At 74.0% G+C, this 57,671-nt stretch carries 12 protein-coding genes and 1 pseudogene (2 of these 13 cut by a window edge); 8 read left to right on the top strand and 5 right to left on the bottom strand.

Annotation, left to right across the window (positions count from 1 at the left end):
* From AA23TX_RS28495 to AA23TX_RS28530, 6 genes and pseudogenes are all read left to right on the top strand, one after another.
* Nucleotides 1–4,606 carry the 3' portion of a type I polyketide synthase gene (locus AA23TX_RS28495; RefSeq protein ID WP_155547361.1) on the top strand. It extends 8,705 nt beyond the left edge of the window, so 4,606 of the gene's 13,311 nt are visible here — the last part of the coding sequence; the start codon falls outside the window, past its left edge; the stop codon is at nt 4,604–4,606.
* 37 nt (nt 4,607–4,643) lie between these two features.
* On the top strand, nt 4,644–28,892 hold the full coding sequence (locus AA23TX_RS50310; protein WP_439328794.1) for a type I polyketide synthase: 24,249 nt from the start codon (nt 4,644–4,646) through the stop codon (nt 28,890–28,892).
* Entirely contained in the window at nt 28,889–37,717 is an 8,829-nt protein-coding gene (locus AA23TX_RS28515) for a type I polyketide synthase (RefSeq protein WP_230862744.1), read from the top strand. The genes AA23TX_RS50310 and AA23TX_RS28515 overlap by 4 nt, the downstream gene beginning before the upstream one ends.
* A gap of 37 nt (nt 37,718–37,754) precedes the next feature.
* Nucleotides 37,755–48,038 (top strand): annotated as a pseudogene (locus AA23TX_RS28520) (type I polyketide synthase); the annotation flags it as partial.
* Nucleotides 48,031–48,789 (top strand): thioesterase II family protein, encoded by a 759-nt coding sequence (locus AA23TX_RS28525; protein ID WP_155545881.1) that lies wholly within the window; start codon nt 48,031–48,033, stop codon nt 48,787–48,789. The pseudogene AA23TX_RS28520 and the gene AA23TX_RS28525, both read left to right, overlap by 8 nt.
* A 13-nt stretch (nt 48,790–48,802) precedes the next feature.
* Entirely contained in the window at nt 48,803–50,056 is a 1,254-nt protein-coding gene (locus AA23TX_RS28530) for an activator-dependent family glycosyltransferase (RefSeq protein ID WP_155545882.1), read from the top strand.
* A 38-nt stretch (nt 50,057–50,094) separates the two neighbouring features.
* Here AA23TX_RS28530 and AA23TX_RS28535 read toward each other — a convergent pair whose 3' ends face one another.
* Nucleotides 50,095–51,279 carry an aminotransferase class I/II-fold pyridoxal phosphate-dependent enzyme gene (locus AA23TX_RS28535; RefSeq protein ID WP_155545883.1) on the bottom strand — a complete coding sequence of 395 codons (1,185 nt, stop codon included), beginning with the start codon at nt 51,277–51,279 and terminating at the stop codon, nt 50,095–50,097.
* A gap of 265 nt (nt 51,280–51,544) precedes the next feature.
* Here AA23TX_RS28535 and AA23TX_RS28540 point away from each other — a divergent pair, with 265 nt between their 5' ends.
* Together AA23TX_RS28540 and AA23TX_RS28545 are read left to right on the top strand one after the other, a co-directional pair.
* On the top strand, nt 51,545–52,759 hold the full coding sequence (locus tag AA23TX_RS28540; protein WP_196425572.1) for a macrolide family glycosyltransferase: 1,215 nt from the start codon (nt 51,545–51,547) through the stop codon (nt 52,757–52,759).
* Nucleotides 52,756–53,811, top strand: a complete 1,056-nt coding sequence (locus tag AA23TX_RS28545) for a ketoacyl-ACP synthase III family protein (protein WP_155545885.1) — start codon at nt 52,756–52,758, stop codon at nt 53,809–53,811. Before AA23TX_RS28540 ends, AA23TX_RS28545 begins: the two co-directional genes overlap by 4 nt.
* 402 nt (nt 53,812–54,213) lie before the next feature.
* Here the strand turns inward: AA23TX_RS28545 and AA23TX_RS28550 are convergent, their stop codons facing one another.
* The 4 genes from AA23TX_RS28550 to AA23TX_RS28565 form a co-directional block, all read right to left on the bottom strand.
* Complete coding sequence (locus AA23TX_RS28550; RefSeq protein WP_155545886.1) at nt 54,214–54,360, bottom strand: hypothetical protein; 147 nt, start codon at nt 54,358–54,360, stop codon at nt 54,214–54,216.
* Nucleotides 54,361–54,595: 235 nt separating this feature from the next.
* Nucleotides 54,596–55,288: a helix-turn-helix transcriptional regulator gene (locus tag AA23TX_RS28555; protein ID WP_230862745.1), complete on the bottom strand. Its 693-nt coding sequence runs from the start codon at nt 55,286–55,288 to the stop codon at nt 54,596–54,598.
* 381 nt (nt 55,289–55,669) lie between these two features.
* Nucleotides 55,670–56,854: a cytochrome P450 gene (locus AA23TX_RS28560; RefSeq protein ID WP_230862746.1), complete on the bottom strand. Its 1,185-nt coding sequence runs from the start codon at nt 56,852–56,854 to the stop codon at nt 55,670–55,672.
* A gap of 17 nt (nt 56,855–56,871) precedes the next feature.
* Nucleotides 56,872–57,671: the 3' portion of a macrolide family glycosyltransferase gene (locus tag AA23TX_RS28565; RefSeq protein ID WP_155545887.1), read on the bottom strand. It continues 412 nt past the right edge of the window; 800 of the gene's 1,212 nt are visible here — the last part of the coding sequence; its start codon lies off the right edge, out of view; it ends in the stop codon at nt 56,872–56,874.

Below are 57,671 nucleotides of genomic sequence, written 5' to 3' on the forward strand. Positions count from 1 at the left end.
CGTCGGCATGAGCTGCCGGTTCCCCGGCGGAGTGAAGAATCCGGACGAGCTGTGGGCGTTGCTCGCCGAGGGCCGGGACGCGGTCTCGGAGTTCCCCGCCGACCGCGGCTGGGACACCGACGCGCTCTACGACCCCGATCCCGACCACGCGGGGACGACCTACGTGCGCGAAGGCGGCTTCCTGGCCGGCGCCGACCGGTTCGACGCCGAGTTCTTCGGGATCTCGCCGCGCGAGGCGCTGGCCATGGACCCCCAGCAGCGGCTGCTGCTGGAAGCGTCCTGGGAGGCCTTGGAGCAGGCGGGCGTCGACCCGCTGTCGGTGCGCGGCGCGCCCGTCGGGGTGTTCGCCGGGACCAACGGCCAGGACTACACCGCGGCGCTGCACTTCGGTGCGGAGAGCGTCGACGGCTACCTCGCCACCGGCAGCGCGGGCAGTGTCCTTTCCGGACGGATCGCCTACGAGCTCGGGCTGGAGGGCCCGGCGATGACCGTCGACACGGCGTGCTCGTCGTCGCTGGTCGCGCTGCACCTGGCCGCCCAGTCCCTGCGGGCGGGCGAATGCTCGCTGGCGCTGGCCGGCGGCGTGACGATCATGTCGACTCCCGGCCTGTTCGTCGAGTTCAGCCGGCAGCGTGGGCTCGCGTCCGACGGCCGGTGCAAGGCCTTCGCCGACGAGGCGGACGGCACGGGCTGGGGCGAAGGCGTCGGCGTCGTCCTCGTCGAACGGCTGTCCGACGCGCGGCGCAACGGGCACCCGGTCCTCGCGATCGTCCGGGGCAGCGCGGTCAACCAGGACGGCGCGTCGAACGGCTTGACCGCGCCGAACGGTCCTTCGCAGCAGCGGGTGATCCGGGCGGCCTTGGCGAACGCGGGCCTGACGCCGTCCGATGTGGACGCCGTCGAGGCGCACGGCACCGGCACGACGCTCGGTGACCCGATCGAGGCGCAGGCCCTGCTCGCGACCTACGGCCGGGACCGCGAAGAACCGCTGTGGCTCGGTTCGATCAAGTCGAACGTCGGACACACACAAGCCGCCGCCGGCGTTGCCGGGGTCATCAAGATGGTCCTCGCGATGCGCCAAGGCGTGCTGCCCGCGACCCTGCACGTCGGTGAGCCGTCTCGGCACGTCGACTGGGACAGCGGCGCGGTGTCCCTGCTGACCGAGTCGCGCCCGTGGCCCGAGCACGAGGGACCGCGGCGCGCCGGGATTTCGTCGTTCGGCGTCAGCGGCACGAACGCGCACATCATCGTGGAGCAGGTTCCCGAGCCGCCCGCCAAGTCCACTATGGACTTCGAAAGCGCGCCCTGGGTGATCTCTGCCCGGTCGGAAGCGGCGCTCCGGGACCAGGTGGCCGCGCTCGCCGAGGTGCCGGGGAGCGTCGCCGAGATCGCCTGGTCGCTGGTGACCACCCGCTCGGCCTTCGAGCACCGCGCGGTCATCCTCGCCGACCACCGCGAACTGACCGCGACCGTCACCGGAACCGCCGGGGCCGCCGGGGAGACGGTGTTCGTCTTCCCCGGCCAGGGTGCGCAGTGGGCGGGGATGGCCGTCGAGCTGCTCGACGAGCCCGTCTTCGCGCGGCGGATCGCCGAATGCGCCGCCGCGCTGGCCCCGCACGTGGACTGGTCGCTGACCGAAGCACTGGGTGACGCGGACGCGCTGGCCCGGGTCGACGTCGTGCAACCCGCGTCCTGGGCCGTGATGGTGTCCCTGGCCGCGCTCTGGCGGTCACACGGGATCGAGCCGGACGCCGTCGCCGGGCACTCGCAAGGCGAGATCGCGGCCGCGGTCGTCGCGGGTGGACTGTCGCTCGAGGACGGTGCCAAGGTCGTCGCGCTGCGGAGCAAGGCGATCGCCGCCGGGCTCGCGGGCCAGGGCGGCATGGCGTCGATCGCCCTCGATGCCGACCGCGTGGCGGACCTGCTGCCGGAGGGGGTCGCGATCGCGGCCTACAACAGCCCGGCTTCGACCGTGGTGTGCGGCGACCCGGCCGCGCTGGACGACCTGATCGCCCAGTGCGCCGAAAAGGACATCCGGGCCCGCCGCATCCCGGTCGACTACGCCTCGCACTCGGTCTACGTCGAGGGCATCCGCGACGAACTCCACGCCGTCCTGGCCGGTCTGAGCCCGCGCACCGGCGACGTCCCGTTCTACTCGGCGGTGACGGCCGAGCCGGTCGACACCGCGACCCTCGACGCCGGCTACTGGTACCGGAACCTGCGCGAGCCGGTTCGTTTCCTCGACACGACCCGCGCGCTCATCGAGCGCGGACACCGGTTCTTCGTCGAGGTCAGCCCGCACCCGGTGCTCCTGTCCGCGATCCAGGAGACCCTCGACGACACCCCGGGCGTCGTCGTCGGGACGCTGCGACGCGGCGAAGGCGGCCCGCGCCGGTTCCTGACCTCGGTCGCCGAGCTGTGGACGCAGGGGCACGACGTCGACTGGCGGACATTCCTCCCGGAGACGCGCACGGTCGCCCTGCCCACCTACCCGTTCCAGCACCGGCGTTTCTGGCCGACGGTCAAGCCCACCGCGGCGCCCGCCGGCGACCCCGTCGACGAGCGGTTCTGGGCCGCGGTGGAACGCGAGGACCTGGCGTCGATCGCCGGCACCCTGGCCGTCGCGCCGGAACCCCTCGGCGACGTCCTGCCCGCGCTCGCGTCCTGGCGGCGCACGCGGCTGGAAAAGTCCACTGTGGACAGCTGGCGCTACCGCATCACCTGGAAACCCCTGGCCGTCGAAGCGAAGGCGCTCACCGGCACCTGGCTGGTCGTCCTGCCGGAGGGCGGGGACCACCCGTGGCTCGACGCCGCGGTGCGGGCCGTCGGGACCGCCGTCCCGATCACCGTCGGCGCCACCGACCGCGTCGCGCTCGGCAAGCGCCTCGTCGACGTCGCCCCGGTGGACGGCGTGCTCTCCCTGCTCGCCCTCGACGCGACCGCGCACCCGGTGCTCCCGCGCGGCGTCGCGAATACCCTGCTCCTCACCCAGGCGCTCGGCGACGCCGGGATCACCGCCCCGCTGTGGCTCGCCACGGCGGGCGCGGTGGCCACCGGCCGCCACGACGCCGTGACCGACGCGGCGCAGTCCCAGATCTGGGGGCTGGGCCGGGTCATCGGTCTGGAACACGCCGACCGCTGGGGCGGCCTGGTCGACCTGCCGGACACGACCGGCGACCGCGACCGGCAGCGGCTGGCCGAAGTCCTGGCCGGGGCGGGTGACGAGGACCAGGTCGCCGTCCGCGTGTCCGGGGTCCTCACCCGCCGCCTGGTGCCGGCCCCGCTCGGCGACGGCGCCCCGGCCCGCGACTGGCGGCCGTCCGGCACCGTGCTGATCACCGGCGGCACGGGCGCGCTCGGCGCCCACGTCGCCCGCTGGCTCGCCGGCCGCGGCGCGCAGCGCCTGGTACTCACCAGCCGGCGCGGCGAAGCGGCACCCGGCGCGGCCGAACTCCGCGACGAGCTGACCGCGCTCGGCGCCACGACGACGATCGCCCCCTGCGACGTCGCCGACCGCGCGGCCCTGAAAACGCTGCTCGACGAGCTGGATGAGCCGGTGCGGGCCGTTTTCCACGCGGCCGGAATCGTCCAGGGCACCGCGCTCGACGACACCGAGCTGGCCGAATTCGCCGAGGTGGTGTCGGCCAAGGTCGCCGGCGCCACCCACCTCGACGAGCTGCTCGGCGACGTCGACGCGTTCGTGCTGTTCTCCTCCAACGCCGGCGTCTGGGGCAGCGGCGGGCAGGGCGCGTACGCGGCGGGCAACGCGTTCCTCGACGCGCTCGCGCAGCGCCGCCGGGACCGCGGGCTCACCGCCACGTCGGTCGCGTGGGGCGCGTGGCAGGGCGCGGGCATGGCGGGCGACAACGACGCCGAGGAGCACCTGCGCCGCCGGGGTGTGGGCGCGATGCCGCCGGAGCGGGCGCTGCTCGCGCTGGGGCAGGCGATCGACCGCGACGAGACCGTGCTCACGGTCGCCGACGTCGACTGGGAGCGATTCGTGCAGGGCTTCACCGCCGCGCGGCCCCGTCCACTCCTCGACGACCTCCCGGCCGTTCGCCGGGCCCTCGAAGCCCGGCCGGCCGAAGCCGAGTCGGCGGACTTCGCGAGCCGGTTGACCGGCCTGCCGCCCGTCGAGCAGGAGCGCGTGGTCCTCGACCACGTCCGCGAGGCCATCGCCCGGGTGCTCGGGCACGCGGGTGCCGAGGAGATCGAGGCGAACCGGCCGTTCAAGGAGATCGGCTTCGACTCCCTGACGGCGGTGGAGCTGCGCAACCGCCTGCGCGCGGCGACCGGGCTCAAGCTGCCCGCCACGCTCGTCTTCGACCACCCGACCCCGTCCGCGCTGGCCGGGTTCCTGCTCTCGGCGCTGGTCGGCGAGGAAGTTTCGGTCCTGGGGGAGCTGGACCGGATCGAGGCGCTGGTTTCAGGGGTTTCCCCAGACGATGACACCTTTGGGCAAATCACCAGCCGACTTCAGACCATGCTGAACAAGCTGGGAGAAGCCCGGGCGTCCGACGGCCGTCCCCGGGCCGCCCAGCAGCTCGAAGGCGCGACGGACGACGAAATTTTCGACTTCATCCACCGGGAGCTCGGCAGGTCGTGATGCCCGCGCCGGTGGACCGCACAGGACCACGAGGGCGCTGGTGAACGAAGAGAAGCTCCGGGACTACCTGAAGTGGGTTACGACCGACCTCGCCGAGACCCGGCAACGCCTCCAGGAGCTGGAGGCGGGGGAGAAGGAGCCGATCGCGATCGTCGCGATGGGCTGCCGGTTCCCCGGCGGCGTGACCTCCCCGGAGGATCTTTGGGACCTGGTCTCCGACGGGACCGACGCGATGTCGGCGTTCCCGGCCGATCGCGGCTGGGACCTCGGCGATGGCGACTACGCGCGCACGGGCGGGTTCATCGACACCGCCACGACGTTCGACCCGGCGTTCTTCGGCATCAGCCCGCGCGAGGCGCTCGCCACCGACCCGCAGCAGCGGCTGCTGCTCGAAGTCTCGTGGGAGGTCTTCGAACGCGCCGGCATCGACCCCGGCTCCCTGGCCGGGACGTCCGCGGGGGTCTTCGTCGGCTCGACGCCGTCCGGGTACGGCCTGGGCAGTGAGACCGGCGAGGTCGCCGGGCACCTGCTCACCGGCAACGCGGGCAGCGTCCTGTCCGGGCGGCTCGCCTACAGCTACGGCCTCGAAGGACCCGCGGTCACCGTCGACACGGCGTGCTCGTCCGCGCTGGTCGCCCTGCACCTCGCCTGCCAGGCCCTGCGCAAGCGCGAGTGCTCCCTCGCGCTGGCCGGCGGCGCCACGATCATGTCGACCCCGGCCGTGTTCCTCGAGTTCGCCCGCCAGGGCGGCCTCGCCGGGGACGGCCGCTGCAAGCCCTTCGCCGAAGCCGCCGACGGCACCGGCTGGGGCGAGGGCGTCGGCCTGCTGCTGCTCGAGCGCCTGTCCGACGCGCGCCGCCGCAACCACCCCGTGCTCGCCGTCGTCGAGGGCTCGGCCGTCAACTCCGATGGCGCGTCCAACGGCCTGACCGCCCCGAACGGCCCGTCGCAGCAGCGGGTGATCCGCGCGGCCCTGGCTTCCGCCGGTCTTTCGCCCGCCGACGTCGACGTCGTCGAGGCGCACGGCACCGGCACCACGCTGGGCGACCCGATCGAAGCTCAGGCACTGCTGGCCACCTACGGGCAGAACCGCCCGGCGGACCGGCCGCTGCGGGTCGGCGCGGTGAAGTCCAACATCGGGCACACCCAGGCCGCCTCCGGCGCGGCCGGCGTCATCAAGATGGTCCTGGCCCTGCGGCACGGGCACCTGCCGCACACCCTGCACCTGGACGAGCCGTCGTCCCACGTGGACTGGGCGGCCGGGTCGGTCGAGCTGCTGGGCGAGCCGATGCCGTGGCCGGAGCGCGACGCGCCCCGCCGCGCCGGGGTGTCCGCGTTCGGCGTCAGCGGCACCAACGCCCACGTCCTGCTTTCCGAACCGCCCGCGGCCGAGGCCGAGGATATCCCGGCTTCGGCCGGGCCCTGGCCGTTCCTGGTCTCCGCGCGGGGCGCGGCCGCCCTGCGCGAGCAGGCCGCGAGTATCCGGAACATCGCCTCAGAGGAAAACCTGGCCGACCTCGCCTGGTCGCTCGGCACCGGCCGGGCCGCTCTCGACGACCGCGCGGTCATCCTCGCCGAGGGGCGGGAAGAACTGCTGCGCGGCCTCGACGCCCTCGCCGCGGACGGTGCGGCGCCGGGCCTGGTGCGCGGCACGATCCGGCCGGGAAAGCTGGCGTTCCTGTTCACCGGCCAGGGTTCCCAGCGCATCGGCATGGGACGCGAGCTGCACGAACGGTTCTCGGTCTACGCCGCCGCGTTCGACGAGGTGTGCGCGGAGTTCGACCGCCACCTCGACCATCCACTGCGGACGGTGATCGAATCGGGTGAACGTCTCGACGAGACGGCGTACACCCAGCCCGCGTTGTTCGCGGTCGAGGTGGCGCTGTACCGGCTGGCCGAGTCCTGGGGCTACCAGCCGGACTACCTGCTCGGCCACTCGATCGGCGAACTGGTCGCCGCCCACCTGGCCGGAGTGCTTTCCCTGGCTGACGCCTGCACGCTGGTGGCCGCGCGTGGCCGGCTGATGCAGGTGCTGCCCGCCGGGGGCGCGATGGTCGCCGTGCAGGCGACCGAGGACGAGGTGGTGCCGGCTGACGGGGTCTCGATCGCCGCCGTCAACGGCCCGGATTCGCTGGTCCTGTCGGGTGACGAGGACGTCGTGCTGGCCGCCGCCGAGCGGTTCGCCGGGGTGGGCCGCAAGACGAAACGGCTCGACGTCTCGCACGCGTTCCACTCCGCGCGCATGGACGGGATGCTGGCCGAGTTCCGCCGGGTCCTCGACGGCCTCACCTTCCACCCGCCGAAGATCGCGGTCGTCTCCAACGTCACCGGCACCCTCGCCGACCGGCTGACTTCGCCCGGCTACTGGGTTTCGCACGTCCGTGAGGCCGTGCGCTTCGCCGACGGCGTCGGCTGGCTGACCGAGGCCGGGGTGACCGGTTTCCTGGAACTGGGCCCCGACGGCGCGCTGGCCGCGCTCGTCCAGGACTGCGTGCCCACCGGTGCCGCCGTGGCCGCGCTACTGCGCCGCGACCGTCCCGAGACGACCGCCGCGCTGACCGGGCTCGCCCGGATGCACGTGTCCGGCCACGGACCCGACTGGGCGGCCCTCCTGGGCGGCGGCCACCGGGTCGACCTTCCCACGTACCGCTTCCAGCGTCAGCGTTACTGGCTGGAGCCGTCGGTCCCCACCGGAACCGGGGACGACGAGTTCTGGTCCGCTGTGGACACCGGGACCCTCACCGACGTGCTGGACCTGCCGGAGGGCGCGCTCGGCGACCTCCTGCCCGCGCTGTCGGCCTATCGCGCGAAGCGCCAGGAAAAGTCCACTGTGGATGCCTGGCGGTACGGGATCGGCTGGACCCCGGTTTCCCCGGCGCCGAAGCCGCTCTCCGGGACCTGGCTGGCCGTCGTTCCGGAAGACTTCTCGTCGCCGGTGCTCGACGCTCTGGTGAGCCGCGGGTTCGTCCCCGTCACGCTCGACCGGCTGGCCGAGCACTCCGCTGTGGACGGTGTGCTTTCGCTACTGGCCTGGGACACCGAGGCCCTGCTGCGCACCATCGAGCTGGTCCGCACCGCGACCGCTCCCGTCTGGGTCGCGACGCGGGGTGCCGTCTCCACCGGGCAGTCCGACCCGCTGACCGCGCTGGACCAGGCTCCGCTGTGGGGGCTCGGCCGCGTCGCCGCGCTGGAGTACCCGCAGCGCTGGGGCGGCCTGGTCGACCTGCCCGACGAGCTGGACGAGCGCGCTCTCGACCGGCTGGTGGCCGTCCTGAACTCGGCCGAGGACCAGGTGGCATTGCGCGCGTCGGGAGTCTTCGGCCGCCGCTTGCGGCGGACGACCGGCCCGGCCGCCGAGCCGTGGTCGCCCGCCGGGACCGTGCTGATCACCGGTGGCACCGGCGCGCTGGGTGCGGTCGTCGCGCGCACGCTCGCCGAAGCCGGCGCCGCACACCTCGTCCTGGCCGGCCGCCGCGGTCTCGACGCCCCGGGCGCTGCGGCGCTGCGCGACGAGCTGACCGCGCTCGGCACCCGCATCACCCTCGCCGCGTGCGACGTCGCCGACCGCGACGCCGTGGCCGGGCTCCTCGCCGGACTGCCCGGCCTCGACGCCGTCATCCACACCGCCGGCGTCCTCGACGACGCCGTGCTCGACGGCGTCACCGCCGAGCAGCTGGACACCGTCTTCCGGCCCAAGCTCGACGCCGCGCGCCACCTCGACGAACTGACCCGTGACCGCGCGCTGTCCGCGTTCGTGCTGTTCTCGTCGTTCGCGGGCAGCCTCGGCGCCGTCGGACAGGCCGCCTACGCCGCCGCCAACGCCGGGCTCGACGCGCTCGCCGAACAGCGCCGCGCCGCCGGGCTGCCCGCCACCTCCGTGGCCTGGGGCCCGTGGGGCGGCAGCGGCATGGCGGCCGACGACCTGGTCGCCGACCGGATGCGCCGGGGCGGGGTGCCGCCGATGGCCCCGCGGCTGGCGGTCGCCGCCTTGCGCCGCGCGATCGGCGGCGGGGAAGCGAACCCGATCGTCGCCGACGTCGACTGGGCGAAGTTCGTGCCCGGCTTCACCACCACCCGCCCCAGCCCGCTGCTCGGCGACCTGCCCGAGGCGCGGGACGCGATGCCCACCCGCGAAGAGCAACCCCTCGTCGCGCGGCTGGCCGCACTGTCCACCGAGGACCAGCAGACGCTCCTGCTCGACGTCGTCCGCACCCGGGCCGCCGCCGTGCTCGCCTACCCCGGCCCGGAGGCGGTCGAGCCCGGGCGGGCGTTCAAGGACCTCGGCGTCGACTCGCTGACCGCCGTCGAGCTGCGCAACGGCCTCGGCGCCGCGACCGGGCGCGCGCTGCCCGCGACACTGGTGTTCGACTACCCGACCCCGGCCGCCGTCGCCACGTACCTGCGCGAAGAGCTGGCCGGGTCCGCCGCGACGCCGGTCGTCACGGGATCCGCTACTGCCGTCGAAGACGAACCGCTCGCCATCGTGTCGATGGCCTGCCGCCTGCCCGGCGGCGTGCGGTCGCCCGAGGATCTGTGGGACATGCTGGCGGGCGGTCGTGACGCCGTCAGCACCTTCCCGGAGGACCGCGGCTGGCCCCTGGCCGACCTGTACCACCCGGACCGCGACCACGGGGGCACCAGCTACACGCGTCACGGCGGTTTCCTCGACGCCGTCGCGGACTTCGACGCCGGCTTCTTCGGGATCTCGCCGCGCGAAGCCCTCGCGATGGACCCGCAGCAGCGGCTGCTGCTGGAGACCTCGTGGGAGACGTTCGAGCGCGCGGGCATCGATCCGCTGTCGCTGCGTGGCTCCCAGGTCGGTGTCTACATCGGAACCAACGGGCAGGACTACGCGGCACTGCTGCGCGAGTCCGGCGAAGGCAGTTCGGACGGGCACGCCGGGACCGGGAACGCCGGCTCGGTCGTCTCCGGCCGCATCTCCTACGTGCTGGGCCTGGAGGGTCCCGCCGTCACGGTCGACACCGCGTGCTCGTCGTCGCTGGTCGCGCTGCACTGGGCCGCGCAGTCGCTGCGCTCGGGCGAGTCGTCGATGGCGCTGGTCGGCGGCGTGACCGTGATGACGACGCCGGGCGCGTTCCTGGAGTTCAGCAAGCAGGGCGGCCTGGCCGAGGACGGCCGGTGCAAGGCGTTCGCCGACGGCGCGGACGGCACGGGCTGGGGTGAAGGTGTCGGCCTCATCCTCGTCGAGCGGCTGTCCGACGCGCGCCGCAACGGGCACCCGGTGCTGGCGCTGGTGCGCGGCTCGGCCGTGAACCAGGACGGCGCGTCGAACGGCTTGACCGCGCCGAACGGGCCCTCGCAGCAGCGGGTGATCCGGGCGGCGCTGGCGAACGCGGGCCTGGCACCGTCCGATGTGGACGCCGTCGAGGCGCACGGCACCGGCACGACGCTCGGTGACCCGATCGAGGCCCAGGCCCTGCTGGCGACCTACGGCCGCGACCGCGAACACCCGCTGTGGCTGGGTTCGCTGAAGTCCAACATCGGGCACACGCAGGCGGCGGCGGGCGTCGCCGGGATCATCAAGATGGTCCTCGCGCTGGGTCACGGCCTGCTGCCGAAGACGCTGCACGTCGACCGGCCGTCGCGGCACATCGACTGGGACAGCGGCGCGGTGGCGCTGCTGACCGAGTCACGGGACTGGCCGGAGCACGACGGACCCCGCCGCGCGGGCGTGTCGTCGTTCGGCGTCAGCGGCACGAACGCCCACGTCATCCTCGAAGGCGTGCCCGCGACCGAGACTCCGGCCGCCTCGGAAGGTCTGGTTCCCTGGGTCCTGTCCGGCCGGTCCGAGGCCGCGCTCCGGGACGCCGCGCGGGACCTGCTGCGGCTGGGGGACACCGACGTCGCCGTTGTCGCTGCCGGTCTGGGTGCGCGGGCCGCGTTCGAGCACCGGGCCGTCGTGCTCGGTGCGGACTTCGCGGAGCTGGCGACCGGTCTCGAAGCCCTCGCGGCCGGCGGTCCGGCGGCGAACCTGGTCCGGGGGACGCGGGCCGCCGGGAAGTCGGCGTTCCTGTTCTCGGGTCAGGGTTCTCAGCGCGTCGGGATGGGTGCGGAGCTGTACGAGCGGTTCCCCGTGTTCGCGGACGCCTTCGACGCGGTCTGCGCGCTGGTCGACGCGGAGCTGGACCGGCCGTTGCGCGAGGTCGTCTTCGGTGACGCGTCGGCGCTCGACGAGACCGGGTACACGCAACCCGCGTTGTTCGCGATCGAGGTGGCGCTGTTCCGGCTCATGGAGTCGTGGGGCGTCCGGCCGGACTACGTGGCCGGGCATTCGATCGGCGAGCTGGCCGCCGCGCACGTCGCCGGGGTGCTGTCCCTCGAGGACGCTTGCCGGCTGGTCGCGGCCCGCGCGAGCCTGATGCAGGCGTTGCCCACGGGCGGCGCGATGCTCGCCGTGCAGGCCACCGAGGACGAGGTCGCCGTCGTGCTCGGCGACGGCGCGGGTTTCGCGGCCATCAACGGTCCACAAGCGACGGTCGTCTCCGGTGAAGCCGGCGCGGTCGGTTCGGTCGAGGAGCACTTCGCCGCGTTGGGCCGGAAGGTCCGGCGGCTCACGGTGTCGCACGCGTTCCACTCGGCGTTGCTGGACCCGATGCTGGACGCGTTCGCGGCCGTCGCCGACGGCTTGACCTTCCACGCGCCGAAGATCCCGCTGGTGTCCACGGTGTCCGGCCGGCTGGCCGGCGACGAGATCCTGACGCCGGTGTACTGGGTGCGCCAGGTCCGCGAGCCGGTGCGGTTCGCCGACGCCGTCGACACGCTGAGCGGGCTGGGCGTCACGGAGTCCGTCGAGCTGGGCCCGGACGGCGTGCTCGCCGCCCTGGCGCAGGAGACCCTGCCCGCGACGGCGACGCTGCGCAAGGACCGCCCCGAGGAGCGGACGTTGCTCGCCGCGCTGGCCCACCTGCACGTCGCCGGGCACGCCCCGGACTGGTCCGCGGTGCTGCGCCCGGCGTCGTTCGTCGTGCTGCCCACCTACCCCTTCCAGCGCGAGCGTTACTGGCCGCGCAAGCCCGAAGCCGCTGCCCCGGTGAGCGGAGTGGACGGTGAGTTCTGGTCGGCGGTCGAGACCGCGGACCTGTCCGCGCTCGCCTCGACCCTGGACGTTCCCGAGGCCGAGCTGACCGGCCTCGAAACCGCCCTGCCGCTGCTCGCGCGGTGGCACGGCGACCGCGTCGGACTGTCTACTGTGGACGACTGGCGTTATACCGTGAACTGGCGACCGCTGACCGGGAAGCCCAGGGGGACGTCCGGCACCTGGCTGCTGGTACTCCCGGAGCGCGGGGTCGAGCCGCCGGCCCTGGCCGCGTTGACCGCGGGGATCGAGTGCCGTCCGGTGCGCGCCGGCGACCTGCCCGGCGCGCTGGACGGCGACTACGCGGGTGTCCTGTCGCTGCTCGCCCTCGACGAGCGTCCCGCACCGGACGCGCCCGGGATCACCGTCGGCCTCGCCGCGACCCTGGAACTGGTGCAGGCACTCGGCGACGCCGCGCCGTTGTGGTGCGCCACGTCGGGCGCGGTCTCCGTCGGTCGCGCCGACGCGGTCCGCAGCGCGGCCCAGGCGGCGCTGTGGGGCTTCGGCCGCACCGCCGCCGTCGAACACGCCGGCCGCTGGGGCGGCCTGGTCGACCTCCCCGCCGTCCTCGACGACCGCGCGGTCGCCCGGCTGGCGGGCGTCCTGGGCGGGACCGAGGACCAGGTCGCCGTCCGCGACTCCGCCGTGTTCGCCGCCCGCCTCGACCGCGCGCCCGCGACGACGTCCGGCACGTCCTGGCGGCCGCGCGGCACGGTGCTGATCACCGGCGGGACCGGGGCGCTCGGCGCCGGGGTCGCCCGCCGGCTGGCCCGCACCGGCGCCGAACACCTCGTCCTGACCAGCCGCCGCGGTCTCGACGCCGCCGGCGCGCCGGAGCTGCGTGACGAGCTGACCGCCCTCGGCGTCACCGTGACCATCGCGGCCTGCGACGTCACCGACCGCGAAGCCGTCGCCGAGCTGGTCGGCGGCATCGACGGGCTGCGAGCCGTCGTGCACGCCGCCGGAGTGGCGCAGTCCGTCCCGCTCGACGGGCTCGGCGTGGCCGAGTTCGCCGGCTACACCGCCGCGAAGCTCGCCGGTGCCGAGAACCTCGACGCCGTCCTCGGCGACCGCGAACTCGACGCCTTCGTGCTGTTCTCCTCGATCGCGGGGGTCTGGGGCAGCGGCGGCCAGAGCGCCTACGCGGCCGCGAACGCCTACCTCGACGGCCTCGCCCACCGCCGCCGCGCGGCCGGGCTGGCCGCGACGTCGGTGGCCTGGGGCCCGTGGGCGGGCGGCGGCATGCTGGCCGCCGAAGGCGCGGAAGACCACCTGCGCCGCCGCGGCCTCCGGCCCCTGGACCCGGAACTGGCGCTCACCGCCCTGCGCCGGGCCGTGGAGTCCGGCGACACCGCCGTCACGGTCGCCGACGTCGACTGGGCCCGGTTCGCGCCCGGCTTCACCTCGGTCCGCGCCAGCGCGCTGCTCGGCGACCTGCCGGAGGTCCGGGCCGCCCTCGACGTCCCGGTCGAGGACGCCCGGCGCCGGGAGCTGTCCGCCGGCGAGCTGCTGGACCTCGTCCAGCGCGAAGCCGCGGCCGCGCTCGGGCACGCCGACCCGGCGTCCGTCGCGGTGGACCGGCCCTTCCGCGACCTGGGCTTCGACTCGCTGACCGCCGTCGAGCTGCGCAACCGCCTGAGCGCGGTCACCGGGTTGAAGCTGCCGTCGACGCTCGTCTTCGACCACCCGTCCGCCTCTGTCCTCGCGGACTTCCTGGGCCGCGAGCTGTTCGGCGCGGACGACACGCTCGTCCCGGCCCCGCGCGCCCAGGAAGCCGACGAGCCGATCGCGATCGTCGGCATGAGCTGCCGCCTGCCCGGCGGGATCACCTCGCCGGAGGAGCTGTGGCGGCTGCTGGCCGACGGCGGCGACGCCATTTCGGCGTGGCCCGGGGACCGTGGCTGGGACGTCGAAGGCCTCTACGACCCCGACCCCGACGCCGAGGGCAAGAGCTACTCCCGCGACGGCGGCTTCCTGACCGGCGCCGGCGAGTTCGACGCCGCCTTCTTCGAGATGAGCCCGCGCGAGGCGCTGGCCACCGACCCGCAGCAGCGACTGCTGCTCGAAAGTTCCTGGGAGGCCTTGGAACGCGCCGGGATCGATCCGCGGTCGCTGGCCGGAACCCAGTCCGGCGTGTTCGTCGGCGCGGGCGTCTCGGGCTACGCCGCCGGTCTGCGCGAAGCCCCCGAGGGCCTCGGCGGGCACCTGCTCACCGGCAACGCGGGCAGTGTCCTTTCCGGACGGATCGCCTACCACCTCGGCGTCGAGGGCCCGGCCGTCACGCTGGACACCGCGTGCTCGTCCTCGCTGGTCGCGCTGCACCTCGCCGCCCGGTCCCTGCGCTCGGGCGAGTGCTCGCTGGCGCTGGCCGGCGGCGTCGCCGTGATGGCCAACCCCGCCGCGTTCGTCGAGTTCAGCCGGCAGCGCGGCCTCGCGCCGGACGGCCGCTGCAAGGCGTTCGGCGACGGCGCCGACGGCACCGGCTGGTCCGAAGGCGTCGGCATGCTGGTGCTGGAACGGCTTTCCGACGCCGAGCGGCTCGGGCACACCGTGCTGGCCGTGGTCCGCGGCTCGGCGGTGAACTCCGACGGCGCGTCCAACGGCCTGACCGCCCCGAACGGCCCGTCGCAGCAGCGGGTGATCCGCGCCGCGCTCGCCGACGCCGGCCTGGCACCGTCCGATGTGGACGCCGTCGAAGGGCACGGCACGGGCACCCGCCTCGGCGACCCGATCGAGGCGCACGCCCTGCTGGCCACGTACGGCCACGACCGCGAGCGCCCGCTGTGGCTCGGCTCGCTGAAGTCCAACCTCGGGCACACCCAGGCCGCGGCGGGGGTCGCCGGCGTGATCAAGATGGTGCTGTCCCTCCGAAGCGGACTGCTCCCGAAGACCCTCCACGCCGCGCAGCCTTCGTCCGAAGTGGACTGGACGGCGGGCAGCGTCTCGCTGCTCACCGAAGCGATGCCGTGGCCGGCCGACGACCGTCCGCGCCGGGCCGGGATCTCGGCGTTCGGCGTCAGCGGTACCAACGCCCACGTCATCATCGAAGAGGCTCCCGCGACCGAGCCCGACCTGCCGCGGCCGCGGCGCACCGGGCTCGTCCCGGTGGCGCTGTCCGGCCGGTCGGAGGCGGCGCTGCGGGCGCAGGCCGCACGGCTGCTGGAGCACGTCGACACCGACCCGGCCGACCTGGCCTGGTCCCTGGCCACGACCCGCTCGGCGTTCGAACACCGCGCCGTCGTGCTGGCGGAAGACGACGCCGCACTGCGGACCGGGCTCGCGGCGCTGGCCGAAGGGCGCAAGTCCGCCGCGGTGGTGCGCGGGACGGCCGCGCCCGGCCGCACCGCGTTCCTGTTCACCGGGCAGGGTGCGCAGCGGATCGGCATGGGCCGCGAGCTGTACCGCGAGTACCCGGCGTTCGCCGAAGCGTTCGACGCGGTCTGCGCGCACTTCGACGTCGAGCTGGACCGGCCGCTGCGTGGTGTCATCGACCACGGCGAGCTGCTGGACCGGACCGAGTACACCCAGCCCGCGCTGTTCGCGGTCGAGGTGGCGCTGTACCGGCTCTTGGAAGACTGGGGCGTACGGCCCGACTTCGTCGGCGGTCACTCCATCGGCGAACTGGCCGCCGCGCACGTCGCGGGGGTGCTGTCGCTCGAGGACGCGTGCACGCTCGTCGCCGCCCGCGCGCGGCTCATGCAGGCCTTGCCCGAGGGCGGGGCGATGGTGGCCGTCGCGGCCACCGAAGACGAGGTCACGCCGCTGCTGACCGACGGGGTGTCGCTGGCCGCGGTCAACGGGCCGTCGTCGGTCGTGCTGTCCGGCGACGAGGACGCCGTGCTCGCGGTGGCGGCGACGTTCGACAAGACCCGGCGCCTGCGGGTGAGCCACGCGTTCCACTCGGCCCGGATGGACGGCATGCTCGCCGACTTCCGCGCCGTGGCGGCGGGGCTGACCTACCACGAGCCCACGGTGCCGGTGCTGTCGAACGTCACCGGCTCGCTCGCTTCGGCGGCCGAGCTGGGCGACCCGGAGTACTGGGTCCGCCAGGTCCGCGCCACCGTCCGGTTCGCCGACGGCGTCCGCACGCTGGCCGGGCGCGGCGTGACCCGGTTCCTCGAACTGGGCCCGGCCGGGGTCCTGTCCGCGATGGTCGCCGAGTGTTCCGATGATCTTCTCGCCGTGCCGGTGCTGCGGGCCGACCGCCCCGAAGCCCGCACGTTGTTCTCCGCGCTCGCCGAACTGCAGGTCGACGGCGGCGGCGTCGAGTGGGCCCGGGTGCTGAACGACGGCGTGCGCGTCGAGCTGCCCACCTACGCGTTCCAGCGCGAGCGGTACTGGCTGGAGGTGCCGGACGTCGACGGCGACCCCGCGTCGCTCGGCCAGTCCGACGCCGGGCACGGTCTGCTGAGCGCGGCCGTGGAACTGGCCGGCGCGGACAGCGTCGTGCTCACCGGCCGGCTTTCCGTCGACACGACGCCCTGGCTGGCCGAGCACCGCGTCGACGGCGAGATCCTGTTTCCCGGCGCGGGTTTCGTGGAGCTGGCGCTGCGCGCGGCCGACGAAGCCGGCTGCGACCAGGTCGAAGAACTGGTCCTGGAGGCCCCGCTGGTCCTGCCCGAGCGCGGCGGAGTGCCGGTGCAGGTCCGCGTCGAGGCCCCGGACGGTGCCGGACGGCGCGCGTTCGCCATCCACACCCGCGGCGACGGCTGGGTCCGGCACGCCGCCGGGTTCCTGGCCACCGGTCTGTCCACTTCGGACGCCCTGACGCAGTGGCCGCCCGCTGACGCGCTGCCGGTCGGGGACTACTACGACCGGCGGGAGGCAGCCGGGTTCGCCTACGGCCCGGCGTTCCAGGGGCTGCGCGCCGCGTACCGCGCGGGCGACGACGTGTTCGCCGAGGTCGCGCTGCCCGCGGGCACTTCGGTCGACGGCTGGGGCGTGCACCCGGCGCTGCTCGACGCGGCGCTGCACGCGCTGGCGTTCGCCGACCTGCCGGACATGCTGCCGTTCTCGTGGTCGGGTGTGAGCCTGCACGCGACGGGCGCGACCGAGCTGCGCGTCCGCCTGCGCCGCACGGGCACCGCCGTCCAGCTGACCTTGGCAGACCCGACCGGCCAGGTCGTGGCCACGGCCGAATCGGTGGTCCTGCGCCCGGCGACCCGGTCGGCACCGGCCGCCACGCACCGCCGCGTCGAGTGGGTCGTGAGTGGGAAACAGTGTTCTAACCCTGTTTCCCACTCACGACCGGCCGCGGCGATCGGTGACCTCGGTCTCGACGGCCTCCCCACCTACCAGGAGTTCGCCGAGCTGGCGGCCGCCGATGAGGTGCCCGAGGTCGTGTTCGCCTCCTGCCGCCCCGCCGACACCGACGACCCCACCTGGGCCGTCTGGGCTTCGGCGCAGCGGGCATCGGCGCTGGTCAAGGCTTGGCTGGCGGACCCCCGGTTCGCCGGTGCGCGGCTGGTGTTCGTGACGCGCGGCGCGGTCGCCGTGACCGGTGGCGAAGTTCCCGACGTGGTGGAAGCCGCCGTCTGGGGTGCCGTGGAGCCGGTGCTGGCCGAGCACCCCGGACGGTTCGCCCTCGTCGACGGCGCCGCCGTCGAGCCCGCCGCGGATCGGTTCGCGATCCGCGGCGACGCCGGCTACGAGCCTCGGCCGAGCGCGGTCACCCCGGACGCCTGGAAACCCGAAGGCACCGTGCTGCTCACCGGGGCGTCCGGCGAGCTGGGGGCCGCCGTCGCGCGGCACCTCGTCGAAGACCGGGGGGTCCAGCGGCTCGTCGTGCTCGGTGCGGCCGGCCTGCCGGGCGCCGAACTCATCTCCTGCGATCCCGCGGACCGCTACGAGCTGGCGCGAGCGCTCCGGGACCTCCCGGACGTGACCACGGCCGTCCACATCGGACTCGCCGAGGGCGCGGCCGACCTGCGCGACCGCGCCGACATCGCCTTCAACCTCGCCGAGCTGGACGTCGACCTCGTGGTGCTGACCACCGCCGGCGGCGAGGGCTTGGTCGCGGCGCAGACCGCGGTGCTCGAAGCCGTCGCCCACAGTGCGCTCGCCTGCCGTCCCGGCGAGACGTTCGACCTGCTGGGGACGAGGGGCGCGCTCCGCGTCGCCGAGAACACCCCGGCGAAGGCCCGGACCCGCCGGGTCGTCGCCGCGGTCGCCGACGCGGGCAACGCGCTGCACCAGAAGCTCACCCGGCTGCCCGAGGCCGACCGGCACCGGGCCCTCCTCGAGATCGTCCGGACCGAGGCCGCGCTGGTGCTCGGCCACGCTGGGCCGGAGGCGGTCGGCGCCGACCGGGCGTTCAAGGAGCTGGGCGTCGACTCGCTGACCGCCGTCCAGCTGCGCAACGCGCTGAACACCGTGACCGGCCTGCGGCTGCCCGCGACCTCGGTCTTCGACCACCCGAACCCGGTCGCGCTCGCGAAGGCGCTGCACGCCGAGCTGTTCGGGGAAGAGGAGGAGACCACCGAGGCCGTCACCCGGGTCGACGAGCCGATCGCGATCGTCGGCATGGCCTGCCGCTACCCCGGCGGCATCGCGGACCCCGAGGACCTCTGGCGGCTGGTCGCCGAGGGCGGCGACGCGATTTCGCCGTTCCCCACCGACCGCGGCTGGGACCTCGAGGCGCTCTACGACACCGACCCCGACGCGCCGGGCACCTGCTACGCCCGCGAGGGCGGGTTCCTGCACGACGCGAGCGCGTTCGACCCGGGCTTCTTCGGGATCAGCCCGCGCGAGGCCGTCTCGATGGACCCGCAGCACCGCCTGCTGCTGGAGGTGTCCTGGGAGTCGATGGAACGCGCCGGGATCGACCCGGCCACGCTGCGCGGCAGCCGCACCGGTGTGTTCGCCGGCATCACCTACCAGGACTACGGCGGCCTCCTCGGCGCCGCGACCGACAGCTTCGAGGGCTTCCTCGGCACCGGCAACTCGCCGAGCGTGCTCTCCGGCCGCGTCGCCTACACCTTCGGCCTGGAAGGGCCCGCGGTCTCGATCGACACGGCGTGCTCGTCGTCGCTGGTCGCGATCCACTGGGCCTGCCAGGCGCTGCGGGAGAGCGACTGCACCCTCGCCCTCGCCGGCGGCGTGACCGTCATGTCCACGCCGGTCTCGCTGGTCGAGTTCAGCCGCCAGCGGGCGCTGGCCGCGGACGGGCGCAGCAAGCCCTTCTCGGCCGACGCCGACGGCGCGAGCTGGGCCGAGGGCGCCGGGATGCTCATGCTGGAACGGCTTTCCGACGCCGAGCGCAACGGCCACCGCGTGCTCGCGGTGATCAAGGGCTCCGCGATCAACTCCGACGGTGCGTCCAACGGCCTCACCGCCCCGAACGGGCCGTCGCAACAGCGGGTGATCCGGCGGGCGCTGGCCAACGCGCGGCTGACGACGTCCGATGTGGACGTCGTCGAGGCGCACGGCACCGGCACGAAGCTGGGCGACCCGATCGAAGCGCAGGCCATCATCGCCACCTACGGGCGCGAGCGGCCCGCGGACCGGCCGGTGTACCTGGGCTCGTTCAAGTCCAACGTCGGGCACGCGCAGGCGGCCTCCGGCGTCGGCGGCGTGATCAAGATGGTCCAGGCCATCCGGCACGGCCTGCTGCCGAAGACGCTGCACGCGGAGGTTCCGTCGCCGCACGTCGACTGGGAGGCGGGCGACGTCAGCCTGCTCACCGAAACCCGGCCGTGGCTCTCCGACGGCCCGCGTCGCGCGGGGGTCTCGTCGTTCGGCATGAGTGGCACGAACGCGCACGTGATCCTGGAGCAGTTCGCCGAGGAGACCCCGGAACCGGCCGCACATGCGGATTCCGCGGTGCCGTTGCTGCTGTCCGGCCGGACCGCCGACGCCGTGCAGCGTCAGGCCGAACGGCTCGCCACCACACTGTCTACAAACGACATTCACGATGTCGCGGCGTCGCTGGCCACCACGCGGTCGGCGTTCGAGCACCGGGCCGTCGTCGTCGGTGCCGACCGGGACGCGCTGCTGGCCGGCCTGGCCGATCCCGCCGTGCGCGGGGTCGCCGGGACGCCCGGCAAGACCGTGTTCGTCTTCCCCGGCCAGGGCTCGCAGTGGGTCGGCATGGCCCTCGAACTCGCCGAAGCGGCGCCGGTCTTCGCCGAGCGGCTCGCCGAGTGCGCCGCCGCGCTCGAACCCTTCGTCGACTGGAAACTGACCGACGTCCTGGGCGACGCCGAGGCCCTCCAGCGCGTCGACGTCGTCCAGCCGGCGTGCTGGGCGGTCATGGTTTCACTCGCCGCGCTGTGGGAGTCCTACGGCGTCCGGCCGGACGCCGTGATCGGGCACTCCCAGGGCGAGATCGCCGCCGCCTGCGTGTCCGGCGGACTGTCCCTCGAGGACGGTGCCCGCGTCGTCGCGCTGCGGAGCCAGGTGATCCGGACGTCGCTGGCGGGCCGGGGCGCGATGGCGTCGATCGCCCTGCCGGCCGAGGACATCGCACTGCCGCCCGGGCTGTCCCTCGCCGCGCTGAACGGGACCGCCGCGGTCACCGTCTCCGGCGACCCCGACCAGGTCGACGCGCTGGTGGCCCGCTGCACCGCCGACGGCGTCCGGGCTCGCAAGGTCCAGGTCGACTACGCGTCGCACTCCGCGCACGTCGAGGCGATCGAGGCCGAACTGCTGGAAGTGCTGGCACCGGTCTCCCCGGGAGAAGCGCGGATCCCGTTCTACTCGACCGTCACCGGCGACTGGCTCGACACCACCGAGCTGACCGCCGCGTACTGGTACCGGAACCTGCGGCAGCGCGTGCTGTTCGCGCCCGCCACCGTGGCGCTCGGCGAGCAGGGCTTCGGCGTGTTCGTCGAGTCCAGCGCGCACCCCGTGCTGGGCACCGCGATCGCCGGGACCCTCGACGACGTCGTCGTCACGGGCTCGCTGCGCCGTGACGAAGGCGGTCTCGCCCGCTTCCTGACGTCGGCCGGTGAGCTGTGGGCGCGCGGCGTAGACGTGGACTTCGCGTTGACCGGGTCCATGGTGGACCTGCCGACGTATCCGTTCCAGCGTCAGCGTTACTGGCCGACGCTGCCCGGCCCGGGTGACGTCGCCGCGGCCTCGGACGCCGCCGACGCCGGGTTCTGGTCGGCCGTCGAACGCGACGACGCCGGCGAGCTGGCGAAGACGCTCGGACTGGACGCGTCCGCCGTCGAGGGCCTGCTGCCCGCGCTCGCCGCCTACCGCAGGCAACGCCGCGAAGAGTCCACAGTGGACAACTGGCGGTACCGCGTCGGCTGGCAGCCGGTCACCGTCGACAGCTCTCCGCGTCTCGAAGGGACGTGGCTCGTCGTCCGCCGTCCGGGCGGCGACGCTCTTCCCCTGGACCGCTTCGGGGCCGAGACCGTCACCGTCGAGGTCGAATCCGGCATCGATCGCGCCACCCTGGCGGAGCGGCTCGGGGAGGTCGAACCGGCGGGGATCGTGTCGCTGCTCGGCACCGACGAGTCCTACCGCGGGCTCGTCGACACCGTCACGCTGATCCAGGCGCTCGGCGACCGCGAGATCGACGCTCCCTTGTGGACGTTCACCCGCGGCGCCGTGTCGACCGGCAAGGCCGACGCGCTCCGCAACCCGGCCCAGGCGCCGGTGTGGGGCCTCGGCCGGGTCGCCGCGCTCGAACACCCCGGCCGCTGGGGCGGTCTGCTCGACCTGCCCGCCGACCTCGACGACCGCGCGGTCGCCCGCGTGGTCGCCGCGATGGCGACGGACGAAGACCAGGTCGCCGTCCGCGCGTCCGGCGTCTTCGCCCGGAGGCTTCTGCGGTCGCCGCTCGGTTCGGCAACGCCGGACCGCGAGTGGACGCCGGACGGCACGGTGCTGGTCACCGGCGGTACCGGCGCGCTGGGTGCGAAGGTCGCCCGCTGGCTCGCCGGCCGCGGCGCCGAGCGGCTGGTGCTCACCAGCCGTCGTGGCGCGGACGCCCCGGGTGCGACCGAGCTGTGCGACGAACTCGCCGCGCTCGGCACGCACGCCACCGTCGTGGCCTGCGACGTCGGCGACCGCGACGCCGTCGCCGCGCTGCTGGCCGAGCACCCGGTGAACGCCGTCATCCACGCGGCCGGTGTCCTCGACGACGGCGTGCTGTCCGCGCTCACCCCGGACCGCCTCGCCGGCGTGCTCAAGCCCAAGGCCCTGGCCGCGTTCCACCTGCACGAGCTGACCAAGGACCTCGACCTGTCGGCGTTCGTCTCCTTCGCCTCGACGGCCGGCGTCTGGGGCGGGCCGGGCCAGGGCAACTACGCCGCCGCCAACGCCTACCTCGACGCGCTCGCCGACCACCGGCGCTCGCTCGGGCTGCCCGCGACGTCGATCTCGTGGGGTCCGTGGGCCGACACCGGCATGGCCGACGCCACCGCCGTCGCCGAACGGCAGCGCCTGGGCGGCATCCACGCGCTCGACCCGGAGCTGGCGATCTCGGCGCTGCAGCAGGCCCTCGACCACGGCGAGACGACGCTCACCGTCGCGGGTGTCGACTGGGCGCGGTACGTGCCGTCGTTCACCGCGGTCCGGCCGAGCCCGCTGCTGCTCGGCATCCCCGAGGCCCGCGCGGCGATCGAGACCGCGGGGGAGACCACCCCGGCCGGCGGGCTGAGCGAACGCGACGTGCTCGAGTTCGTCCGCACCCAGGTCGCCGGCGTCCTCGGGTACGGCGGGCCGGGCGAGGTCGAGCCGAACCGGGCGTTCACCGACCTCGGGTTCGACTCGCTCACCGCGGTCGACCTCCGCAACCGCCTGTCCGCGGCCACCGGGCTCAAGCTGCCCGCGACGCTGATCTTCGACTACCCGACGACGACCGCCCTGGTCACGCACCTCAAGGGCGAGCTGGGCGAACCGGCCGAGACGACGTCCACAGTGGACGTCACGCCGAAGGCCGTCGAAGACGACCCGATCGCCATCGTCTCGATGGCCTGCCGCTTCCCCGGCGGCGTGCGCTCGCCGGAGGACCTGTGGGCGCTGCTCTCCGGCGGCGCCGACGCGATCACCGACTTCCCCGACGACCGCGGCTGGGACCTCGACGCGCTCTACGACCCGGACCCCGACCACCAGGGCACGTCCTACACCCGCCGCGGCGGGTTCCTCGACGGCGCCAGCCGGTTCGACGCCGCGTTCTTCGGCATCAACCCGCGCGAAGCCCTGGCCATGGACCCGCAGCAGCGCCTGCTGCTCGAAACGGCCTGGGAGGCCATCGAACGCGCCGGGATCGACGCGGCGTCGCTGCGCGGCGGCCCGGTCGGCGTGTTCGCCGGCTCCAACGGGCAGGACTACACCCCGCTCCTCGCGCTCGGCGACGACGAAGGCGTCGAGGGCTACACCATGACGGGCAACGCGGGATCCGTGGTGTCCGGCCGCATCTCCTACGCGCTCGGCCTCGAAGGCCCGGCCGTCACGGTCGACACGGCGTGCTCGTCCTCGCTGGTCGCGGTGCACCTGGCCGCGCGGGCGCTGCGGTCGGGGGAGTGCTCCCTCGCACTGGCGGGCGGCGTCACGATCATGTCGACGCCGTCCGGGTTCATCCAGTTCAGCCGCCAGCGCGGCCTCGCGCTCGACGGCCGCTGCAAGGCGTTCTCCGACGACGCCGACGGCACCGGCTGGGGCGAGGGCGCCGGCATGGTGCTTCTCGAGCGGCTGTCCGACGCGCGCCGCAACGGGCACCCGGTGCTCGCGCTGGTCCGCGGCAGCGCGGTCAACCAGGACGGCGCGTCGAACGGCCTCACCGCCCCGAACGGACCGTCGCAGCAGCGGGTCATCCGCGCGGCGCTGGCCGACGCCGGGCTCCGTGCGTCCGAAGTGGACGCCGTCGAGGCGCACGGCACGGGCACCGTGCTCGGCGACCCGATCGAGGCGCAGGCCGTCCTCGCCACCTACGGGCAGGACCGCGACCGGCCGCTGTGGCTCGGCTCGGTCAAGTCCAACCTCGGGCACACGCAGGCCGCCGCCGGCGCGGCCGGGATCATGAAGATGGTCCTGTCACTGGGACACGACCTGCTGCCGAAGACGCTGCACGCCGACGTCCCGTCGTCCCATGTGGACTGGACCGCGGGCGACGTGCGGCTGCTGTCCGACGCCGTCGAGTGGCCGCCCGACGGGCACCCGCGCCGCGCCGGGATCTCGTCGTTCGGCGTGAGCGGGACCAACGCGCACGTGATCGTCGAGCAGGCCCCCGAAGAACCCGCTCCGGCCGAACCGACGTGGTCCGGTCCGGTGCCGTGGGTCCTTTCGGGACGGTCCGAGGCGGCGCTGCGGGCCCAGGCCGCGCAGCTGGCCGACCACCTCACCGGCGAGCGCCCGGCCGACGTCGGCTGGTCCCTCGCAACCGGCCGGACCGCGTTCGAGCACCGCGCGGTCGTGGTCGGCAGCGAATCCGGGGAACTGCTGCGGGGTCTGCGCGACCTCGCCGACGGACCCCTGCCCGGCCCGGCGAGTGAGGGCCGGATCGGGTTCCTCTTCACCGGGCAGGGCGCACAGCGGCTCGGCATGGGCCGCGAGCTGTACGAGGCGTACCCGGTGTACGCCGAGGCGTTCGACGCGGTGTGCGCGCACTTCGACACCGAGCTGGACCGGCCGCTGGCCGACGTCGTCTTCGGCGACGAGGACCTGCTGAACGAGACCGGCTACACCCAACCGGCGCTGTTCGCGGTCGAGGTGGCGCTGTTCCGCCTGCTGGAGTCGTGGGGCGTGCGGCCGGAGTACCTGGCCGGGCACTCGATCGGCGAACTGGCGGCCGCGCACGTCGCCGGGGTGTTCTCCCTCGCCGACGCGTGCCGCCTGGTCGCCGCGCGCGGCCGCCTGATGCAGGCTCTCCCCCGGGATGGCGGGATGCTGGCGGTGTCCGCCACCGAGGACGAGGTCACGCCGCTGCTCACGGACAGGGTGAGCATCGCCGCGATCAACGGGCCGACGTCCGTCGTGGTCTCCGGCGACGACCTCGACGGGATCGAGCAGCACTTCACCGCGCTGGGCCGCAAGACCAAGCGGCTCACGGTCTCGCACGCGTTCCACTCGCCACTGATGGACCCGATGCTGGCCGAATTCGCGACGGTGGCCGAGCGGATCACCTATGCCGAACCGAGCGTGCCGATCGTGTCCACGGTGACCGGTGCGGTCGCGTCCGCGCTGACGTCGGAGTACTGGGTCGGCCAGGTGCGCGCGGCCGTGCGGTTCGCCGACGCCCTCACGACCCTGCGGGGTCTGGGCGTCAACCGGTTCGTCGAGATCGGGCCGGATGCCGTTCTCACGCCGATGGTCGACGCGGCCGTCGCGATCCCGACCCTGCGCAAGGGCCGCGACGAGCGGGTCAGCGTGCTGGCCGCCGTCGGCGAGCTGCACGTCCACGGGCAGAGTCCCGAGTGGACGGCCGTGTTCGCCGGAACGGACGCGCGCCGGGTCGACTTGCCGACGTACGCGTTCCAGTACCAGCGCTTCTGGCCGCACCTGTCCGGCATGCCGCTCGGCGACGTCACCGCCGCCGGCCTCACCGCGGTCGACCACCCCCTGCTCGGCGCGTCGGTCTCCGTGGCCGGCTCCGATGAGCTGCTCTTCACCAGCAGGCTCGCGCTGTCCACGCACCCGTGGCTGGCCGGGCACGAGGTCATGGGCCAGGTCCTCCTGCCGGGCACCGCGTTCCTGGAGCTGGCCGTCCGCGCCGCGGACCAGGCCGGCTGCGCCCGCGTGGAGGAGCTGACGCTGGCCGCACCGCTGGTGCTGCCCGAGCGCGGCGGCGTCCAGCTGCAGTGCTCGGTCGGCGCACCCGGCGACGACGGGACGCGCACCTTCAGCGCGTACTCGCGGATCGAAGGCACCGAGGACTGGGTCCAGCACGCCACCGGCTTGCTCGCCGTCAGAGCCGGGGATCCCGGCGAACCGCTGGCCGAGTGGCCGCCCGCGCAGGCGGAACCTCTTGCCGTGGAAGACTTCTACGAAACGTACGCGGCGGGCGGGTTCGCCTACGGGGACGCCTTCCGCGGCCTGACCGCCGCCTGGCGCCACGGTGACGACGTGTTCGCCGAGATCGCGCTGCCGGAAGCGGCTCGCGACGACGCGCGCCGCTTCGGCCTGCACCCGGCCCTGCTCGACGCGGCCCTGCAGGCGCTGCTCTACCTGCCCCTGGCCGGGTCCGGGCAGAGCAGGCTCCCGTTCTCCTGGTCGGGAGTCACCCTGCACGCGTCCGGCGCCGACGCCCTGCGCGTCAAGCTCAGCCTGGCCGGGGCGGACGCACTGGCGCTGACCATCGCCGATCCGTCGGGCCACCCGGTCGCGACGGTGGACTCCCTCGCGATGCGCCAGGTTTCCTCGGAGATGCTGACCGAGCCGAGCCGGCTGCGCGACTCGCTGTTCCAAGTGGACTGGATCCCGCTGGACCCCGGGTCCGAACCGGACACCGGAACGTGGGCCGTCCTCGGCCCGGACCAGCACAAGCTCGGCGTCCAGCTCGGCACGTCCGGCCCCTTGAAGTCCTATGTGGACATCGACGCACTGCTCGCCGAGGGCGGCACGCCACCCGAGGTCGTCTTCGCGCCGCTCGTGCCGGGCCGCGCGACGGACTTGCCCGGCGAGGTGCGGGCGGCCACCGGATCGGCGCTGGCCATCGTGCAGCGCTGGCTGGCCGAAGAAGCCCTGGAGGGCGCGAAGCTGGTGTTCGTCACCTCCGGCGCGGTGGCGCACCGCGGCGAGGTGACCGACCTGGCCAACGCCGCCGTCTGGGGCCTGGTCCGCTCGGCCCAGGCCGAGAACCCGGACCGGTTCCTGCTGGTGGACGTCGACGGGGAGGAAGCGTCCTACGGCGCGGTCCCGGCCGCGCTCGCCACCGGAGAACCGCAACTGTCCCTTCGCGACGGTGAACCGCACGCGGCCCGGCTGGTCCGCGCCGAAACGGCCGGTGGCGTGCTCAGCGCCCCGAAGGACGGGCACTGGCGGCTCGACATCGTCGACAAGGGCACCCTGGAGAACCTCACCCTGCTGCCGTGCCCCGAGGTCGCGGGGCCGCTGCCGGACGGCCACGTGCGGATCGCCGTCCGCGCGGCGGGCGTCAACTTCCGCGACGTCCTCAACGCCCTCGGCATGTACCCCGGCGAGGCCGGGGCGATGGGCCTGGAAGGCGCCGGCGTCGTCACCGAGGTCGGCCCGGATGTCACCGGGCTCGCCGTCGGCGACCGGGTACTCGGCATGTTCCCCGGCGCGTTCGGGCCCCTCGCCGTCGCCGACCAGCGGCTCGTCGCCCGCGTCCCGGACGGCTGGTCGTTCGCCGAAGCGGCGTCGGTGCCGATCGTGTTCCTCACCGCCTACTACGCGCTGGTCGACCTCGGCGGTGTCCGGCCGGGGGAGACCGTGCTGGTCCACGCGGCCGCGGGCGGCGTCGGCATGGCCGCCGTCCAGCTCGCGAAGCACCTCGGCGCCGACGTGTTCGGCACCGCGGGTGCCGGCAAATGGGACGCGCTGCGTGAGCACGGCCTCGCCGACGACCGAATCGCGTCCTCGCGGACCCTCGACTTCGAGGACCGGTTCCTCGCGGCGACCGAAGGCCGCGGCGTCGACGTCGTGCTGGATTCGCTGGCCGGGGACTTCGTCGACGCGTCGCTGCGGCTCCTGCCACGCGGCGGCCGGTTCCTGGAGATGGGCAAGACCGACGTCCGGGTCCCCGCCGAGGTCGCCGCGGCTCACCCGGGTGTCGCGTACCAGGCGTTCGACCTCATCGAGGCCGGTCCCGACCGGATCGCCGAGATGCTGCGGGAGGTCCTCGACCTGCTCGGCCGCGGCGTGCTGCGGCCGATCCCGGTCACCGCGTGGGACGTCCACCGCGCGCCCGCGGCGTTCAAGCACCTCCAGCAGGCCAAGCACGTCGGCAAGGTCGTGCTGACCGTGCCCGCGCCGCTCGACCCCGAGGGCACGGTCCTGATCACCGGCGGCACCGGTGGCCTGGGCGGGCTGCTGGCCCGGCACCTGGTCACCGAGCACGGCGCCCGGCACCTGCTGCTCACCAGCCGTCGCGGCCTCGCCGCCGACGGGGCCGCCGAGCTGCGGGACGAGCTGACCGGGCTGGGCGCGACCGTCACGGTGGCGGCCTGCGACGCGGCCGACCGCGACGCGCTGGCCGCGTTGCTCGACGGCATCCCCGCCGACCACCCGCTGCGGGCGGTCATGCACACCGCCGGGGTGCTCGACGACGGCGTCGTCGGCTCGCTGGACGCCGCCCGCCTCGACAAGGTGCTGCGGCCCAAGGTCGACGCCGCGGTGCACCTCGACGAGCTGACCCGGCACGCCGACCTCACCGCGTTCGTGCTGTTCTCCGGGGCCGCCGGCCTGTTCGGCGGCGCGGGACAGGCGAACTACGCGGCCGCAAACGCTTTCGTGGACGCCTTCGCCACCCACCGGCACGCCCTCGGGCTGCCCGCGGTGGCCCTGGCGTGGGGCCCGTGGTCGGCCGCCGTCGGCATGACCAGCGGGCTGACCGAGACGGATCTCGGCCGGATGGCCCGCGCCGGGCTGCTGCCGCTGTCGGCCGAGCTCGGCCTCGCCCTGCTCGACGCGGGCGTGGCCGCCGGCGAGGCGGCGGTGGTGCCGATGCGGGTCGACACGGCCGCGCTGGCGTCGTCGGGCGCGGTGGCCCCGCTGTTCCGGGGGCTCGTCAGCGCCCCGGCGCGGCGCGCGGTCGCGGCCGCGGCGAAGGCCGAGCCGGCCGGCCTGGCCGAGCGGCTGGCCGCGACGCCGGTCGCCGACCGCGAGGACCTCGTGGTGGAGCTGGTGACCGGCCAGGTCGCCGCCGTGCTCGGGCACGCGTCCACAGTGGACATCGACGCCGGCAAGGCGTTCAGCGAGCTGGGCTTCGACTCGCTCACCGCGGTCGAGCTGCGCAACCGGCTCGGCGCGGTCGCCGGGAAGCGGCTGCCCGCGACCCTGGTGTTCGACTACCCGACCGTCGCCGAGCTGGCGGGCTACCTGCTCGAAGCCATCGCGCCGCCGGCGCCGAGCGCGAACGGCCTGGTCGACGACCTGCGCGGTTCCCTCGCGTCGCTGCCCGAGGGCTACGAGGGCCACGAGGAGATCACCGAGCGGCTGCGGAGCCTGCTCGCGTGGTGGACCGGCACCACCCCCGAAGAACCACAGCCGGACGACGTCGCGGCCGCGTCCGCCGACGAGCTGTTCGACCTGATCGACAAGGAGTTCGGGGCGTGACCTCCGACAACGAGAAGAAGCTGCTCGACTACCTCAAGAAGGTCACCACCGACCTGAGGGCGGCGAACCAGCGGGTGCGCGAGGTCGAGGACCGGGAGGCCGAGCCGGTCGCGGTGATCGGCCTGGGCTGCCGGTTCCCCGGTGGCGTGCGCACCCCCGAACAGCTGTGGCAGCTGCTGGCCGCGGGCGGTGATGGCATGTCCGGCTTCCCGACCGATCGCGGCTGGCCCGCGGCGCTGTACTCCGGCGACGCCGGGCAGGCGGGCACCAGCTACGTCCGCGAGGGCGGGTTCGTCTACGACGCGGCGGAGTTCGACCCCGGCTTCTTCGGGATGAGCCCCCGCGAGGCGCTGGCCACCGACCCGCAGCAGCGGCTGCTGCTCGAAACGGCGTGGGAGACCATCGAACGCGCCGGGATCGACCCGCTGTCGTTGCGCGGCACGAAAGCGGGTGTCTTCGTCGGCGGCACGTCGACCGGCTACGGCTCCGGCCTGACCGCGCTGCCCGACGGCGTCGAAGGGCACCTGCTCACCGGCAACTCGACCGCGGTGATCTCCGGCCGGGTCGCCTACCAGCTCGGGCTCAAGGGCCCGGCCGTCACGGTGGACACCGCGTGCTCGTCGTCGCTGGTCGCGCTGCACTGGGCCGTCCAGGCGCTGCGGCGCGGCGAGTGCTCGCTCGCGCTCGTCGGCGGCGTGACCGTCATGTCGACGCCCGGCATGTTCCTCGAGTTCAGCCGCCAGCGCGGGCTCGCGCCCGACGGGCGGTGCAAGCCCTTCGCGGCCGCGGCCGACGGCACCGGCTGGTCCGAAGGCGTCGGGCTCGTCCTGGTCGAGAAGCTGTCCGACGCTCTGGCCAACGGGCATCCGGTGCTGGCCGTGGTCCGCGGCTCGGCGGTCAACTCCGACGGCGCGTCCAACGGCCTCACCGCCCCCAACGGCCCGGCGCAGCAGCAGGCCATCCGGGCCGCGCTGGCGAGCGCGGGGCTCGAACCGTCCGAAGTGGACGCCGTCGAGGCGCACGGCACGGGCACCACCCTCGGCGACCCGATCGAGGCGCACGCGCTGCTGGCGACCTACGGCCAGGACCGCGACCGGCCGCTCCGGCTGGGCTCGGTGAAGTCGAACATCGGCCACACCCAGGCCGCCGCGGGCGTGGCCGGGGTGATCAAGGTGGTCCTCGCCATGCGGCACGAGCTGCTGCCACGCACGGTGCACGTCGACTCGCCGTCGCCCCACATCGACTGGGCGGCCGGTGCCGTCGAACTGCTCACCGAAAACGTCGCGTGGCCGGCCGGGGAAACCCCGCGCCGCGCCGGGGTCTCGTCGTTCGGGATCAGCGGGACCAACGCGCACGTGATCCTGGAGAGCTACGACCAGGTGACCGAACCGGCGGCCACGACCGGCGGACTGGTCCCGCTCGCGCTGTCGGCGCGGTCCCGCGAGGCCTTGCTGGAGCAGGCTGCCCGGCTGCGTGACCACCTGGCGGCGGGCCTGCCGCTCGCCGACACCGCGTGGTCGCTGGCCACCGGGCGGTCGGCGTTCGAACACCGGGCGGTCGTGCTGGCCGCCGACGCCGAGGCGGCGGCGACGGCCTTGGACGCGCTGGCCGCGGACGTGCCCGCCGCGTCCCTTGTGGACGGCGTGGCGGGCAAGCCCGGCAAGCTCGCGTTCCTGTTCTCCGGCCAGGGATCCCAGCGGATCGGCATGGGGGCCGGGCTGCGCCGCGAGTTTCCCGTGTTCGCGTCGGCGTTCGACGTGGTGTGCGCGGAGTTCGACTTTCCCCTGGCCGAAGCGATCTCAGGCGAGTCCCTGGACGACACCGGCTACACGCAGCCCGCGCTGTTCGCCGTCGAGGTGGCGTTGTTCCGGCTGCTGGAGTCCTGGGGCGTGCGGCCGGACTTCCTGGCCGGGCACTCCATCGGCGAGCTGGCCGCGGCGCACGTCGCCGGGATCCTCTCGCTGGCTGATGCCTGCAAGCTGGTCGCCGCGCGCGCCCGGCTGATGCAAGCTCTCCCGGCCGGTGGGGCGATGGTCGCCGTGCAGGCGACCGAAGCCGAGGTCGCCCCGCTGCTGGGCGAGCGGGTGAACCTGGCCGCGGTCAACGCGCCCGGCGCCGTCGTGCTGTCCGGCGATGAGGACGCGGTGCTCGCGGCCGCGGCCGAACTGGCTGCCCGCGGGCGCAAGACCAAGCGGCTCGCCGTGTCGCACGCCTTCCACTCGGTGCTGATGGACCCGATGCTGGCCGAGTTCCGCCAGGTGGTGTCCGGGTTGACGTTCTCGGCGCCGAAGATCCCGATCGTCACCGGCGACGCAGCCGACCTGACCGACCCGGAGTACTGGGTGCGGCACGTGCGCGAGCCGGTCCGGTTCGCCGACCGCATGGCGGCCCTGGAAGCCCGGGGTGCCGCGCGGTTCGTCGAGGTCGGCCCGGACGGGACCCTCGCCGGGATGTCGGGCGTGCCGGTCGTGGCGACGCTGCGCTCCGGGCGCGATGAGCGGGAGTCGGTCCTGGCCGCGCTGGCCGAGCTGTACGTGCGGGGCGGAACGCCCGCCTGGACCGCGTTGCTCGACGGCGCCCGCCGCGTCGACCTGCCGACGTACGCCTTCCAGCGCGAGCGGTTCTGGCTCACCTCGCCGGAGTCCGCCGAGGTCGTGGACACCGGCGCGGAGCAGTTCTGGTCGGCGGTCGAGCGCGAAGACCTCGCCGCCTTGACCAGTGCGCTCGACGTGCCTTCGGAGACACCGCTGAGTGACGTCGTCCCCGCGCTGGCCGCCTGGCGTCGCCGTCACCACGAAGAGTCCACAGTAGACGGCTGGCGCTACCGGATCGGCTGGCGGCCGGTCACCGGGACGAGCGCGACCCGATTGTCCGGCCGCTGGCTCGTGGTGGGCGAAGGTGCCGACGATGTGGTCGAGGGTTTGCGCGACAAGGGTGCGGACGTGCTGCAAGTCCCGTCCGTCGCCGCGCTGCCGGACGACGAGCCCGCCGGAATCCTTTCGCTGCTGCTGCCCGTGAACGCGACCCTGGAACTGGTGCAAGCCCTCGGCGCGCTCGGCTGGTCCGCGCCGCTGTGGTGCGCGACCCGCGGCGCGGTCTCCACCGGCCGATCCGACCCCCTCGAACACCCCGAACAGGCGCAGGTGTGGGGCCTCGGCCGATCCGCCGCGGTCGAACACCCCCGCCGCTGGGGCGGCCTGATCGACCTGCCGGAACAGCTCGACGAACGCGGCGTCGACCGGCTGTGCGGAGTGCTCGCCGACGGTGCCGAGGACGAGGTCGCCATCCGGCCGTCCGGGGTCTTCGCCCGGCGGCTCGTGCGGGCGCCGCTGGCCGCCGATTGTCCTCCGTGGACGGTCACGGGGACGGTGCTGATCACCGGCGGCACCGGCGCGCTCGGCGGCCACCTCGCGCGCTGGGCGGTCGAGCGTGGCGCGTCACGCGTCGTGCTGGCCGGCCGTCGCGGCCCGGCGGCGGCCGAACCGGCCATGCCCGAGGTCACGGTCGTGGCCTGCGACTGCACCGACCGGGACGCGGTCACCGCACTCGTGGACTCCCTGCCGGACCTGACCGCCGTGGTCCACGCGGCGGGCGTGCTCGACGACGGCGTGCTCGACGGGCTCACCCCCGAAAAACTCGACCGCGTGCTGCGCGCCAAGGCGACCTCCGCCCGGGTGCTGCACGAGGCCACCGCGGAGCGGGACCTTTCGGCGTTCGTGCTGTTCTCGTCGCTGGCCGGCACCGTCGGCTCGGCCGGGCAGGGCAACTACGCCGCCGCCAACGCCTACCTCGACGCGCTCGCCGCGTACCGCCGGGCCCGCGGGCTTCCGGCGACCTCGCTGGCCTGGGGCCCGTGGGCCGACGCCGGAATGGCCGCGGACGAAGGGGTCCGCGACCGGCTGCGGCGCGGCGGTCTCACGCCCCTGAACCCCGAACTCGCTCTGTCCGCATTGGACCGTGCACTGGGCGCCGGCGACGTCGCGGTCGCGCTCGCCGACGTCGCCTGGCCGGTCTACGGTCCCGCGCTCACCGCCGTGCGGGCGAGCCGGCTGCTGACCGAGCTTCCCGAGGCGGCCGGTGCTCCGGTGGCAGAGCTGTCCGATGTGGACATGCTGACGCTGGTGCGGCGCCAGGTCGCCGCGGTGCTCGGCTACACCGAGGAGGTCGCCGCGGACAAGTCGTTCAAGGATCTCGGGTTCGACTCGCTGACCGCCGTCGAACTCCGCAACCGGCTCGGCGCGGCCACCGGCGCGGACCTGCCCGCCACGCTGATCTACGACTACCCGACGGCCGCCGACCTGGCCGCGCACCTCGCGGGTACGACGGACGAAGCGCCGGTCGTCGAGCGCGCGGCGGCGTCCACCGAGGACCCGATCGTCGTGGTGGCGATGGGCTGCCGGTTCCCCGGCGGCGTGCGGTCCCCGGAGGACCTGTGGGAGCTGCTGGTCTCCGGCGGTGACGCCGTTTCGGGCTTCCCCGCCGACCGGCACTGGGACGTCGCGGGTCTCGCGGCGGCCGGGGTCGTCACGGGCGCGGGTGCGTTCGTCGACGGCGTCACGGAGTTCGACCCGGCCTTCTTCGGCATCTCGCCGCGGGAGGCACTGGCGATGGACCCGCAGCAGCGGCTCGTCCTGGAAACCGCCTGGGAGACCCTGGAACGCGCGGGCGTCGACCCGGCCGGCGGCCCGGACGTCGGTGTGTTCCTCGGCACCAACGGGCAGGACTACCCGGCCGTGCTCGCGGGTTCCGGCGAGGACTTCGGCGGGTTCGTCGGCACCGGGAACGCGGCTTCGGTCGTCTCGGGCCGGGTGTCGTACGTGCTGGGTCTCGGCGGCCCGGCGGTCACCGTGGACACGGCGTGCTCGGCTTCGCTGGTCGCGCTGCACCTGGCCGCGCAGTCGGTGCGCTCGGGCGAGTGCGCGATGGCGCTGGCCGGCGGCGTGACGGTGATGGCGACGCCCGGCGCGTTCGTCGAGTTCTCGCGGCAAGGCGGGCTCGCGGCGGACGGCCGGTGCAAGGCCTTCGCCGACGAGGCCGACGGCACGGGCTGGGGCGAAGGCGCCGGCGTCGTGCTGGTCGAACGGCTGTCGGACGCGCGGCGGCTCGGGCACCCGGTGCTCGCCGTGCTGCGCGGTTCGGCGATGAACCAGGACGGCGCGTCCAACGGCCTCACCGCCCCGAACGGGCCCTCGCAGCAGCGGGTGATCCGGGCGGCGCTGGCGAACGCGGGCCTGGCACCGTCCGATGTGGACGCCGTCGAGGCGCACGGGACCGGTACCGCGCTGGGTGACCCGATCGAGGCGCAGGCGCTGCTGGCGACCTACGGCCGGGACCGCGAGCAGCCGTTGTGGCTGGGTTCGCTGAAGTCCAACATCGGGCACACGCAGGCCGCGGCCGGGATCGCCGGCGTCATCAAGATGGTCCTCGCGCTGGCGCACGGCGTGCTGCCGAAGACGCTGCACGCGGACCGGCCGTCGCGGCACGTCGACTGGGACAGCGGCGCGGTGGCGCTGCTGACCTCGGCCACTCCTTGGCCGCGTTCGGATCGGCCGCGCCGGGCGGGGGTGTCGTCGTTCGGGTTCAGCGGGACGAACGCGCACGTCATCGTCGAGGAGCCGCCCGCCCGCGAAGCGGCGGACGCTCCGGGGCCGGATGTCGTCTGGCCGCTTTCGGGCCGGTCGGCGGCGGTGCTGCGCGCGCAGGCCGCGCGTCTCCTGGAGTTCGTCTCCGCATCGGAGGTCGACCTGGCCGACGTCGGCCGGTCGCTGGCGGCCCGGGCGGTGTTCGACCACCGGGCGGTCGTGACGGGCGACCTGCTCGCCGGGCTGGCCGCGGTCGCCTCGGGCACGAAGCACCCCGGCGTCGTCACCGGGCAGGCCGGCGACGGGGCGACCGGCCTGCTGTTCGCCGGTCAGGGGTCGCAGCGCGCCGGGATGGGGGCCGAGCTGTACGCGCGGTTCCCGGTCTTCGCGGACGCGTTCGACGCGGTGTGCGCGGTGGTGGACTTCGCGCTGGACCGGCCGCTGCGGGACGTCGTGTTCGGTGACGCCGCGCCGCTGGACGAGACCGGCTACACGCAGCCGGCGCTGTTCGCCCTCGAGGTCGCGCTGTTCCGCTTGCTCGAGTCGTGGGGCGTGCGTCCGGAGTACCTGGCCGGGCACTCGATCGGCGAGCTGGCGGCGGCGCACGTCGCCGCGGTGTTCTCCCTGGAGGACGCGGGCAAGCTGGTCGCGGCGCGGGCGAGCCTCATGCAGGCCCTGCCCGGTGGCGGCGCGATGCTCGCCGTGCAGGCCGCCGAACAGGACGTTCTCGAGGTCGCGGCGGGGCGGGCGGACCTGGCGGCGGTGAACGGGCCGCTGGCCACGGTGCTGTCCGGGGACGCGGACGTGGTGGCCGAGATCGCCGCCGAGCTGACCGCGCGCGGCGTGAAGTCTAGGGTTTTGCGGGTCTCGCATGCGTTTCACTCGGCTCATATGGACGCGATGCTGGAGGAGTTCGCCGAGGTGGCGCGGGGGATCGGGTACGCCGAGCCGCGCATCCCCGTCGTGTCCACGGTGACTCCCGACGCCGACTTCACGGATCCGGAGTACTGGGTCCGGCAGGTGCGCGAGCCGGTGCGGTTCGCCGACGCCGTGTCGAGGCTGCGGGAGGCCGGGGTGACGCGGCTGGTCGAGCTGGGCCCGGACGGGACGCTTTCGGCACTGGCCGAGGGCTCGGTGCCGACGCTGCGCAGGGACCGCCCGGAGGTTTCGACGGCGCTGTCGGCGCTGGCTTCGCTGCACGTCAGCGGCCAGACCGTGGACTGGACGCCGTTTTCCCCGGGTGCGCGGCACATCGCGCTGCCGACGTACCCGTTCGAGCGTCAGGTGTTCTGGCCGGAGCCGCTGGTGCCGGTGGCGTCGCCGGTCGACAGCAAGCAGTACCGAGTGTCGTGGCGCCCGATCCCGGACCGGCGGGCGGGGTTGTCCGGCCGCTGGCTCGTGGTGCTGCCGGCGGGGTACGAGAACGAGCCGCTGGTCAAGGCGGTGCTCCCGGCGTTGGTGGAGGCCGGGGCCGAGCCGGTGCCGGTGACGCTGGGCGACCCGGATCTCGACCGCGACTCGCTGGCGGGGCGGTTGCTCGGCCTCGCCGCCGCGGGGGCCGAGCCCGGCGAGGTCACCGGTGTCCTCTCGCTGCTCGGCCTGGCCGTCCAGGCCACCCCGGGCCGGCCGTCCGTCCCCCTCGGCCTCGCGCTGAGCACCACCCTCCTGCAAGCCCTCGGCGACGCGGGCCTCGACGCGCCGCTCTGGTCGGTCACCACCGGAGCCGTCGCCGTCGGGACCGAAACCCTCGCGCAGCCGCTGGCCGCCGGGGTCTGGGGGCTCGGGCGGACCGCCGCGCTGGAACACCCCGACCGCTGGGGTGGCCTGGCCGATCTGCCCGCCGAACCCGGCGAACCCGAGCTGACCCGGCTCGTCGCCGCCCTCGCCGGCACCGACGGTGAAGACCAGCTCGCCATACGCCCCTCCGGCACCTTCGCGCGGCGGCTCGTGCGCGCCCCGGTCGAGGCGCCCGCCGAACCCTGGGCCCCGACCGGCCCGGTTCTCGTCACCGGCGGCACCGGTGCGCTGGGCGCCGAGGTCGCCCGGTGGCTGGCGCGCACCGGTGCGCCGCACGTCGTGCTCGCCGGACGGCGTGGTCCCGCCGCGCCCGGGGCCGCCGAGCTGGAAGCCGAACTCAGCGCCCTCGGTACCAAGGTGACCATCGCCGCGTGCGACTTCGCCGATCGCGATGCCGCCGCCGCACTCCTCGACTCGCTGCCCGGCCTCGACGCCGTCGTGCACGCCGCCGGTGTCCTCGACGACGGTGTCCTGGGCTCCCTGACGCCGCACCGGCTCGCGACCGTCCTCCAGGCCAAAGTGGACTCCGCGCTCAACCTCCACGAGCTGACGCGCACCCGCGACCTCTCGGCGTTCGTGTTGTTCTCTTCCCTCGCCGCCACCCTCGGTGCGGCCGGGCAGGGCAGCTACGTCGCGGCCAACGCCGTCCTGGACGCGCTCGCCGAGCACCGGGCCGGTCTCGGCCTGCCCGCCACCTCGATCGCCTGGGGCCCCTGGGCCGGCTCGGGCATGGCCGACGGCCACAGTGCCCGCGCCGAACGCGGCGGGATCCGTCCGCTGGCCGCGGACCTGGCCACCGCGGCCCTGCACCGGGCGATCGGCGGCGCGCCCGCCATCGCCGTGGCGGACGTCGACTGGGCGGTGTTCGCCACAAGCGTCCGCGGCGGCCGGCTCCTCGACGACCTGCCCGAGGCGCGGCGGGCGCTCACCACGGTGGAGACGCCGGACATCCGCGCGAAGCTGGACGCGCTGACCGGGCCCGAGCGGGAGCGTGCGCTGCTCGACCTGGTGCGCGCCGAGGTCGCCGCCGTGCTCGGCTACGCCGGCCCGTCCACAGTGGATCCCGGCCTCGCGTTCAAGGAGCTCGGCCTCGACTCGCTCACCGCGGTCGAGCTGCGCAACGGGCTCGCCGCCGTGACGGGGCTGCCCCTGCCCGCGACGCTCGGGTTCGACTACGCGAACCCGGCGGCGCTGGCGCGGTACCTCGGCCGCGAACTCGGTCCGGCCGACCCGGCCGCGGCGGCCGAGGCCGAGCTGGACCGGATCGAAGCGGCCTTCGCCGGGCTGACCGCCGAGCAGCTCGCCGGCACCCGGATCAGCACCCGGCTGCAGGCGCTGCTGAGCCGGCTGGGCACGGGCCCGGCGGACAACGCGCGGCAGAAGCTCGAGACGGCCAGCGAAACCGAGATCTTCGACTTCATCGACAACGAGCTGGGACTCGCGTGACGCGCGGGTTCGCCGGCGGGCGGGGTGCGACGTGAACGAGGAGAAGCTGCTCGGGTACCTGCGCAAGGTCACCGCCGACCTGCACGAGACCCGGGAACGCTTGCGGGAAGCCGAATCCGTGACACCGGAGCCGATCGCCATCGTGGCGATGGCGTGCCGGTTCCCCGGCGGCGTCGAGACGCCCGAGGACCTCTGGCGGGTGCTCGAAACCGGCACCGACACGCTGACGGGCTTCCCGGACGACCGCGGCTGGGACCTCGACGCCGTCTACCACCCGGACCCCGAGCACCCGGGCACGAGCTACGTCGACCAGGGCGGGTTCGTCCGCGACGCGGGCGCGTTCGACGCGGCGTTCTTCGGGATCTCTCCCCGCGAGGCCCTTGCCATGGACCCGCAGCAGCGGCTGCTGCTCGAGACGTCCTGGGAAGCCCTGGAACGCGCCGGGATCGACCCGCAGTCCCTCAAGGGCGCGCCGGTCGGTGTGTTCGCCGGGACCAACGGCCAGGACTACCCGGGCCTGCTCAGCCTCGCCCCCGGCGTCGGTGACGGCTACGAGAGCACCGGCAACGCCGCGAGTGTCCTTTCCGGACGGATCTCCTACGCGCTCGGCCTGGAGGGCCCGGCCGTCACGGTCGACACGGCGTGCTCGTCGTCGCTGGTCGCGCTGCACTGGGCGGCGCACGCGCTGCGCGAGGGGGAGTGCGAGCTGGCGCTCGCCGGCGGCGTCACGGTCATGACGACGCCCGGGGCGTTCATCGGTTTCAGCCGGCAGCAGGGCTTGGCCGCGGACGGCCGGTGCAAGGCGTTCGCCGACGGCGCCGACGGCACGGGCTGGGGCGAGGGCGCCGGTGTCGTGCTGCTGGAACGGCTGTCCGACGCCCGGCGCCACGGCCACCCCGTGCTCGCGATCGTCGCGGGCTCGGCGATCAACTCCGACGGCGCGTCCAACGGCCTCACCGCCCCGAACGGCCCGTCGCAGCAACGCGTCATCCGCGCCGCGCTCGCCGATGCCGGCCTGGCACCGTCCGATGTGGACGTCGTCGAAGCGCACGGCACCGGGACGTCGCTGGGCGACCCGATCGAGGCGCAGGCCCTGCTGTCCACCTACGGCGAGCACCGGCCGGCGGGCCGCCCGCTGTGGCTCGGCTCGATCAAGTCGAACCTCGGGCACACCCAGGCCGCCGCCGGCGTCGCCGGGGTCATCAAGATGGCCCTCGCGCTGCGCAACGGCGTCCTGCCGAAGACCCTGCACGTGGACCGGCCGACGTCCCGGGTGGACTGGTCGGCGGGCGATGTCCGCGTGCTGACCGAGCCGGTCCCGTGGCCCGCGGACGGGCGGGTGCGCCGCGCGGGCGTCTCGGCGTTCGGCGTCAGCGGCACCAACGCGCACGTGCTCCTGGCGGCACCCCCCGTCGAAGAAGCCGCGCCGGAAAACGAACCCGCGCCGCCGGTCGTGCCGTGGGTCCTTTCCGGACGGTCGGAGGCCGCGCTCCGTGCCCAAGCCGCCCGCCTGGCCGGGGTCGACGGCGACCCGGCCGCGATCGGGCGGGCGCTCGCCACGACCCGCTCGGCCTTCGAACACCGGGCCGTGCTGATCGGCGACGCGGCCGAACTGGCCGACGGCGTACGCGCGCTCGCGAAGGGCAACGAGGTGCCCGGCCTCGTCCGCGGCACGGTCACCGAAGGGCTGACGGCGTTCCTGTTCACCGGCCAGGGCGCCCAGCGGGCCGGCATGGGCAGCGAGCTGTACGAGCGCTTCCCGGCCTACGCGAACGCTTTCGACGAGGTCTGCGCGGAGTTCGACCGCCACCTCGACCGTCCACTGAAGACAGTGATCCGGTCGGGCGACGCGCTCGACGAGACGGCGCACACCCAGCCCGCGCTGTTCGCGGTCGAGGTCGCGCTGTTCCGGCTGCTGGAGTCCTGGGGCGTGACACCCGACCACCTCGCCGGTCACTCCATCGGCGAGCTGGCGGCCGCGCACGTCGCGGGCGTGTTCTCCCTCGCCGACGCCGCCGAGCTGGTCGCCGCGCGCGGACGGCTGATGCAGGCCCTCCCGGGCGGCGGGGCGATGGTCGCCGTCCAGGCCACCGAGGACGAGGTCACGCCGCTGCTCACCGACGCCGTTTCGCTGGCGGCGGTCAACGGCCCGGACTCCGTCGTCGTATCCGGTGAGGACGCGGCCGCCGGTGAGATCGAGCGGCACTTCGCCGCGCTCGGTCGCCGGACCCGGCGGCTCACCGTCTCCCACGCCTTCCACTCCCCGCTGATGGACCCGATGCTGGCCGAGTTCGCCGAGGTCGCGGCGCGGATCACCTACGCCAGGCCGCGGCTGCCCATCGTCTCGACGGTGACCGGGACGCCGGTGACCGACGAGCTGACCACTCCGGACTACTGGGTGCGGCAGGTCCGGGAGCCGGTCCGGTTCGCCACCGCCGTGGCGGCGCTCGCGGACCTCGGGACCACCCGGCTCCTGGAACTCGGGCCGCACGGCGTCCTCGCCGCCATGACCGAAGAGTGCCTGCCCGGTGCGACGGCCACCTCGCTGCTGCGCAAGGACCGCGACGAGGTCCGGACCGCGCTGGCCGCCGTCGCGACGATGTACGTCCGCGGCACGCGGACGTACTGGGGCGAGCTGTTCCCCGGCGTGCGGGCGTGCGCACTCCCGACCTACGCCTTCCAGCGCGAGACCTACTGGCCGGAGCTGCCGCGTCCGGTCGGCGGCGCCACCCGCGACAGCCTGCTCAAGCTCGACTGGGTGCCGGTCGCCGCGGGGGAGCCGGTCCCGGCGGCCTGGGCCGTGCTCGGCTCCGGTCACCGCGAGCTGGGCGCCGCTCTGTTCGCCGAGCTGGGCGCGCTGGCCTGCCACCCCGACCTCGACGGCGTCGCGGAGGCGGGCGCGCTGCCCGACGTCCTCGTCGCCCCGTTCCGGTGCGACACGCCCGGAGAGGCGGCTCGGCGCGCGCTGCACCTCGTGCAGTCCTGGCTGGCCGACGAGCGCTTCGACGGCCGCACCCTGGTGGTGCTGACGCAGAACGCCGCCGTCGCCGACGGAGTGTCCGACCTCGCGCAGGCCCCGGTGTGGGGTCTGGTGCGTTCGGCCGCGGCCGAGAACCCCGGCCGGTTCGTGCTCGCCGACGCCGACGACCCGGCGGCCGCGCGGCTGCTGCCCGCCGCGCTCGCGACCGGCGAATCCCAGTTCCTGCTGCGCGACGGCGAGATCCGCGTGGCGCGCCTGGCCAAGCTGACCTCGGCCGAGCCCGGCCCGTCCGCGTACTTCGGTCCGGAAGGGACGGTGCTCGTCACCGGCGGTACCGGGGCGCTGGGTGGACTCGTCGCCCGCCACCTGGTCACCCGGTACGGGGTGCGCCACCTGCTGCTGGCCAGCCGACGCGGTCCTGATGCCGACGGAGTGGCCGAGCTGGTCGCCGACCTCACCGAGCTGGGCGCGGAACCGGTCGTCGCGGCCTGCGACGCCGCCGACCGCGCCGCGCTGGCCGCCCTGCTGGGCACCATCCCGGCGGACCGGCCGCTGACCGGCGTCGTCCACGTCGCCGGGGTCCTCGACGACGGCGTCGTGTCCGCGTTGACCCCCGAGCGCCTGGACACCGTGCTGCGGCCCAAGATCGACGCCGTCACGAACCTGCACGAGCTGACCGCCGGCGCCGACCTGACCGCGTTCGTCGTGTTCTCCTCGATCTCCGGCACGCTCGGCCCGGCCGGGCAGGCGAACTACGCGGCGGCCAACGTCTGGCTCGACGCGCTGGCCCGCCACCGCCGCGACCGCGGACTGCCCGCGCTCGCGCTCGGCTGGGGCCTCTGGGAGCAGGCCGGGGGCATGACCGGCACGCTCGCCGGGCGCGACCGCCGCCGGCTGGGCGCCACCGGCATGATCCCGCTGTCCACTGTGGAGGGTCTGCGGCTGTTCGACGCGGCCTGCCGCGCCGGGGAGCCCTCGGTGCTGCCGATCCGGTTCGACTTCGCCGTGCTCGGCGCCGCCCCGGTCCTGCCGCCGGTGTTCGCCGGGCTCGTCCCGCCGCGGCCGGTCGCCGAGCCCGCCACCGGTCGGCCGGCCGACGTGCTCGACGTCGTCCGCACCGCCGTGGCGCTGGTGCTCGGCTACGCGAACGCGGCGGCCGTCGAGCCGGACCGGGCGTTCAAGGACCTCGGCTTCGACTCGCTGACCGCCGTCGAACTCCGCAACCGCCTCGCCGCGGCCACCGGGCAGCGGCTGCCCGCGACGCTGATCTACGACTACGCCACCCCGAAAGCCCTGGCCACGCACCTGGCCGGGGACGCGGGACCGGCGGCGCCGGTCACCGTCACCGCCCGGACCGACGACGAGCCGATCGCGATCGTGTCGATGGCCTGCCGGTTCCCCGGCGGCGTCCACACGCCCGACGAGCTGTGGACGCTGCTCGCCGAAGGCCGTGACGCGATCGGCGGCTTCCCGGCCGACCGCGGCTGGGACCTCGACGCGCTCTACGACCCGGACCCCGACAGCGAAGGCACGTCGTACGCCCGCGAAGGTGGTTTCCTCGACGACGCCGCGTTGTTCGACCCAGCCTTCTTCGGGATCTCGCCCCGGGAAGCCCTCGCCATGGACCCGCAGCAGCGGCTGCTGCTCGAGACGTCCTGGGAAGCCCTCGAACGCGCCGGCATCGACCCGGAGTCGCTGCGGGGACAGCCGGTCGGCGTGTTCGCCGGGACCAACGGCCAGGACTACCCGGCCCTGCTCGCGCTGTCGCCGAAGAGCGCCGAAGGCTACCTCGGCACCGGCAACGCCGCATCCGTGCTCTCGGGCCGGATCTCCTACGCGCTCGGGCTCGAAGGCCCGGCCGTCACTGTGGACACGGCGTGCTCGTCGTCGCTGGTCGCCCTGCACTGGGCGATCCAGGCCCTGCGCACGGGGGAGTGCTCGCTCGTGCTCGCCGGCGGGGTCACCGTGCTGTCGACGCCGGGCTCGTTCGTCGAGTTCAGCCGCCAGCGGGGCCTGTCGCCGGACGGCCGGTGCCGCGCCTTCTCCGACGACGCGAACGGCACCGGCTGGGGCGAAGGCTCCGGGATGCTCGTGCTGGAACGGCTTTCCGACGCGCGCCGCCACGGCCACCCGGTGCTCGCGGTCGTGCGCGGCAGCGCGGTGAACCAGGACGGCGCGTCGAACGGGCTCACCGCGCCGAACGGTCCTTCGCAGCAGCGGGTGATCCGGGCGGCGCTGGCGAACGCGGGCCTCGAACCGTCCGATGTGGATGCCGTCGAGGCCCACGGCACCGGCACCTCGCTGGGCGACCCGATCGAAGCCCAAGCGCTGATCGCCACCTACGGCCGGGACCGTGACCGTCCACTGTGGCTGGGATCGATCAAGTCCAACCTGGGCCACACCCAGGCGGCCGCGGGCGTCGCCGGCGTCATCAAGATGGTGCTGGCCCTGCGGCACGGCCTGCTGCCGCGGACCCTGCACGCCGACGTGCCTTCGTCCCATGTGGACTGGGCCGAGGGTACCGTGCGGCTGCTGGCGGAGTCCGTCCCGTGGCCGGACGCCGGACACGTGCGCCGCGCGGGCGTGTCGTCGTTCGGGGTGAGCGGCACCAATGCGCACGTCATCATCGAAGCCCCACCCGAGGCGCCCGCGGCACTTTCCCGTGAGAGTGCCGCGGTGACGGCGTGGTCGGTGTCGGGGCACTCCCCGGAAGCTCTGCGGGATCAGGCCGGACGGCTGCTGAGCCACCTCGCGGTCCACGACGCCGAGATCGGCACGGCACTGGCTGCTCGCACGGTCTTCGCCCACCGCGCGGTCGTCGTGGGTGCCGACCGCGAGGAGCTGGTCAGGGGCTTGGCCGCCGTCGCCGCCGACCGTCCGGCGCCCGGCGTCAGCACGGGCGTGCGCGCCGAGGGCGGCACCGCGTTCCTGTTCACCGGCCAGGGCGCGCAGCGGCTCGGCATGGGCGCCGGGCTGCGCCGCGAGTTCCCGGTGTTCGCCGAGGCCTTCGCCGAGGTGTGCGCCGAGTTCGACACGCACCTCGACCGGCCGCTCCTGGAGGTCATCGACACCGACCTCCTCGACCGGACGGGGTACACCCAGCCCGCGCTGTTCGCGGTCGAAGTGGCGCTGTTCCGGCTCCTGGAGTCCTGGGGCGTCCGCCCCGACCGGCTCGCCGGGCACTCGATCGGCGAACTGGCCGCCGCGCACGTCGCGGGCGTGTGGTCGCTACCCGACGCCTGCGCCGTCGTCGCCGCGCGGGGCCGCCTGATGCAGGCGCTGCCCGCCGGGGGCGCGATGCTCGCGATCGAGGCGACCGAAGCCGAAGTCGTTCCGACGCTGCCCCCCGGCGTCGAGCTGGCCGCGGTCAACGGCCCGGCGGCAGTGGTGGTCTCCGGCGCCGAAGACGGTGTTCTGGAAGTCGAACGGCACTGGGCCGGGCGCAAGACCCGGCGGCTGCGCGTCTCGCACGCCTTCCACTCACCGGCCATGGACGCGATGCTCGCCGACTTCGGCCGGGTCCTCGGCGCAGTGACATTCGCGCCGCCCGCCATTCCGATCGTCTCGACGCTGACCGGCGAGCCCGCGACCGATCTGACCTCGCCGGAGTACTGGCTGCGCCAGGCGCGGGGGACGGTCCGGTTCGCCGACGCCGTCACCACCCTCGCCGGGCTGGGCGTGACCCGGTTCGTGGAGCTGGGCCCGGACGGCGTCCTCGCCGCGATGGCCGCGTCCACCGTCGACGCACTGACCATCGCGCTGCTGCGCAAGGACCGCGACGAGCCGCGGGAGGTGCTGAACGCGCTGGCCAAACTGCATGTCAGCGGCTCCACAGTGGACTGGGCGACTGTCCTCGGCGGACCCGGCGAGCCGGCGGAGCTGCCGACGTACGCCTTCCAGCACGAGCGGTTCTGGCCCGAGTTCTCCCTGACGCCGGCCGGTGACGTCACGATGGCGGGCCTCGACCGCCCCGACCACCCGCTGCTCGGCGCGTCGGTCACGAACGCCGAAGACGACACCGTGGTGTGCACCGGCCGGATCTCGCCGCGCACCCACCCGTGGCTCGCCGACCACGTCGTCGCGGGCAGCACGCTGTTCCCCGGCACCGGGTTCGTCGAGCTGGTCCTGCGCGCGGCCGAGCAGGCCGGTGCGGGCGGCATCGACGAGCTGGTCATCGAGACGCCGTTGCCCCTGCCCGCGCGGGAAGGTGTCCAGCTGCAGGTCGTCCTCGGGGCGCCGGACGAGGTGGGTACGCGGGGTGTCACCGTCCACTCGCGACTCGACGACGAGCCGTGGACCCGGCACGCCAGCGGCCGGCTCACCGCCGAACCCGGTCCCGTCCCCGCTGACCTGACGGAGTGGCCGCCGGCCGGGGCCGAGCCGCTGGACCTCGACGGGCTCTACACCGGCGGTCCGGACGGCGGGTTCGGCTACGGCCCGGCCTTCCAGGGCCTGCGCGCGGCCTGGCGGCTCGGCGACGAGGTGCACGCCGAAGTGGCGCTGCGGCCCGAGGAGCACGCGGACGCGGCCCGGTCCGGCCTGCACCCGGCGCTGCTGGACGCGTCGCTGCACGTGCTCGGCACGGTCGCCGAGTGGGCGGGCCGGAACTACCTCCCGTTCTCCTGGAGCGGGGTGACGCTGCACGCGAGCGGCGCGACCGCGGTCCGGGTCACGGTCACCCCGAGCGGCCACGACACGGTGCGGCTGAGCCTGGCCGACCCGGCCGGTCGGCCGGTGGCGTCGGTCGACGCGCTGGTGCTGCGTCCGCTGGCCGCCGGGGCGGTGCGGCCGGCCCGGAAGGCGCCGGAGTCGCTGTTCCGGCTGGACTGGCGGCCGGTCGCCGCACCGCCGGTCGATTCCGCCGCCCGGCGGTGGGCGGTCGTCGGGGCCGACGACCTCAAGGTCGGGCCGTCGCTCGACGCGGCCGGCGTCACGTGCGAGTCCTATGTGGATCTCAATGCGCTCGGCGCCGCGGTGGGTCTCGGTGCGGCCGCGCCGGAAGCGGTGCTGGCGGTCCGCACCCCGGCGGCGGGCAACTTGCCGGACGCCGCCCGTGCGGCCGCGCACGACGTGCTCGCTCTGCTGCAGGAGTGGCTGGCCAACGAGCGGTTCGCGGCGTCGCGCCTGGTGGTGGTGACCCGCGGCGCGGTGGCGGCAGCGGAGGGCGACGACGTCCCCGACCTGGCGTGCGCGCCGGTCTGGGGCCTGGTCCGCTCGGCGCAGTCGGAGCACCCCGGCCGCGTCCGCCTGATCGACCTCGACGACCACGCCGAGTCCGCCGCGGCCCTGCCGGCCGCGATCCTCGCCGACGAGCCCCAGCTCGCGATCCGCGAGGGGGCGCTGCTGGCGGCCCGGCTGACCCGCGCCACCACCGAGGCCGCCACCGGCAAGCGGCCCTTCGGTCCCGATGGCACGGTGCTGCTCACCGGCGCCACCGGCAGCCTGGGGCGCGTGCTGGCGCGGCACCTGGTCACCGCGCACGGCGTCCGGCGGCTGGTGCTGACCAGCCGCAGCGGCGAAACCGCGCCCGGGGCCGCCGAACTGCGGGCCGAGCTGATCGAACTGGGTGCGGACGTCCGGCTCGCCGCGTGCGATACCGCGGACCGGGCCGCGCTCGCCGAGCTGCTGGCGGACGTTCCCGACCTCGCCGCGGTCGTGCACGCGGCCGGCGTGCTCGACGACGGCGTCCTCTCCTCCCTCACGCCGGCGCGGATGGACGCCGTGCTGCGGCCCAAGGTCGACGCCGCCTGGCACCTGCACGAGCTGACCGCGGACCGGAACCTCTCGGCGTTCGTGCTCTTCTCCTCGGTGTCGGCCACCTTCGGCGGGCCCGGCCAGGGCAACTACGCCGCGGCGAACGCCTTCCTCGACGCGCTCGCCACCCACCGGGCCGCCCGCGGCCTGCCCGCCCAGGCGCTGGCCTGGGGCCTGTGGGAGACCGGGATGAGCTCCGCGCTCGACGCGTCCGACCGGAAGCGGATGTCACGCGGCGGCGTCCACGCGCTGCCGGTCGAGCAGGGGCTGGCGTTGTTCGACACCGCGACCTCGCTCGCCGAACCCGCGCTGGTTCCGGCGAAGCTGGACCTCACGGCGATGACCGGCCAAGTCGGGTCCGTCCTCAAGGGACTCGTTCGGCCGGTGAGACGAGCCGCGTCGGCCGCCGCCCCGGTGTCCGGCGAGGCCGCCCTGCGCGCCGCGCTGGCCGGGAAACCGGAGCGGGACCAGCAGGTGATCCTGCTGGACCTGGTCCGGGCCACCGCGGCCACGGTGCTGGGGCACGCCGGTCCCGAGGCCGTGCGGCCGGACGTCGGGTTCCTCGTCGCGGGCTTCGACTCGCTGACCGCGGTCGAGCTGCGCAACGTCCTCGGCGCGTCGACCGGCCTGCGGCTGCCGCCGACGCTGGTCTTCGACTTCCCCGCGCCGGAAGACCTGGCCGCGCACCTGCGGACCGAGCTGAACGTCGCCGCGGTGACGACGTCCACTGTGGACTCCGGCGAGACGCTCAGCGCGTTGTTCCGCACGGCTTGCGAACTCGGCAAGATGAAGGAAGGCTTCGAGCTGCTGCAGAACGCGGCGCTGCTGCGGCCCACCTTCGACGCGGCCGCCGACCTGGCCGAGCGGCCGGGGTCGGTGCAGCTGGCCGCCGGGGAGCGCACGCCGAAGCTCATCTGCTTCAGCTCGTACGTGGCGCTGGCCGGGGTGCACCAGTACGCCCGGTTCGCCTCGCCGTTCCGCGGTGACCTGGACGTGCACGCGCTGCCGGCGCCGGGGTTCGTCAAGGGCGAGGCGCTGCCGACCAGCGTCCGCGCGGTCGCCGAGGTCCAGGCGGACTCGGTGCTGCGCGTGGCCGACGGCAAGCCGTTCGTGCTGCTCGGGTCGTCCTCGGGCGGGATGCTCGCGCACGCCGCCGCCGAGCTGCTCGAAGAGCGGGGCACGCCGCCGCTGGCCGTCGTGCTGCTCGACAGCTATCTGCCGCGTGAGGACTCGCCGCTGGACCGGTTCCGCGACGAGCTGTTCGGCGGCATGTTCGACCGAGAAGAGGTGTTCGCGCCGATGGACGTCGCCCGGCTGTCGGCGATGAGCTGGTACTTCCGGCTCATGGCCGGCTGGGAGCCCGCGAAGCTGTCGGTGCCGCTTCTGCTCGTCCGCTCGTCCGAGCCCCCGGTCGCGGGCGGGCGGCTCGCCCCGGAGGAGTGGCAGACGCACTGGGACACCGCGGACTTCGTCGTCGACGTCCCGGGCAACCACTTCACCATGGTCGAAGACCACGCCGCCACCACCGCCGAGACCGTGCGCGGCTGGCTCGGCACCACCCTGAGGACGGAGTTCACGCATGACTGAGAACCCGGAGCTGTGGCTCCGCCGCTACCACGACGCGGACGAGGGCGCCGTCCAGCTGTTCTGCCTGCCGCACGCGGGCGGCTCGGCCAGCTTCTACTTCCCGATGTCCGCCGGGCTCGGCCGCTCGGTCGAGGTCCTGTCCGTGCAGTACCCGGGCCGCCAGGACCGACGGCTCGAACCCGGGATCGACAACCTCCCCGAACTCGCGGACCGGGTCGTCGAAGTCCTGGCCGAGCGGACGCGCAAGCCGTTCGCGCTGTTCGGCCACAGCATGGGCGCGACGCTCGGCTTCGAGGTCGCCACTCGGCTGGAACAGGCGGGCGTGACGCCGTTGCACCTGTTCGCGTCCGGCCGGCGCGCACCCGCGTGCCGCCGCGACGAGTCCGTGCACAAGCTCGACGACGACGGCGTGATCGCCGAGATGCGCAAGCTCGGCGGCACCAACGCGGCCGTGCTGGGCGACGAGGAGATCCTGCGGATGGCGTTGCCCGCCATCCGCAACGACTACAAGGCGGCGGAGACCTACGTCAAGCAGCCGGGACCGAAGCTGGCCACGCCGGTCACCGTGCTGACCGGCGACGCCGACCCGAAGACCACTGTGGCCGAGGCTCGCGCGTGGGAGGACCACACCGACGGCGAGTTCGAGCTGAAGGTGTTCGACGGCGGGCACTTCTTCCTCGCCGACCACCAGCCCGAGGTGCTGCGGCTGATCTCCGCGCGGCTCGCGGGCACGCTCTCCGGTCACCACTGAAAGGCAGCCTGCCGTGCGCGTGTTGTTCGTGACGCTGGACGAGAAGTCCCACCTGTACTGCATGGTCCCGGCCGCCTGGGCGCTCGTCGCGGCCGGGCACGAGGTGCGGGTGGCCGCGTCGCCGGGGTTCACCGACGTCGTCACCGGCACCGGCTTGACCGCGGTGCCGGTCGGCGTGGACAACACGATGCACGAGGGCATGAAGCAGAACCGCGACGCCCAGGAAGCCGACATCGCGAACTGGAACGACACGGACCCGGCGTCGCACACCTGGGAGGCGCTGCACCAGCGCTATACCTTCACCGTGTGGGCCGGGTTCGCCATCTACAACGACGACATGGTCGGGGACCTGGTCGCCCACGCCCGGGAGTGGCAGCCCGACCTGGTCGTCTGGGACGCGCTGACCTACGCCGGAGCGATCGCGGCGAAGGCCTGCGGCGCCGCGCACGTGCGGCAGCTGTGCTGGGCCGACGTCTGGTGCGCCATGCGCGCGACGTTCCTGCAGGTGATGGCCGAACAGCCCGCCGAGGAGCAAGAAGACCCGCTGTACGACTGGCTCGAGCTGACCGGACGCCCGTTCGGCGTCGGCTTCGACGAGGAGCTCGTCACCGGCCAGGCGACCATCGACCCGCTGCCGGAGTCGCTCGGCGCGCGCTCCGGCGTCCGCCGGCTGCCGGTGCGGCACGTGCCCTACAACGGCCGCGCGGTGGTGTGGGACTGGCTGCGCGAACCGCCGTCCCGGCCGCGGGTGTGCCTGACCCTGGGTTCGTCCAACACGGACGCGTTCGGCGGCGACTACGTCTCGATCCCGGAGATACTGGCCGCCCTGTCCACTTTGGACATCGAAGTGATCGCGGCGCTGGTGCCCGAGCAGCGCAAGGCTCTGGACGAGGTCCCGGGCAACGTCCGGGTCGTCGAGTCGGTCGCGCTGCACACGGTGCTGCCGAGCTGCGCGGCGATCGTGCACCACGGCGGCTTCGGCAGCTACGGCGCGGCGCTGGTGGCCGGCGTCCCGCAGCTGACGGTGACCACGCCGATCGCCGACCACCTCCTGCGTCCGCAGCGGCTCGTCGACGAGGGCGCGGGACTGTTGTTCACCCACAACGGCTTCACCGCCGGCGACCTGCGGTCCGCGGTGGCCCGGCTGGTCGGGGAACCGGCGTTCACGGCCAACGCGCGCCGCCTGCGCGACCTCGCGCTGGCCCAGCCGACCCCGGCCGAGCTGGTCGCGGACCTGGAGAAGCTGGTCGCCGAGCGTCGTGAGTGAGAAACAGTGTTCTAACCCTGTTTCTCACTCACGACGCTTCAGGCGAGGCGCTTACGGATCTCCGGTGCGTGCTCGATGGCGAAGGCCACGAGCGCCGAGACTTCGCGGACCTGCTCACTGGTGACCGACGGTCCGGTCGGGAGCGTCAGCACCCGCCGCGAGAACGCGTCCGTGGCGGGCAGCGAGACCGGCCGCTCAGTGCGGTAGGGCTCGCATTCGTGCACGCACGGCGAGAAGTAGCGCTGCGCCAGCACGTTGTCCGCCCGCAGGAGGTCGAGGATGGTGTCGCGGGACAGGCCGCACTCCTCCTCGTCGACCTTGACGACGTTGTACTGGTAGCTGTTGCGGTTCTCCTCGTCGTAGCGGTGCATCTCCAACCCGGGCAGCCCGTCCAGCAAGGCGGCGTACTGCTCGTAGTGCGCGCGGTTGGCGGCGATGGTGGCCGGCAGCGCGTCGAGCGAGGTCAGCCCCATCGCCGCGGACGCCTCGCTCATCTTGGCGTTGGTGCCGGCGAACTCGGTGACGTGCTCCTCGCCCCAGCCGAAGTTGTGCGTGTACCGGGCGAGCTGGGCGAAGTCGTCGTCGTTCGTGACGATCCCGCCGCCCTCGAAGGTCGTGACGACCTTCGCCGCGTGGAAGCTGAACATCTCGGCCTTGCCGAACCCGCCGAGCGGCTGGGAGCCGAAGCTGCAGCCGATGCCGTGCGCGGCGTCGAAGAAGAGGGTCAGGTTGTGCAGCTCGGCGATCTTCTCCAGCTCCTGGATGGCGGCCGGCTGGCCCCACAGGTGCACGCCGACCAGCCCGGTCGTGCGGTCGGTGATCAGGCGCTCGACCTGCTCGGGGTCGATGCACCCGGTGGCCGGGTCGAGATCGCAGAAGACCGGCGTCAGACCGAGGTAGCGCATCGCGTGCGCGGTCGCGACGTAGGTCATCGACGGCATGATGACCTCGCCGGTGAGGCCGGCGGCCCGGGCCATCACCTCGAGCGCGATCGTCCCGTTGCAGGTGGCGACGCAGTGCTTCGCGCCGGTGTGGTCGGCGATCCGTGCCTCGAACTCCTTGACCAGCGGGCCGCCGCTGGTGAGCCGCCCGCTGTCGAGGGCCACCTCCAGCCGTTCGTAGAATTTCGCCCGGTCCCCGGTGCTCGGCTTGCCCACCACCAAGGTCTTCTCGAAAGCCATGGGGCCGCCGAACAGGGCCAGGTCGTCAACGCTCGTCTTCATGAAGGTCCTTCCCCAGGGGGCGCGGACTGCCCTTTTCCCGCGCGACGTGCATTTCGTTGCTTTGCAACAGCTGTTGAGATCCCCCTCGTGCGGTCGTCTGCAGGATAGGTACGGCGCGACCGGGTGATGCGATGTCGCGGGGAAACTCTGTGGAACCCCCTAGTCGTCCCGGCGTAGAAACGTTCAAAGCGGTTTTGGGAGGAAATAGCCAGAACTTGCGTGGTAGCCGGTACGGAACGGCGGGCCGGTGCCCGACGATGCGGTGGTGAGCAGGCACATCGCCGTCTTCAGTTTTCCCGCGTACGCCCACGTCGCGCCGGTCCTCCCGGTGGTCGCCGAGCTGGTGCGCCGCGGCCACCGCGTCACCTTCGCCGTCGTCGACGAGTTCGCCGCGAAGGTGACGGCGACCGGGGCCGAGGTACTGCCCTACACCTCGACGTTCCCCTGGGCGACCGGGCTGGGCGACACCGCGTCCGACGGGTACGCGCTGCGGGCCATGCTGGCGTTCATGGGCGAGGGCCTCGCCCCGCTCGACGCCGCCATGGCCCGGTTCGCCGACGACCCGCCGGACCTGGTCGTGCACGACCTCGCCGCGTCCGAGACGGCGCGGCTGATCGCGCGGAAGTGGGCGGTGCCCACGGTCCAGTCCTGCCCGGAGTTCGCGTCCAACGAGCACTTCGCGCTGAACGAGGCGCAGGCCGATTCGGACTCCGCCGCGCCACCGGACCTCACCGATCCCGAACTGGCGAAGTTCGTCGCCGCCACCGAGCGGCTGCTGGCCCGGCACGGACTGTCCGATGTGGACTCTCGGACCGGCGACCCCGGCTACCACCTCGTCTACCTGCCGAAGGCGTTCCAGATCCGCGGCGAGACCTTCGACGACCGCTTCGCGTTCATCGGGCCGAGCTTCGACCGGACGGTGCCGGCGGGGGAGTGGACCCCGCCCGCGGACGGGCTGCCGCTCGTGCTGATCTCGCTGGGCACCTCGCGTAGCCGGGAACAGGTCGGCTTCTTCCGCAAGTGCGTCCGGGCGTTCACCGGGCAGCCGTGGCACGTGGTGCTGACGCTCGGCAAGTGGGTCGACCCCGAGGAACTCGGGCCGCTGCCGGAGAACATCGAGGCGCACCCGTTCGTCGCGCACGCGGCGCTGCTGCCGCACACCGAGGTCTTCGTCACCCACGGCGGGCTGGGCAGCACCATGGAAGCGCTGCACTACGGCGTCCCGATGGTGATGACGCCGTCGCAGAGCGACCAGGTGGTGACCGCGGCCCGGGTCGCCGAGCTCGACCTCGGCCGGGTGGTGTCGCGCACCGACGTCACCGAGGCGGAGCTGCTCGAAGCGGTCACGGCGACCGCGTCCGATCCCGTGGTCGCCGAGCGCGTCCGGTGGATGCGCGGTGAAGTCGAGCTGGCCGGTGGGGAGATCCGTGCGGCCGACGCCGTCGAATCGTGGCTCCGGACGAAAGTGGAGGCGAAGTGAAACTGGCGGAGGTCTACCTCAGCGGGATCGGCACCTACGTGCCGGCGACCACCGGCGTCGAGGCGGCGATCGAGCAGGGGTGGATGACCGCCGAGGACGCCGAGACGTCCGGCCTCACCGGCGCGGCCTGCGCCGGCGAGACCCCGGCCCCGGACATGGCGCTGTGGGCCGGGCAGGAGGCCGTGGCGCGGGCGGGCGTCGAGCCGGAGTCCCTGGACGTGTTGCTGTACGCGGACAACTACCACTCCGGCCCGGACGGCTGGTTCCCGCAGTTCTGGCTGCAGCGGCACCTCGTCGGCGGCGACCTGCTGGCGGCGCAGCTGCGTCAGGGCTGCAACGGCATGTTCGGGGCACTGGAGCTGGCCTCGACGTACCTGATCGCGCGTGGTGGCGGGACGGCGATGACGGTGGCGTCGGACAACTCGACGTCACCGCTGGTGAACCGCTGGCGCTGCCTGCGCCCGGACTTCGTCATCGGCGACGGCGCGACGGCGGTGGTGCTGAACACGACGTCCGGCTTCGCGCGCCTGAAGTCGGCGAGCTCGATCACAGTGCCCGAGCTGGAGGGCATGCACCGCGGCGACGAGCCGATGTTCCCCCCGGGCGCGACGATCGGCCGGTTCATGGACTTCGCCGAGCGCATCGACTTCTTCGGGTTCGAGAACCGCGACACGATGCTCCACAGTGGCCTGAACCTGCTGAAGACGCGCTCGGAGCTGATCGACCGGGTGCTGTCGGAGGCGGGCATCGGCATCGACGAGGTCAGCCGCATCGCGTACAACCACGGCTCGCGCAAGTACGTCGAGGACGGGTTGCTGGCGATGCTGGGCATCCCGCTGGAGAAGTCGAACTGGGACTTCGGCCGCGGGCTGGGTCACCTCGGCGCGAGCGACCAGGTGGCGTCGCTGGCGAACATGCTCGGGACGGGCCAGCTGGAGCCGGGCGACCACGTGCTGATGGTCGGGATCGCGCCGGGGGTCAGCGTGGCCGGTGCGGTGGTGGAGATCCTGGACGTGCCGGAGTGGGCCGGGCCGGTCGTGCCCCGGGCTTGAAGCAGGCGGGCGAGTAGGCAGGCAGGCCGGAGGTCGCCTTCAGCGGACGTGGTCCGGTGGAGGCGGCCTTTTGCGTTCTCGGAGACCGGTGGGGCGGCTTGCCGTTGCGTGAGCCCACCCAGGGCCGGTGCGGTGCGGCGCCGCTCGGCTGCCGCTGACCCGCCCGGGTTACCCCGGACCCGCACCGAACCGAACCCCTACCGAACCACCGGGCACCCCTGAACCGCCCACATCGGTCACTCCCGGTGCATCCCCCGCTGTCGCACGGTAGCAACCCTCGAACTTCAGGTGGAAACTGACCAACAATACGTGAACTCATCGCGGCAGCGTCCGGAAACGCGAATCGGGTGGTCCGAGGTCTCCCTCGTCCCACCCGATTCACCCGGTCAGCGGTGCGCCGGCTCAGCCGCCGCTGCCGCCGCCGTACGCGCCGCCCAAAAGGCGGCTGCGGCGCTTGCGGTTCTTTTCGTCGTCAGCCTTGGCGTTGTCCGCCTTGGAGTCCGAAGGCTTCTTCTTGGAATCGTCTTCCTTTTTTCCGAAAACACCCACTGCCTCAGTCCTTTCGTTGCGCCGACCCTCGTCGCGAAATCGATCCCTGCCTTCGCAGGATAGCGCAGGGTACTGCCGGGCGCACCCTTCGCGACCTGCATTCAGGGGATTTCCCGGAGGGGTTCCCGCCTCGCGGGAAAAAGGGACGGCCGGGTCCGCCGGAAGGGTACCGATACCGGCGCAAACCGGACATCGATCCCCGCCCGGGCGGCCCGGCCGGCCCTGGGGAAAGCGATCAGCGGATGTACTGCGGGGTCACCTTCGGCGGCCACTGGCCGATGCACAGGATGCCCTGCGAGTACGCCTTCGAGACCAGCGCCGAGCGGTTCGGCGACTTGAACTGCCGCAGCATCGCGCCGACGTGGTACTCGATCCCCTGCCTGCTCAGGTACAGCTTCGAAGCCAGCTGCACGGTCGAAATGCCGGCCGCGACGCCCTCGAGGACCTTCGCGTCCAGTTCGCTGAGGAGCTTGGTCTTCTCGATCGCCGGTCGCGGAGCCTCCGTGGCGCGGTCCGGCTTGATCAGCACGACGATCGTGGTGACCTGGCCGGACTGGCTGCGCACCGCGATGCCGGTCAGCCCGCCCGAGAGCACCGGCTGCGCGGGCCGCACGCCCACCAGGCGAGCGCTGAAGCGGTCACGGCGGCCTTCGTTCAGCCGCGCCAGCTGCTGGAGGGTGAACTGCTTGGCGCTCGGGTGCACGAAGTCCACAAAGCTCTGTCCGAAAACGTCGGACGCGGTCCGGCCGAGCTGGCGGAGGAAATCGCCATTGGCTTCGATCACCCGGAGATCGGGTCCCAGATTCGCGATGCAGACGTCGGACATGTCGAAGGCGGGTACGTTCTGGTTCTGTCTTTCGGCTACGGCCGGGAGGCCGTGCGGGACCGCCGCCGGCCGCTCGACCAAGGAATCGACACGCGTGTTCATCGAGTTCGAACCCCCAGATTCGTTCTACGTTTCGAGGCATTGTCCACGGACAAAAGACGTCAGCGACCCCCGAGCTCCCCTCAAGAGGGTCAACGGCACCTGTCCGGATGGGTTATTCACACCACCCCAGCGGAACCTCGAGTCCTTCCCCAGAACGATCCTCGAGTCCACCCGGCCAGAGCCGCTTCGGTCCGTTTCGTTGGAAACAAACCAAATGACGTCTCGTACGCTAGCCAACGGGGTATGACCCGTCAATGCCGGTCGGGAGGTTGGGGGCTAACACTGGGGTCCGCCTGACCGGAGGTACGGCACCCCGGGGCGCACCTTCGGTAGTGCGGTCCTCGGACGGCACCGGCCGTTCACCCACCGCTCGCGAAGAGGTCAGCCCGCGGTGGTGGTGACCGGCAGCTGCTGCACGCCGAACACGCCGCCGGCGTGGAACGGCACCTCGGCGCCCGGGGCGATCCGCAGGTGCTCGAACCGCTCGAACAGCAGCTCCAGCGCGATCCGCCCCTCGAGCCGCGCCAGCGGCGCGCCCAGGCAGAAGTGGATGCCGTGCCCGAACGCGGCGTGAGCGTTCGGCTTGCGGGTCAGGTCGAACCGCCACGCGTCGGTGAACTCGCGCTCGTCGTAGTTCGCCGACACCACCCAGGCCCAGACGATCGAGTCGGCGGGGATCACCGTGCCGGCCACCTCGACGTCGGTCGTGGTCACCCGGACCACCCGGGGGAACGGCGGCCGCAGCCGCAGCACCTCCTCGAGCAGCGGCTCGACCAGCGACGGGTCGGCCCGCACCCGCTCGTAGACGCCGGGGGCGTCCTCCAGGCAGAGCAGCACGTTGCCGAGCAGCATCGTCGTGGTGACGTGCCCGGCGAGCAGCAGCAGCGCGGTGAAGTTGCCGACCTCCTCGTCGGTCAGCCGCTCCCCGTCGATCGAGGACTCCACGAGGCGGGTCAGCAGGTCGTTCCGCGGTTCGGCGCGCCGGGCGGCGATCTGGGCGTTGAGGTACGCCTCCATCTCCTCGATCGCGACGGCGAGCTTCTCGCCGGTGCTCGGGTCGTCGACCTGCAGGGCCATCAGCGCCTCGGCCCAGCCCCGGAACAGCGCGCGGTCGGTGGCGGGCACGCCCAGCAGCTCGGCGATGACGATCACCGGCAGCGGGTAGGCCAGGACGTCGACCAGGTCGAACGCCGTCGCGCCCGGTTCGACCGCGGCCAGCAGCTCCCGGGTTAGCTCGGTGATCCGCGGCTCGAGGTCGGCGACCACCTTCGGGGTGAACGCCTGGCTGACCAGGCGGCGCAGCTTGCGGTGCTCGGGCGGGTCGATGACCAGCAGGGTGCCCGGGGGCGCCTGGTCGCCGGGCGAGGTCAGGCGCGTCGTGTCCGAGGAGAACAGCTGCGCGTCGGTGCTGACGCGGCGGACGTCGGCGGACCGGAACACGTGCCAGGCCCCGGCCTCGTCCTGCCACACGGGCGTGTCGGCCCGCATCTTCTCGAGCCAGGTCAGCAGGGAAGCGCCGCCGTCCGGGGCGATTTCCGGGGCAGCGGTCAGCTCGGTGGTGTCCACGAATTCACTCCCAGGGATCAGGCGGTCAGCCGGGCCTCGACGCGGTCGGCGGCCGCCGCGGCACCCCCGGCATCGGTGATGTGCTCGCGCATCCGGGCCACGCGTTCGTGCGCGCCGGCGTCCTCGGCGAGGCCGGTGACGGCGTTCAGCAGCGACCCGGCGTCGACGGCGTCCGGGTCGACCCGGACACCGAGGCCGAGCTCGGCGAGCCGGTCGGCGACGATCTCCTGCTCCAGCGTCCGCGGCACGACCACCGGTGGGACGCCCAGGGCGAGGGACTCCATGGTGCTGCCCATCCCGGCGTGCGAGACGAACCCGCTGGCCCGGCTCAGCACGGCCGGCTGCGGGACCCACGGGTGCAGCGCGAAGTTCGGCGGCACCGGGCCCAGGTCCGCCGGCGAGACCAGGCGGCCGATCGTCATGACGACGTGCCACGGCGTCCCGGCGAACGCCTCCAGGCACGAGGCGAAGAACTCGCGCTGGTGGTGGTAGCCGAAGCTGCCCATGGCGATCAGCAGCACCGGCCGGTCGTCCGGCGGGGTCCAGCCGCCCGCCCGGTCGCCGAGGCACGGCCCCACGAAAGCGAAACCGTCGTCGAAGGTGTCGCCGCCGGGCTGGAACTCCCGCGGCAGGAACACGAGCTTGGTGTCTTCACGGGCTTCCGCGAACTCCGCCGCGGACGTGCCGGGCAGGTGCTCGGCGAGCACGTCGCCGACGACCGACGCGGCCTTGGCGAGCGCGGGGTGCGCCGGGTCGGGCGCGGGGACCTTGCCCGCCATCGAGGCGTACGGCGAAAACTTCTCGTTCGCGACGAACG

This window comes from Amycolatopsis camponoti (genome assembly GCF_902497555.1).
GTDB classification, from domain to species: domain Bacteria; phylum Actinomycetota; class Actinomycetes; order Mycobacteriales; family Pseudonocardiaceae; genus Amycolatopsis; species Amycolatopsis camponoti.

Coding starts and splice junctions, on each gene's coding strand:
- AA23TX_RS28525 (WP_155545881.1), top strand. CDS start 48,031: ATGACTGAGAACCCGGAGCTGTGGCTCCGCCGCTACCACGACGCGGAC.
- AA23TX_RS28535 (WP_155545883.1), bottom strand. CDS start 51,279: ATGAAGACGAGCGTTGACGACCTGGCCCTGTTCGGCGGCCCCATGGCT.
- AA23TX_RS28555 (WP_230862745.1), bottom strand. CDS start 55,288: ATGAACACGCGTGTCGATTCCTTGGTCGAGCGGCCGGCGGCGGTCCCG.